At 48.2% G+C, this 56,677-nt stretch carries 55 protein-coding genes and 4 pseudogenes (1 of these 59 running past the window's edge); 19 read left to right on the forward strand and 40 right to left on the reverse strand.

Features of this window, described 5'->3' with window-relative positions; translation table 11 throughout:
- Positions 1-32: 32 nt before the first annotated feature.
- Complete coding sequence (locus QUB25_RS07825; RefSeq protein WP_333182630.1) at positions 33-671, reverse strand: histidine phosphatase family protein; 639 nt, start codon at positions 669-671, stop codon at positions 33-35.
- A 63-nt stretch (positions 672-734) separates the two neighbouring features.
- On the opposite strand from QUB25_RS07825, the pseudogene QUB25_RS07830 reads away from it, so the two are divergent.
- The 3 genes and pseudogenes from QUB25_RS07830 (at position 735) to QUB25_RS07840 (ending at position 1,765) form a co-directional block, all read left to right on the forward strand.
- Positions 735-1,007: pseudogene (locus QUB25_RS07830) on the forward strand (BrnT family toxin).
- Positions 994-1,362 carry a hypothetical protein gene (locus QUB25_RS07835; RefSeq protein WP_333182631.1) on the forward strand — a complete coding sequence of 123 codons (369 nt, stop codon included), beginning with the start codon at positions 994-996 and terminating at the stop codon, positions 1,360-1,362. The pseudogene QUB25_RS07830 and the gene QUB25_RS07835 overlap by 14 nt, the downstream one beginning before the upstream one ends.
- A gap of 46 nt (positions 1,363-1,408) precedes the next feature.
- Complete coding sequence (locus tag QUB25_RS07840; RefSeq protein ID WP_333182632.1) at positions 1,409-1,765, forward strand: DUF4864 domain-containing protein; 357 nt, start codon at positions 1,409-1,411, stop codon at positions 1,763-1,765.
- Positions 1,766-1,778: 13 nt separating this feature from the next.
- Here the strand turns inward: QUB25_RS07840 and QUB25_RS07845 are convergent, their stop codons facing one another.
- Positions 1,779-2,474, reverse strand: coding sequence for a class I SAM-dependent methyltransferase (locus QUB25_RS07845; RefSeq protein WP_333182633.1), 696 nt, complete (start codon positions 2,472-2,474; stop codon positions 1,779-1,781).
- A 333-nt stretch (positions 2,475-2,807) separates the two neighbouring features.
- Between QUB25_RS07845 and QUB25_RS07850 the strand changes: the two genes are divergently transcribed.
- Positions 2,808-4,694, forward strand: coding sequence for a polysaccharide biosynthesis/export family protein (locus QUB25_RS07850; RefSeq protein WP_333182634.1), 1,887 nt, complete (start codon positions 2,808-2,810; stop codon positions 4,692-4,694).
- A gap of 475 nt (positions 4,695-5,169) precedes the next feature.
- Here the strand turns inward: QUB25_RS07850 and larE are convergent, their stop codons facing one another.
- The 4 genes from larE to fraC form a co-directional block, all read right to left on the reverse strand.
- On the reverse strand, positions 5,170-5,997 hold the full coding sequence (gene larE, locus QUB25_RS07855) for an ATP-dependent sacrificial sulfur transferase LarE (protein WP_333182635.1): 828 nt from the start codon (positions 5,995-5,997) through the stop codon (positions 5,170-5,172).
- Between the two features lie 359 nt (positions 5,998-6,356).
- Positions 6,357-7,130: an ABC transporter permease gene (locus tag QUB25_RS07860; RefSeq protein ID WP_333039375.1), complete on the reverse strand. Its 774-nt coding sequence runs from the start codon at positions 7,128-7,130 to the stop codon at positions 6,357-6,359.
- A 254-nt stretch (positions 7,131-7,384) separates the two neighbouring features.
- Entirely contained in the window at positions 7,385-8,383 is a 999-nt protein-coding gene (locus tag QUB25_RS07865; protein WP_333060314.1) for a DUF5357 family protein, read from the reverse strand.
- Between the two features lie 5 nt (positions 8,384-8,388).
- Positions 8,389-8,907: a filament integrity protein FraC gene (gene fraC, locus QUB25_RS07870; RefSeq protein ID WP_333182636.1), complete on the reverse strand. Its 519-nt coding sequence runs from the start codon at positions 8,905-8,907 to the stop codon at positions 8,389-8,391.
- 227 nt (positions 8,908-9,134) lie between these two features.
- Here fraC and QUB25_RS07875 point away from each other — a divergent pair, with 227 nt between their 5' ends.
- From QUB25_RS07875 to QUB25_RS07890, 4 genes and pseudogenes are all read left to right on the forward strand, one after another.
- A complete protein-coding gene (locus QUB25_RS07875) occupies positions 9,135-10,268 on the forward strand; it encodes a cob(I)yrinic acid a,c-diamide adenosyltransferase (protein ID WP_333182637.1) in 1,134 nt (377 codons plus the stop codon).
- Between the two features lie 464 nt (positions 10,269-10,732).
- Complete coding sequence (locus tag QUB25_RS07880; protein ID WP_333182638.1) at positions 10,733-12,715, forward strand: calcium-binding protein; 1,983 nt, start codon at positions 10,733-10,735, stop codon at positions 12,713-12,715.
- Between the two features lie 377 nt (positions 12,716-13,092).
- Positions 13,093-13,305, forward strand: a pseudogene (locus QUB25_RS07885) (DUF6883 domain-containing protein); the annotation flags it as partial.
- A 70-nt stretch (positions 13,306-13,375) separates the two neighbouring features.
- Entirely contained in the window at positions 13,376-13,630 is a 255-nt protein-coding gene (locus tag QUB25_RS07890; RefSeq protein WP_333182639.1) for a DUF4926 domain-containing protein, read from the forward strand.
- Between the two features lie 271 nt (positions 13,631-13,901).
- Here QUB25_RS07890 and QUB25_RS07895 read toward each other — a convergent pair whose 3' ends face one another.
- The 4 genes from QUB25_RS07895 to petN form a co-directional block, all read right to left on the reverse strand.
- Positions 13,902-14,090, reverse strand: coding sequence for a CsbD family protein (locus tag QUB25_RS07895; protein WP_333182640.1), 189 nt, complete (start codon positions 14,088-14,090; stop codon positions 13,902-13,904).
- Between the two features lie 91 nt (positions 14,091-14,181).
- Positions 14,182-14,418 carry a DUF167 domain-containing protein gene (locus tag QUB25_RS07900; RefSeq protein ID WP_333182641.1) on the reverse strand — a complete coding sequence of 79 codons (237 nt, stop codon included), beginning with the start codon at positions 14,416-14,418 and terminating at the stop codon, positions 14,182-14,184.
- Positions 14,415-15,014 (reverse strand): DJ-1/PfpI family protein, encoded by a 600-nt coding sequence (locus QUB25_RS07905; RefSeq protein WP_333060307.1) that lies wholly within the window; start codon positions 15,012-15,014, stop codon positions 14,415-14,417. Before QUB25_RS07905 ends, QUB25_RS07900 begins: the two co-directional genes overlap by 4 nt.
- 92 nt (positions 15,015-15,106) lie before the next feature.
- Positions 15,107-15,196, reverse strand: a complete 90-nt coding sequence (petN, locus tag QUB25_RS07910; RefSeq protein WP_071883976.1) for a cytochrome b6-f complex subunit PetN — start codon at positions 15,194-15,196, stop codon at positions 15,107-15,109.
- 82 nt (positions 15,197-15,278) lie between these two features.
- On the opposite strand from petN, the gene QUB25_RS07915 reads away from it, so the two are divergent.
- Positions 15,279-15,758 carry a hypothetical protein gene (locus tag QUB25_RS07915; protein ID WP_333182642.1) on the forward strand — a complete coding sequence of 160 codons (480 nt, stop codon included), beginning with the start codon at positions 15,279-15,281 and terminating at the stop codon, positions 15,756-15,758.
- 140 nt (positions 15,759-15,898) lie between these two features.
- Here QUB25_RS07915 and QUB25_RS07920 read toward each other — a convergent pair whose 3' ends face one another.
- The 7 genes and pseudogenes from QUB25_RS07920 to QUB25_RS29760 form a co-directional block, all read right to left on the reverse strand.
- Positions 15,899-16,573, reverse strand: a complete 675-nt coding sequence (locus QUB25_RS07920) for an SDR family oxidoreductase (RefSeq protein WP_333182643.1) — start codon at positions 16,571-16,573, stop codon at positions 15,899-15,901.
- 174 nt (positions 16,574-16,747) lie between these two features.
- On the reverse strand, positions 16,748-17,359 hold the full coding sequence (locus QUB25_RS07925) for a class I SAM-dependent methyltransferase (RefSeq protein ID WP_333182644.1): 612 nt from the start codon (positions 17,357-17,359) through the stop codon (positions 16,748-16,750).
- Between the two features lie 234 nt (positions 17,360-17,593).
- On the reverse strand, positions 17,594-18,637 hold the full coding sequence (gene bioB, locus QUB25_RS07930) for a biotin synthase BioB (RefSeq protein ID WP_333182645.1): 1,044 nt from the start codon (positions 18,635-18,637) through the stop codon (positions 17,594-17,596).
- Between the two features lie 17 nt (positions 18,638-18,654).
- A complete protein-coding gene (gene bioA / locus QUB25_RS07935) occupies positions 18,655-19,959 on the reverse strand; it encodes an adenosylmethionine--8-amino-7-oxononanoate transaminase (protein ID WP_333182646.1) in 1,305 nt (434 codons plus the stop codon).
- A 215-nt stretch (positions 19,960-20,174) separates the two neighbouring features.
- Positions 20,175-21,587: an adenylate/guanylate cyclase domain-containing protein gene (locus QUB25_RS07940; RefSeq protein ID WP_333182647.1), complete on the reverse strand. Its 1,413-nt coding sequence runs from the start codon at positions 21,585-21,587 to the stop codon at positions 20,175-20,177.
- Positions 21,588-21,838: 251 nt separating this feature from the next.
- Positions 21,839-22,555: pseudogene (locus QUB25_RS29755) on the reverse strand (adenylate/guanylate cyclase domain-containing protein); the annotation flags it as partial.
- A gap of 138 nt (positions 22,556-22,693) precedes the next feature.
- Positions 22,694-23,362: pseudogene (locus QUB25_RS29760) on the reverse strand (Tll0287-like domain-containing protein); the annotation flags it as partial.
- A 250-nt stretch (positions 23,363-23,612) separates the two neighbouring features.
- Here QUB25_RS29760 and QUB25_RS07950 point away from each other — a divergent pair.
- Together QUB25_RS07950 and QUB25_RS07955 are read left to right on the forward strand one after the other, a co-directional pair.
- Complete coding sequence (locus tag QUB25_RS07950; protein WP_333182649.1) at positions 23,613-24,362, forward strand: class I SAM-dependent methyltransferase; 750 nt, start codon at positions 23,613-23,615, stop codon at positions 24,360-24,362.
- Between the two features lie 145 nt (positions 24,363-24,507).
- Positions 24,508-25,866 (forward strand): FAD-binding oxidoreductase, encoded by a 1,359-nt coding sequence (locus QUB25_RS07955; RefSeq protein WP_333182650.1) that lies wholly within the window; start codon positions 24,508-24,510, stop codon positions 25,864-25,866.
- Positions 25,867-25,983: 117 nt separating this feature from the next.
- Here the strand turns inward: QUB25_RS07955 and QUB25_RS07960 are convergent, their stop codons facing one another.
- The 4 genes from QUB25_RS07960 to QUB25_RS07975 form a co-directional block, all read right to left on the reverse strand.
- The gene (locus QUB25_RS07960; protein WP_333182651.1) at positions 25,984-26,364 is read right to left on the reverse strand and encodes a hypothetical protein; all 381 of its coding nucleotides are present in this window, start codon (positions 26,362-26,364) and stop codon (positions 25,984-25,986) included.
- A gap of 367 nt (positions 26,365-26,731) precedes the next feature.
- A complete protein-coding gene (locus QUB25_RS07965) occupies positions 26,732-27,622 on the reverse strand; it encodes an ABC transporter permease (protein ID WP_333182652.1) in 891 nt (296 codons plus the stop codon).
- Between the two features lie 897 nt (positions 27,623-28,519).
- Positions 28,520-29,542, reverse strand: coding sequence for an ATP-binding cassette domain-containing protein (locus tag QUB25_RS07970; RefSeq protein WP_333182689.1), 1,023 nt, complete (start codon positions 29,540-29,542; stop codon positions 28,520-28,522).
- A 708-nt stretch (positions 29,543-30,250) separates the two neighbouring features.
- Positions 30,251-30,439 carry a hypothetical protein gene (locus QUB25_RS07975; protein WP_015175516.1) on the reverse strand — a complete coding sequence of 63 codons (189 nt, stop codon included), beginning with the start codon at positions 30,437-30,439 and terminating at the stop codon, positions 30,251-30,253.
- 177 nt (positions 30,440-30,616) lie between these two features.
- Between QUB25_RS07975 and QUB25_RS07980 the strand changes: the two genes are divergently transcribed.
- Positions 30,617-30,769 carry a hypothetical protein gene (locus QUB25_RS07980; RefSeq protein ID WP_333060294.1) on the forward strand — a complete coding sequence of 51 codons (153 nt, stop codon included), beginning with the start codon at positions 30,617-30,619 and terminating at the stop codon, positions 30,767-30,769.
- Here QUB25_RS07980 and QUB25_RS07985 read toward each other — a convergent pair.
- Positions 30,762-31,685: a histone deacetylase gene (locus QUB25_RS07985; protein ID WP_333040503.1), complete on the reverse strand. Its 924-nt coding sequence runs from the start codon at positions 31,683-31,685 to the stop codon at positions 30,762-30,764. The genes QUB25_RS07980 and QUB25_RS07985 overlap by 8 nt on opposite strands.
- A gap of 396 nt (positions 31,686-32,081) precedes the next feature.
- On the opposite strand from QUB25_RS07985, the gene gyrA reads away from it, so the two are divergent.
- Complete coding sequence (gene gyrA, locus QUB25_RS07990) at positions 32,082-34,793, forward strand: DNA gyrase subunit A (RefSeq protein WP_333074967.1); 2,712 nt, start codon at positions 32,082-32,084, stop codon at positions 34,791-34,793.
- Between the two features lie 234 nt (positions 34,794-35,027).
- On the forward strand, positions 35,028-36,326 hold the full coding sequence (locus QUB25_RS07995) for a ribonuclease D (protein ID WP_333182653.1): 1,299 nt from the start codon (positions 35,028-35,030) through the stop codon (positions 36,324-36,326).
- Between the two features lie 449 nt (positions 36,327-36,775).
- Here the strand turns inward: QUB25_RS07995 and QUB25_RS08000 are convergent, their stop codons facing one another.
- From QUB25_RS08000 to QUB25_RS08010, 3 genes are all read right to left on the reverse strand, one after another.
- Positions 36,776-37,837: an NAD(P)-dependent alcohol dehydrogenase gene (locus tag QUB25_RS08000; protein ID WP_333182654.1), complete on the reverse strand. Its 1,062-nt coding sequence runs from the start codon at positions 37,835-37,837 to the stop codon at positions 36,776-36,778.
- A 161-nt stretch (positions 37,838-37,998) separates the two neighbouring features.
- The gene (locus tag QUB25_RS08005; protein ID WP_333040493.1) at positions 37,999-38,775 is read right to left on the reverse strand and encodes an SDR family oxidoreductase; all 777 of its coding nucleotides are present in this window, start codon (positions 38,773-38,775) and stop codon (positions 37,999-38,001) included.
- Between the two features lie 33 nt (positions 38,776-38,808).
- Entirely contained in the window at positions 38,809-39,537 is a 729-nt protein-coding gene (locus tag QUB25_RS08010; RefSeq protein ID WP_333182655.1) for an alpha/beta hydrolase, read from the reverse strand.
- Positions 39,538-39,617: 80 nt separating this feature from the next.
- Between QUB25_RS08010 and QUB25_RS08015 the strand changes: the two genes are divergently transcribed.
- Entirely contained in the window at positions 39,618-39,881 is a 264-nt protein-coding gene (locus QUB25_RS08015; RefSeq protein ID WP_333182656.1) for a hypothetical protein, read from the forward strand.
- A 99-nt stretch (positions 39,882-39,980) separates the two neighbouring features.
- Here the strand turns inward: QUB25_RS08015 and QUB25_RS08020 are convergent, their stop codons facing one another.
- Both QUB25_RS08020 and QUB25_RS29765 read right to left on the reverse strand, forming a co-directional pair.
- Positions 39,981-40,508 (reverse strand): cyclophilin-like fold protein, encoded by a 528-nt coding sequence (locus QUB25_RS08020; protein ID WP_333182657.1) that lies wholly within the window; start codon positions 40,506-40,508, stop codon positions 39,981-39,983.
- Complete coding sequence (locus QUB25_RS29765) at positions 40,508-41,041, reverse strand: (R)-mandelonitrile lyase (protein ID WP_445251937.1); 534 nt, start codon at positions 41,039-41,041, stop codon at positions 40,508-40,510. Before QUB25_RS29765 ends, QUB25_RS08020 begins: the two co-directional genes overlap by 1 nt.
- Between QUB25_RS29765 and QUB25_RS08030 the strand changes: the two genes are divergently transcribed.
- Entirely contained in the window at positions 40,986-41,204 is a 219-nt protein-coding gene (locus QUB25_RS08030; RefSeq protein ID WP_333182695.1) for a hypothetical protein, read from the forward strand. The two genes, QUB25_RS29765 and QUB25_RS08030, sit on opposite strands and share 56 nt — an antisense overlap.
- A gap of 107 nt (positions 41,205-41,311) precedes the next feature.
- On the forward strand, positions 41,312-41,767 hold the full coding sequence (locus QUB25_RS08035) for an AraC family transcriptional regulator (protein WP_333182658.1): 456 nt from the start codon (positions 41,312-41,314) through the stop codon (positions 41,765-41,767).
- 188 nt (positions 41,768-41,955) lie between these two features.
- Here the strand turns inward: QUB25_RS08035 and sufU are convergent, their stop codons facing one another.
- The 13 genes from sufU to QUB25_RS08100 form a co-directional block, all read right to left on the reverse strand.
- Positions 41,956-42,408 (reverse strand): Fe-S cluster assembly sulfur transfer protein SufU, encoded by a 453-nt coding sequence (gene sufU / locus QUB25_RS08040; protein ID WP_333182659.1) that lies wholly within the window; start codon positions 42,406-42,408, stop codon positions 41,956-41,958.
- Between the two features lie 7 nt (positions 42,409-42,415).
- Positions 42,416-43,021, reverse strand: coding sequence for a nucleotidyltransferase family protein (locus QUB25_RS08045; RefSeq protein ID WP_333182660.1), 606 nt, complete (start codon positions 43,019-43,021; stop codon positions 42,416-42,418).
- A 147-nt stretch (positions 43,022-43,168) separates the two neighbouring features.
- Positions 43,169-44,311 (reverse strand): XdhC family protein, encoded by a 1,143-nt coding sequence (locus QUB25_RS08050; protein ID WP_333182661.1) that lies wholly within the window; start codon positions 44,309-44,311, stop codon positions 43,169-43,171.
- A 203-nt stretch (positions 44,312-44,514) separates the two neighbouring features.
- Complete coding sequence (locus QUB25_RS08055; protein ID WP_333182662.1) at positions 44,515-45,279, reverse strand: NAD(P)-binding domain-containing protein; 765 nt, start codon at positions 45,277-45,279, stop codon at positions 44,515-44,517.
- A 75-nt stretch (positions 45,280-45,354) separates the two neighbouring features.
- Positions 45,355-46,347: an NADPH:quinone oxidoreductase family protein gene (locus QUB25_RS08060; RefSeq protein ID WP_333182663.1), complete on the reverse strand. Its 993-nt coding sequence runs from the start codon at positions 46,345-46,347 to the stop codon at positions 45,355-45,357.
- A 99-nt stretch (positions 46,348-46,446) separates the two neighbouring features.
- Positions 46,447-47,211 (reverse strand): NAD(P)-binding domain-containing protein, encoded by a 765-nt coding sequence (locus tag QUB25_RS08065; protein WP_333182664.1) that lies wholly within the window; start codon positions 47,209-47,211, stop codon positions 46,447-46,449.
- A gap of 59 nt (positions 47,212-47,270) precedes the next feature.
- A complete protein-coding gene (locus QUB25_RS08070; protein WP_333182665.1) occupies positions 47,271-48,023 on the reverse strand; it encodes a nitroreductase in 753 nt (250 codons plus the stop codon).
- Positions 48,020-48,490: a MarR family transcriptional regulator gene (locus tag QUB25_RS08075; RefSeq protein WP_333182666.1), complete on the reverse strand. Its 471-nt coding sequence runs from the start codon at positions 48,488-48,490 to the stop codon at positions 48,020-48,022. Before QUB25_RS08075 ends, QUB25_RS08070 begins: the two co-directional genes overlap by 4 nt.
- A gap of 230 nt (positions 48,491-48,720) precedes the next feature.
- On the reverse strand, positions 48,721-50,937 hold the full coding sequence (locus QUB25_RS08080; RefSeq protein ID WP_333182667.1) for a xanthine dehydrogenase family protein molybdopterin-binding subunit: 2,217 nt from the start codon (positions 50,935-50,937) through the stop codon (positions 48,721-48,723).
- Positions 50,938-51,064: 127 nt separating this feature from the next.
- Positions 51,065-52,057 carry a xanthine dehydrogenase family protein subunit M gene (locus QUB25_RS08085; RefSeq protein WP_333182668.1) on the reverse strand — a complete coding sequence of 331 codons (993 nt, stop codon included), beginning with the start codon at positions 52,055-52,057 and terminating at the stop codon, positions 51,065-51,067.
- Positions 52,044-52,889: a 2Fe-2S iron-sulfur cluster-binding protein gene (locus QUB25_RS08090; RefSeq protein ID WP_333182669.1), complete on the reverse strand. Its 846-nt coding sequence runs from the start codon at positions 52,887-52,889 to the stop codon at positions 52,044-52,046. The genes QUB25_RS08085 and QUB25_RS08090 overlap by 14 nt, the downstream gene beginning before the upstream one ends.
- Before the next feature lie 162 nt (positions 52,890-53,051).
- Entirely contained in the window at positions 53,052-53,975 is a 924-nt protein-coding gene (locus QUB25_RS08095; RefSeq protein ID WP_333182670.1) for a macrolide 2'-phosphotransferase, read from the reverse strand.
- 149 nt (positions 53,976-54,124) lie between these two features.
- On the reverse strand, positions 54,125-54,664 hold the full coding sequence (locus QUB25_RS08100) for a (R)-mandelonitrile lyase (protein ID WP_333182671.1): 540 nt from the start codon (positions 54,662-54,664) through the stop codon (positions 54,125-54,127).
- Positions 54,665-54,985: 321 nt separating this feature from the next.
- Between QUB25_RS08100 and QUB25_RS08105 the strand changes: the two genes are divergently transcribed.
- Both QUB25_RS08105 and QUB25_RS08110 read left to right on the forward strand, forming a co-directional pair.
- A complete protein-coding gene (locus tag QUB25_RS08105; protein ID WP_333182672.1) occupies positions 54,986-55,936 on the forward strand; it encodes an AraC family transcriptional regulator in 951 nt (316 codons plus the stop codon).
- Between the two features lie 357 nt (positions 55,937-56,293).
- Positions 56,294-56,677, forward strand: the 5' portion of a protein-coding gene (locus tag QUB25_RS08110; RefSeq protein WP_333182691.1) for a GNAT family N-acetyltransferase. Its footprint extends 9 nt past the window's final position; 384 of the gene's 393 nt are visible here — the first part of the coding sequence; its start codon is at positions 56,294-56,296; the stop codon falls past the right edge of the window.

The raw sequence follows: 56,677 nt of genomic DNA on the forward strand, positions 1-56,677 counted from the left end.
ATAAAATGCGATTTTTCGCACGAATCTCAACTTTAATTAAACCGGATCACGGTTTCAGAGTCAGTCAGGTGAGAAGTATCGCCATTAAGTGCGATCGACCATTCTCCCTCACCCCGTACCACTTTTACCAAACAGCACAGAGAAGCATTAATTTCCGTTTCCGCACCGCCCGCCAGCCCAATCGCAGTTCCTAAAACCGACGCACCGTGACCTACTAATAACATATCTTCGGGAAACTCTGCCGCGAGGCGTTTAGCAGTTTCCCCCGCCCTTTTAAGACAAGCTTCCCCAGTTTCGGGATAATTAGCAATACCGCCTTTGTAGGAAGCATCAATCCTGGGAAAACGCCTGCACAAAGCTTCGACGGACTCAGTTTCCGGCATTTCTGTCATCCATTCCGGATTCAGCCATTCGCACAGTCCCCACTCTAGTTTAATTGACAAATCGAGAGCTTCGGCCGCGTGATTTGCTGTTTGGACAGTTCGCAGAAAAGGAGAAGCAAAAATATGAGAAATTCCTTCACCTTTGAGGCGATTGGCGACTTGTTGGGCTTGAATGTGACCGTCTTCAGAAAGGTGGGGATCGTAGCGGCGTTCTGCGGTGAGAAACCAGTCGGGGTTAACGAAGTCGATGCGGTTTCCGTGTCGTGCGATCCAGACTGTTTGTGGCATGAGTTGGTTTGGGTTTTGCTTCTTGATGTAATATTATATCAAAGATGCTGATTTGGGATGTTTATGAAATTCGAGTGGGATGAAAACAAGGCTGCGGTAAATTTGCCCAAGCATGGGTTCTCATTTGAGGAAGCCAGAACGGTTTTTGACGATCCCCTCTACATAGATTTCTAAGCTCCGGATCGGTTTGATGAAGAAGCTCGCTATATTATTGTTCGAGAGTCCTCGCAATGTAATTTATTGATAGTATCGTATACAGAAAGAGCAGATTTTATTCCTATAATTAGCGCCAGAAAAGTAACAAGAGTGGAGCGAGAAGTTTATGAAGAAGGATGAAACAGGGATGGACGATGATCTTCGGTCGGAATATAATTTGAGGAAGTTGCGTGTAAGAAGGGTAGGATCTGGAGGAAAGACCTTTGGTGGTGTAAATATTCGTTTAGAACCGGATGTTGCAGAGATGTTTCACGATTCTGAAGCAGTAAATGAAGCTCTGCGGTTTTTGATTAGAATTACTGGAGAAATTGACACAGCCAAGAAGTTTCAACCCCTCAGCGAAGAACAAAAGATCGCCCAAAGTCTCGCAGCCTTGCAAGATTACCAGACAAACAAGACGGGCATTGGGCACGATCGGGTTAAGCAATGGGCAGATAGTCTAGGGCTAGATCGGGAATTGCCATGCCCTCAGTAATTTGGACGCGCCCAGCCCTAACAGCACTTTCTTATCAAAATTAATTATGCACATTACTGATAGCGATCGCGCTTCCATTCGCTCAGTCGTAGAACAGCAACTGCAAGCATTTCAAAAAGACGATGCTGCTGGGGCTTTTGCCTTCGCCAGTCCCGGAATTCAGCAGCAGTTTCGCACGGCAGAAAACTTTATGCACATGGTAAAAATTGCCTATCAAGCTGTCTACCGTCCGCGCTCGGTATTATTTGAAGACCTCGCCAATGTAGAAGGAATTCCCGCTCAGCCGGTGCTGTTGCTGGACTCGGAAGGCATTCCAATCCGAGCCATTTATCTCATGGAAAAACAGTTTGATAATAGTTGGCGAATTAACGGCTGTTATTTGGTTTCCCTAACAGCACAATAAGTTATGCTTACTTTTAGGCAGAGCTTTTTTTGCTAACTCGCAGCATCTTATTCCCGCCTTTTTGAAACTCATAAGGAGCCTCTTGAATTTCTACACTAAAACTTCTCTTTTTCAATTCTGCGATCGTCGGATTTAAGTGATCGGATTCCTCCCCGCTAAAACTCTGCAATAGAGGGAATACCCGGACTTCCTTCGCAACCCGACACATTTCTGTAATAGCTTCCCGATGAAATTCTTCGGAAAGCAGGTGAGAATAAGCAAATAAGAAATGGCTGCACAAAGCTAAATCGAATTGACGGTTCTCGAAAGGCAAAACTGGCAGCTCAGCATTAATATATCGACCTTGCTGCAAGCCTGATGGAAAATCTTCTAAAAATTCCTGCATCGCCTTCATTCGCACTTCGCCTAGCTGGTATGGCGATTCAAAATTATTCCACAGGTAGCCGTCTAAATTGGCTTTAACACCGTCAATCACAGTTTGATATGTTTCTTGGATGCGATCGCCAATTTCTACCGCAGTAAACTGATACACTGGATCGCAAGAAATTACCTTTTTACCTTGGCGAGTCATTTCGGCATTGAAACTCGCCGGGCCGCCCGCACAATCAATAATTGCTAGCTTGAGGTCACTTGATGTCAAGCTAAACATTCCTATGTATTCATCCAAGCAGCGTCCCCAGGGAATTACTTTATCCAATTTTAGTGACACTTGTCTTTGTCCTGCAGATAGAATTATTTAACATTTTACCTCAAATCAGGGTGGTTTTTTCCTATCCCCTTTCTTTGGTGGGTTGATTTGTATCGCGAGTTATGTATGAAAAATTTTGCTCAAACGAGAGCCTAATCCTGAGAACAGTTGGCAGGCTTTACAGTTTCTTGACAAACAAGGTGCAAAATAGTTAAGTGCGATCACACAATTTTTATGCTTCCACCTGTGGATTTTGCAGCGAAGCGAGGCTACACTGGACAGCAGGGAAAATAAACTAAAATCAACTAGCTAAATTGCTCTCGTTCATTGGCAGGCTGCAACCAGGGAAGAAAGATGAAACATACCGTTCAAACCGCTACAAGTCTGAGTTTGTCAGCACTCCTGGTGCTATTGAGTTCGCTGCCCACTATAGCTCAGTTGCCTGCCGTCAGAAATCCTGCGCCCGCTAGGAACCCAAACCAACCGAGAGTACCGCCGCCGCCACCTCCGGGTTCGAGTTTGCCACCGAGCGGCAATCTTGGTTCGCTGACACAAGAAGCAGCTTATACTTTAGGCCCGGGCGATCGCATTGCTTTAGAGATATTCGGGGTCCCTGAATTCAGCAGAGAATATCAAGTGTTAGTTGACGGGACGCTCAATTTGCCAATCATTCGCAGCGTCTCAATTCAAGGGTTGACCCTGCAACAAGCTGCTAACGTGATTACCCAGCGATACGAACCCTTCATCAATGTTCCCGTTGTTACCGTGACTCTGGTCGCCGCTCGCCCCCTAAATATAGGTCTTGCCGGTGAAGTTACTCGCCCGGGTTCCTACAAGATTAATCCCACTAGAGAAGGAACCGGAGGAGGAGTAAAATTCCCGACTTTGATGGAAATGCTGCAACTTGCACAAGGGGTGACATCAGCAGGAGATATGCGAAATGTCCAAATTCGCCGTCCCCGCAGAGGCGGGCCGGCTCAAGTTACTACTGTTGATTTGCAGGATTTTTTAGACACGGGAAATTTGCGTCAAGACGTTACCATTCGAGATGGAGATACAATTTTTGTACCGACAGCAAGTGCTCTCAATACTCAAGAAGTCCGTCAAAGAGCCAGTGCTAATTTTTCCGCTGATATTACTAAACCAATTGGGGTAGTAATTGTCGGGGAAGTAAACCGGCCGGGGCCTTATACTGTATTTGCTTCGGATGTGCGATCGAGCAACCAACAAACAGAGTTGAGTTTTGTATCTATCGACCAACAGCAAGGAGCAGTTGTGGGCTTACCAACAATAACTAGAGCACTGAAAATTGCTGGTGGTATCACTACAGAAGCTGACATTCGCCGCGTGCAAATCCGCCGCCGAGTCAGAGGCGGCAATGAACAAACTATCATGGTAAATCTGTGGGATTTACTGCAAAAAGGCGACGCAACTCAAGATATCTTGCTGCAAGAAGGAGATAGCGTAATTATCCCGACAGCAGCTACTGTAGACTTAGCTGAAGTTTCTCAAGTGGCAAATAGCAGTTTTTCTCCGAACGCGATTAGCATCAATATTGTAGGAGAAGTAATTAGGCCTGGGGCTTTACAGGTGCGGCCTAGTACATCCCTGCACCAAGCTTTACTGACGGCCGGCAGTTTCAATCAATTGCGGGCCAAAAAAGACAAGGTAGAACTATTGCGATTGAACCCCAACGGTACTGTTTCTCGCCGCACGATCGAGGTGGATTTTGCTCAAGGGTTGAATCCTAATAATAACCCCACTCTCCGCAACAACGATGTGATTCTGGTAGCGCGATCGGGCTATGCTAGGGTAGCAGATAATATCAACAGTTTCTTGCAGCCAATAACAGGAGTAGCAACTGGGGTTAACACTGTTAGCAGCGTTTTTACTGGGTTTCAAGCAACTATCAACGCTTTTCAAAACTTATTTTTGGGAGGGGATTTCGATCGGCGAAATCAGCTCAGACAGCTTCGGGAACAACGTCAAGACAGACAAGAGCAACGTGAAGACCGGTTGCTAGAAAGAGAGCAACAACGTCAAGATAGATTGCAGCAAGCAGAAGACAGAAGACTGCAACTTGAAGACAGAAGACTGCAGCTTGAAGACAGACAGCGGCAAATAGATCTTGAGAATCGGCAAATTCAAATCCAGGAGCAGCAACTTCTGCTCGAGAATCAGCAGCAGCAAATGCAGCCACAGCAAATGCAGCCACAGCAAATTCAGCCAACTACTCCTTGATCAGACTCGGGGGTTGAAAGTTAGCCACCCTCTTTATGAATCGGCAGTTGAAACCGCTGCATAGAGTCAAACGAAGTCCAAGCAAAGGGGGACTAAGAAAAAAAGGGGGTATTAAAACCGGATTTGCTATTACAGGGCACATCCCAAATCTACGGCAAACATCCTAGGCTTTGCTGATTTACGGTATGAAACGCCAAATATGCCCCTCATATAAACCAGTATCAACAAAGCTTTTGGATTTTAAAGCTATTTTCTTCATACCCTGATTAAGCAACGCCACTTTGAGATTGCTTCACTGAGTTCGTTGGGCGACAGAAATACGTTACTTTTGCGTGAGTCCTGTAATCCTAACAATTCGAGCCTTGAAAGGTATAAGTTGGTACATCAAAGGTAAAGGTTCGATTGACATTGTTCCCCTTTGTCCATGTCCCAAACTACATCAATCATGAGAATTTTTTGTATTCGTGAAAATTAATCAACCTTCTGCCTGCAACAACTGTGGCTGCAAAACCTGATTTAATTTGCCGCTGCGAAACCCCTCCAAATCCAAAGTCGCGTACACAAAACCAAACTCCTGAAACACCGCCACCAATGCAGGCAAATCCGTATTTAGCACAAACTCCTGAATCTCCTCTGCGGGTAACTCAATGCGTGCCGTATCTCCGTCCGATCGCACTCGCAAATTTTTCAGTCCCAACTGCCGCAAATACCGTTCAGCGCGCCCCACTCTTTGCAACTTTCCAACAGTGATTTCTTCGCCGTAAGGAAAGCGCGAACTCAAACAAGGTTGAGCCGGTTTGTCCCACCAAGGCAAACCCAATTCTTTTGCCAATTGCCGCACTTCAAACTTAGTAATTCCTACTTCGGCTAAAGGCGATCGGGCGCCGCGTTCCTTCGCAGCCTGAATTCCGGGACGATAATCCTTTAAATCGTCAGCATTCACCCCATCAACCACATAAGGATAACCCTTTGCTAGTGCTAGGGGTTTCAAAGTATCGTGCAGTTCGCTTTTGCAGAAATAGCAGCGGTTAACCGGGTTAGAAGTGTAATTGGGATTTGCCATTTCCTGAGTTTCTACTTCCTCGTGGGCAATGCCAATTTCTGCAGCTTGAATCCGCGCATCTTCTAAATCTTCTGGCAGTAAAGACGGCGAAACTGCCGTCACTGCCAAAGCGCGATCGCCCAACACATCAAAAGCGATTTTTGCCACCAAAGTGCTGTCAATTCCGCCGGAGTAGGCAATCAAAGCCCGTTCCATTTGTGCGAAAATATCTTTTAATTGTTCGAGTTTTTCCACTAACATAATTTCAATTTTTGTTACTGCTAAGTTATCGCAATCTAATTTACAGGGTGATTTCTCTTCAACATCTTTAGGACTTACGCACGATTGTTTAGAAACCGGGTTTTTTTTTACGAAAAGACGCGTTGTAGACCGCAGATTCGTTAACAAACCCGGTTTCTGGGCCCCGAGGCCTAAGTCCCGATCTTGTGGGGAGGGCAGAAAAGCCCGCCCAAAGGTACTATTTAAATACAGAACAGCTTATTCGGGATCAATTAAAAGTTTGAGTTTTAGTCGAGATTTCTGAGCGATCGCCTCCTTGATATTTTAGCGTGATAATTTGATAGATATACTCAAACTTTTGAAAGTAGGGCAGGCGCGTTTTAAAATTCCCTACGGGAAAATATGGCGATCGCTATTGACAGCAGCAGCACTACATACAGCAAACCGTAGCCAGCATCTGTAATCAAACCTGCTAAGTAAGGAACTTGTCCGTAAACAGCATCGTTTCTCAAATTGAATCTGGCTAAATCCGGCAAAACGAGATAAAGTCCCATCATCAATTGTTCAAGGCCAGGATTTTTAGTTAACTTGCCCAAAGCCACTAAATCCCGCGTCGAATGTCCCATTAAATAAACGCCAAATGTCAGTAAAGTCGCCAGCAGGGAACTGCTAAAAACCCCAAATAAAATCCCGACACCAGCCATCAGACACAGCTCAAACCAGATAAACAGCGAAGCGATTAAAATGCTTCCCAAAGGGAAAGGAATGCGGCTCAAACTCAGAATAGCCAGATAGATAACAGTCATTGCCGCTACAAGCACCGCCAGCACCGCCGACAACCCTAAGTGCTTGCCCAGAATTAATTCAGCCCGACTTATCGGCTTAGCAACTAACAGGTAAACAGTGCGCTTTTCTATTTCTTTGTTGACCAATCCGGTAGCCACAAAAACTGTGGCAATTAGACCGAGAAGGCTCATAGCAGCCAAACCGACATCTAAGATAATTTTCTTCTCGGTTGTCGCCGCCAATTCCGGTATCAACCGTACCGAGGCGCCCATCAACAGAGCAAAAATAATAATTAAGTAAAGGATGCGATCGCGAATTACTTCCCAAAATACATTGGTCGCGACTGTCAAGATTCTTCTCAAGTTCATCTAATTATTAACCCGCTGGAAACTTTCGCAATCAATACTTTAATATAAGGAAGAAGGAAGTTCGGCAAGGAAGCAGTGTAGGGGATTTAAGGGATTTAACGGATTGGATGTTGAAGGAAGAAGTCCGAGGTTCGAGGGAAGATTCTCCCCGATCTCCTACTCTCCCCATATGCGTCTCTCAGGTTCGGATACTCTCCCCATCTCCCCGTCTTCCCCTTTCTTCTGAAACACTTTCCTAACTGCGTGAGACAGGCTCAAACTTGACTGTCGCCCGCCGTTCCATCTTTTTTCTGTCCGGGTTGAGAGCGTTTGATGGCACCGCAGGTTACAGTCGCCCTATTGCCTATCTCGAACACCTCGCAAGATTTGGTAAACGAATATGTTTCCGGTCTAAAAACCAGCCCCAGCCAAATTGCCTCCATCTCTAACTGATAGCGGGAATCTCCTTGGACGATCGAAGTTTTGACATCCCACTTCGCATCTTCTGCGACTACCCCAGTTGTTTTTAAGGCTTGATTCCGCAGAAAAAACCGCTCGTTGTCCATATCTATTAACATTTGCTCTACCTGCGCCCACGGTTTTGTGCGGGCTTCATTTTGTAGGTATCGCTCCATTGCATTGAGGATAACAACTCCTCGGGAGCGATTAATAGTTGGCTGTTGAAATGTCACCACATAATCGCTTTGCCTCAAATCCTGGGATAAAACGCTCGGGTACTGTCGTATCCAACCTTGAATTAAAAAGTGAAAAGCAAACCAACAGGAAAACAGCAGGTGAACTAGAGTAATGATCAAAAACTGAGGGCGCACCAACGACCTGATACCTTCCCGTTTTGACTCGCTATTCCAAACCTCTATTGTAGCAAGAACTACTACTGCTATAATTGGGCCGCATATCCATGCTATTTCCTTCCTATCCGACGGCAATCTTACCAGCAACCACAACCCAATTAAAATGCTGGTCACCCACGGACTCAGACTTACTCCTTTAATCACAAAAGGTTGCTGGCTGGTCAGCAGACCCATTGAAAGTGTAAAAAATAACCAGCTCATATCAAAAAGTAGAGTTCTCGTCCGCCAGTCAGTGACTGCCGCCACTGTCAGCAAAGCTAAAAAGATGCTGAGTAGTAAAGGAGTCTTCCAGTGAACAACTTTAGGCGGAATCATCGCCTTTTGGATTTTTTTATTGGTTTCCCAAAGGTTGTTCGTCAGCTTAGTGAGTTGCTGAGTGACATCAAAAAATTGCTTCATCATAAATTTCAATAGACGCTTTGCAAAAACAACACGGTTAAAATAACGATATTGCTAACAGTGTGGGCGATTAAAATTCCCCCAAACTGGGTAGTTACTTGAAAAGTTTTTTTGGTAGGACGGCGGGTGAGGGTGGGGGGTCCTAAAAACTGAGGTTTGGAAGCTTTTTTATTGCCAGAAACCATGTTTTCTATGAATTCTAATCCCTGCCATTTAGCTAGAAAGGTTACTGCTAATACTGAGAGTGCTATCATAGTTATTGGAGCGTAAACATTATCCGCACGTCCTAATAAAATATAACCGATCAGCTGTTCCCGCAATTCTTTGCTAAGAACGCTTTCAATGCCGAAGAAAACTAACCAGCCTACGCAAGTGCAAGATAGATTGAGGATGGCTGTATATTCAATGCTGGTTTTGGGGCCGAGTTTAAGTAGTTTTTGCAAAAACCACGATTCGATCGCGATCGCCAAAAACATAATTAAAATTTGCACCAAAACAGTCCGAAATGGGAAAACACTCGCAATCATAAGCCTTTAGGTATATCAGTCCGTGTTAAATTTTAATTGTACAGCACAAACGCAATAATCTTAACCGGAGGTTTGAGCACCTAATTGCGTTAGATCGCTGCTTAAAAGATTGGGGGTTAGAAGTTATCGTATAATCTGTTGAGATCCGCCAACAGAATGGAAAAATTAAACATTCAAGGCGCGCGATCGAATACCCACCCCGATACAGACTCAAACAACTGCTGATTATGGTAAGGAATGGCATTGGTATTCGGACAGCCTCATCCCGGTCGGAACGCGCCGCGGGTCAGATTCACGTTTACGACGGCGCGGGTAAAGGCAAGTCTCAGGCAGCTTTGGGAGTAGTGTTGCGGTCGATCGGGCTGGGTATCAATTCTGACTCGCCTACGCGAGTCTTGTTGCTGCGCTTTCTTAAAGGCCCCGGCCGCTCCTACGACGAAGACGGGGCAATAGAAGCCTTGCAACGGGCATTTCCGCACTTGATCGACCAAGTGCGTACCGGCAGAGCCGAATATTTTGGGGCCGAAGCAATCACCCGCTTTGATCGGGCAGAAGCTCAGCGAGGCTGGGATATAGCCAAAGGGGCGATCGCCAGCGAGCTCTATTCCGTCGTGGTACTAGACGAACTAAACCCCGTATTGGACTTGGGTTTGCTGCCAGTTGACGAAGTAGTCCAAACCCTCAAAAACAAACCAGAATATTTAGAAGTCATCGCCACAGGCCGAGCGGCCCCGGAAGCTTTGCTGGAGATTGCCGACTTACACTCAGAAATGAAGCCCCACTATCACCCCGCAGCGGCAGAGAATCATATTTCCGGTATCGAAATATACACCGGAGCGGGCAAAGGCAAGTCTACAAGCGCTTTGGGCAAAGCTTTGCAGGCAATAGGTAGGGGTATCAGTCAAGACCAATCTCACCGGGTGTTAATCGTGCAGTGGCTCAAAGGCGGCACCGGTTATACAGAAGATGCGGCGATCGCAGCTTTGCGCCAAAGCTATCCACAGCTAGTAGACCACCAGCGGTGCGGCCGAGATGCTATAGTTTGGCGGGGGCAACAGCAAGAGCTAGACTGCATAGAAGCAGAACGCGGCTGGGAAATCGCCAAATGTGCGATCGCCAGCGGCTGGTACAAAACGATTATTCTCGACGAACTCAATCCCACAGTAGACTTAGAACTGCTGCCGGTAGAGCCGATCGTCGAAGCCCTGCTACGCAAGCCGCGGGATACAGAAATTATTATCACCGGGCGTTGCCACAAACCCCATGCTTACTTTGACTTGGCAAGCGTACACTCCGAGGTATACTGTCACAAACACTACGGCGATCGGGGCGTAGAACTAAAGCGGGGCGTAGACTTTTAAAGCCCGGAGCGGTACGCAGTTCAATCCGGGTCAGAATTATTAAATGACGACCCTGCCTGGAAAACCGGAAATTGCCACAAAGCCTTGTTACCAAGTAACAAATCTCCCAATTTCCCTTGTCTTCCCGATCACCCAGATCTGCCTTTTTTAATCTTTAATTTCCTCCCCCGGACGCGATCCCCGACCGCAAATCCAGAATGGAACATTAAGAATATGAGCCTCGTCTTAAGAGAGCGTGAGCACCTGAGACAGTGCACCAGGATTATTAAAGGGTGAAGACTTTGAAAATAAAAGCTTACAAGCAAAAAATCCGCGAGGGAGAAAGTCTAGACAGGGTTAACGCCAGTAGGCTAGACTTGCGGCTGGCAAACAGGTTAAACTACAGCGGAATCCAAACATTCGGTGTTCTAGGCAGTGTCTGTAGTCGCACCAGCGATGACCAACAAGTAGAGGAGTGAAGCTTTATGACAACGTTAGATGACAATCCTAATCAACTAGATTTAAACCTTCCGGGACTAGGGCCGGATACAGTATTCGCCGGAGAGGGGGCGGATTTCGTTAGAACTTCCACCCTGGGCGGCAGCTTAATATTTGGCCAAGGCGATAACGATACTCTGATTTCAGTTGGCCCGAACGATACCATATACGGCGGCGACGACGAAGATTCAATCAGATCCCAGCGGACTCCGGCTTTGCTGTTTGGCGACGCAGGCTCGGACACCATAATAGCTGAAGCCCGCGCTACCCTGGCAGGCGGCGAGGGAGAAGACATCCTCCAAGGTACTGTCGAAGCTAACCTGATGTTTGGTAATCAGGGCGCAGATACGATGCTAGGAGGAGCGCAGAGAGGAGATTCCCTCTACGGCGGTAAGGACAATGACGCGATCGGCTTCTTCATCGCAGGCGGTGGCAACAACCTCTCTTTAGACGGTGGTTTGGGTATTGGCTTCGCTGGCAATGAAGGCAGCAACTACTTGCGGGGTGATTTGGGCGACGACTTGGTTGTAGCTATCAATGTAAGAGACAGTCTCTTTGGCGGTAGAGGCAACGACACCCTAAGAGGTGTGGCCAGCAACAGCTACCTGTCGGGCGATAATGACGACGACATCTTATTCATTACCAACCGTACGCAAAGCAGCCCGTTTGCTCCGGGGAGCGCCATCACGATCGGCATTGAGAGAACCACCTTGATTGGCGGTGGCGGCAACGATTCTCTCTACGGGGCGATCGGCGAGTTTGAAGCCGGCAGAAACTTCTTTGAGGGCGGCGACGGCAACGACACGATCACGGTTTTTGCCACGCAGGATACCGCTTTGGGAGGTGCAGGCGACGACTTCATCGAGTCATCCAGGGTATTGAATCTAACTTTGAGCGGAGGCGCCCAGAGTTCATTTGGAGGCTTCGCGGGTCGCAACTTGCTCGACGGCGGAGTAGGCAATGACACGATCGTTGCAGCTTTTGTGACGGATACAATGATCGGCGGTGAAGGCAACGACAGCCTGAGCGGTACCTTTACTAACGCAGCCGGTGGAGATGGCAACGATACTATCGATGCTACCAAGGCCATTTTTGCTGGTACTGGTACTGCTTTGATTACTCTCGAAGGCGCGCTGGGCAACGATCTGTTAATTGGCTACACCACTCCTACTACTGGCAGCAGCTTCACCGTCACCAACCTCATGAACGGTGGCGAGGGAAGTGACACCATCATCTTTGGCAGCGCGCGCGATCGCGTGATTGGCAACGTTGCGGGTAACGACTTCATCTCCTACGCTAGCGGCGTCAGCTTTACCGGTCTTACAGCGCCAAACTTGATTAGCGATACCTTAGGCAGCAACTTCATTATTGGTGGCAACGGCACTGATGTGGTCACTACTGGTAACGGGGATGACATCCTGTTCGGCGACTCCTTCAATGCTACCGACTCCCTCGCCGGGGACGATACCTTAAATGCCAGTGCCGGGAACGACACCATGCTGGGGGGCTTTGGTAAGGACTATTTGATCGGCGGCGACGGTAACGACTCTCTCGGCGGCGGGCCTGGTGCTGACACCCTGATTGGTGGCTCCGGCAATGACAGCTTCTACTACAACAACTTCGGCGAGGGCGCCGTGGGTACTGACACAGACCAAATCGGCGATTTTACGATCGGCCAAGACAAGTTTATCTTCCAAATCAATGGCTCCAACGGCTTCCCCAACTTGAGGGGAGTGCAAAATACGAATCGACTTTCTTCGCAGGCGTTCTTGGCGCTTGAGAGTGGGGAGTACAACGGCAGTTTTGGTCCAGCCGGGGCGGTCGGGGGAGAGCCGTTCGTCTTTTATGAAAATTCCACTGGACGACTAGGATATGACTCTAACGGTTTTGGTAATGCTGGCGGAGTAGTTACGCTGGCAAATCTGAATGGCAGACCGGGCATTACGGCTGCTGACATTACCCTGATTTAATTTGGGTAAAAGTGGGTCGGGTCGATGCTGAAACATCGCCCGCGCCAACTCTCAAAACAAATAGTGCTTTGTTTCGAGCTGGGGATATCCATCCCTGGCTTTTTTATTGGCATTGGGAATTGGCCATCAGGGATTGGGCATTGGGCATTGGGTATTGAAAGGAAGGGCAGATTCACCGATCCATTTTCCCACCCATCAATAATGTTGATAAACTAGCCACCCAACTCAAAGACGATATAATTGACATTTGAGTAAAAGTCGATTATCGTAGCAGACTAATATTCTATTTTATTCTTCAAAAACAGTTATTAATAGTGAAACTTTCCAATAGTCATCTAACAGATTTAGGCAATAAAATAGAATAATATTCTTTAAATCATAATCATCAAGAAGGAAAAAACAAAGCTGTTTTGTTTGCCAGTAAGTTAGACATTACCATAAAAAATGCTGAAATGCTCAAACAGGCTTTAAAAGAAGCTGCTATCAACGAAGATGTTGTTATTTTAAAAAACAATAAATACGGAACACATTACAACATGAAATTCTTGCTGAAAACCGAAGTAGAGGAATCTCTGATTCTAGCAGCTTGAATCGTCCGCGCAGGTGAAAATTTCCCCATAGTAACACGTTGTTATCCCGTAAAAAAGTGAGGTAAAAACAATGAAAACAATTAAAAATCTTGATATTGTTGCTTTAACTGAAGATTTAAAAGCTATCCATTTTGAAACAAAACAAATCATTAAATTATATAAAGGAGAAATAGGAACAGTCGTGGTGGAATTTGATGGCAGTGCTTTGGAGGTAGAATTTTCTCATCAAGGTGACACAACTTATGGAATGGAAACAATTCCCGCCACAAAATTAATGCTTTTGCATTATGAATTACTAGAATCTGTAGGGGCGGTTCGCCGATGAATTTTGCCACGCACCAATAATGTTGATAAACCCGCCCCCACCCAACAAACAACACCGATTAAGCATCGTCGCCCAACCGTTAAATTCAATTAATTCTGAATTTTGGGCTGGGGGAGGCGGGTTTATGAGATGGTTAGTTTTGGGCAATTATGGTTGGTAAAACCTGCCCCAAGATATTGGTACAAGTGATTTAAACTCATTATAAAAAAAATCCCGCAAACATATCGTTGGCGGGATTTAGTAGGCAGGAAACTTGTAGGGAATACTGTTACTAAGTTCGGTCTACAATCTCTTTTGCTTTATCTTTGAGGTCTTCTTTCAGGTGAATAGCTGATGCTTCATCCTGCTTGGCTTGACCTTCTAATTTATCTTTCTGATTGCCGGTAACTTCGCTAGCAGCTTCTTGGATTTTGCCTTCAATATTCTTCGCTGTTGCTTCGACTCTATTTTCAATGCTCATAATTTTTTATTCTAACTCTACAACTATTAATATATACTTTTAAATTTGAGTCTATATCCCTCTTTAGATAGATTTGTTATTACCTTTATTTCTATATTAAAGGTTCGATTGGAATTTCCACAAGTTTATTTCTCGAAGAAAAACCGGATTTAACGCCGATCGCAGATTTCGGCACTTTAAACTTTTTCGCCAACAGCATGATTAATTCTTGGTTTGCTTTACCATCAACGGGCGGCGACTTGAGATGTATTATGAGGCTGCCGTCGGGTTGTTCTGCGATGCTTTGCTGTTTGGAACTCGGTTTAACTTTGACTGTGAAGATAGTCATACTTCGACTTTCTCTAAATGTTCGATCTTCGTTCCCAAAACTTTCAGGAATTCAGCCAGCCAGTTAGGATGTGCTGGCCACGCGGGGGCGGTGACTAAATTGCCATCGACTACGGCTTCGGTAACGGGAACTTCTGTATATTTGCCGCCGGCCCGGAGTACGTCGGGGCTGCAAGCGGGGTATGCGGTGCAGCGTTTGCCTTCGAGTACGCCGGCGGCGGTTAGAACCTGTAAGCCGTGACAAATAGATGCGATCGGCTTTTTGCTGTTGGCAAAGTAGCGGGTAATTTGCAGCACTTGTTCGTTGAGGCGGATGTATTCTGGGGCGCGTCCTCCGGGGATAATCAAAGCGTCGTAGTCGGCTGGGTTGATTTCGTCAAAAGTCGCGTTTAAAGTGAAGTTGTGACCGGGTTTTTCGCTGTAGGTTTGATCGCCTTCAAAGTCGTGAATTGCGGTGCGAATCGTTTGGCCTGCAGCTTTGTCCGGGCAGATGGCGTGGACGGTGTGACCTACCATTTGCAGTGCTTGGAAGGGCACCATTACTTCGTAGTCTTCTACAAAGTCGCCGACTAGCATTAAGATTTTTTTGGCTGTCATGTTTCCAACTCCTGTTATTTTGATTTGATTAAATAGGATTACAAAAAAATGCGGGGCAGTTAAAAAGCTTGCCCCGCAAGCTATTCTGGAATCTAGAAACCGTTGCGTCCCCAAATGACCATTGAAATTGAGAAGGAGAACAGAACTAGCACCGAAACCCAACCGAGTGACAAAATATCCATAGCTATTTATTGAACAAACTGTACAAAGTGACTCCAAACCTTATGATAAGTCAATTTGAGCCATTTTTGAAATGAGGGCGCTGTGAAGGATTCGTCAAATTTTAGTGCCGCTGAACGGGTAGAATCTTTGAAGGCAGGGAGTGTTGCTGCTTTGTCTTGTTTGCTGGGTTTTGGGGCGATCGCCCTTGGTAATAGCTTAATTCTAGCGGATAAGTTGGATTCTCTGGCGAGTTTGCAGGTAAGGGAAATTGACCTAAATTTTGCCTTCAGAGGGGCGATCGCACTTTTGGGCGGTTTTTTGTTCGGCGTGACTTACCGCTATGCGATTCGCCGAGATGTTAACCCGCAGCTTAAATCTGGTGCGGTGTTGGCTTTTGGGTTGGTGCGGGCTTTTGGACAGTTGGATGCTGGATTGTTTTTTGAACCCGGGAAGATGCCCGCCCTACAGGAGTTATTGCCGTTTGCGGTTCGCGGTGCCGAGAGTGTGGTATTGTTTGCGATCGCGGGTTTGGTTTTGGATTGGGCGATCGGGCGATCGTGGATTAAGCCTTTCGATTCTTGAGTGCCAAATCTTGCAGCATTTTTATGAACAGGCAAGATGCCTGTTCCACAAAAGTTCAATTTTCTTGTCGGGTGGGCTTCTAGCCCGCCCAAAAAATACAATTTAGATGCGAGACAGCTTATTTTGCGCTAAACCCGCCCCTAAAGATGTAATACTTCAAATTCTGGATTGCCGTAAAGCATTTGCCTGTCTACCGCCGACAAAACTTTATTGTTAGCAGCATCAGACACTAAACACTGACAAACTAGCTGCGCTACATCCGCCCGGTTAATAGTTCCAGCAACTCGACAATCTTCTGTTAAAATACCGTTGCCTGTTGCAGGTTCCGATTTTAGTCCGCCCGGACGAATCACTGTATAAATCATCCCGCTTTCTATCAAATGATTTTCGGCTTTTTCTTTCTCAATTAAGACCGGACCCAAAGTTTCCAAAACCTGCGGTTGCAAAGCAGCGGCACTGTTACCGCTACCGATGGATGAAACTAAAATAAATTTTTGCACGCCTGCTTGGAGGGCCGCATCAATCAAGTTTTTGTTGCCCAAATAATCGGCTCTTTCTCCATCTTTTGGCAAGCCGCCAATTGTGCTGATTACGGCATGAATTGGCTCACCGCCAGCCATCGCAGTTTCGATAGCTGCTGCATCCAAAGCATCGCCAGTCACGACTTTGATGCCCATTGCTTCTAATTCGGTGCTGGTTGCGGGCGATCGCAAAAGTGCTGTTACTTGCATTTTTTGGGCTGCCAGACATTTCGCGATTTCTAAGCCGAGGTTTCGACTAGCACCAGCTAAAAAAATGTGGAATTTCTCTGTCATATCAATTGTGATTTAATTGGTGCAGAAATAGGTTTATTTGACTGTGGGTTATTATACAACAATCCTCTGTTAATTGGTGAATTATTTTTTTTATTTAACCGCAGAGGGCACAGAGTACGCAGAGGAAGAGAGGGGAAGGGTTGGCAATTACCTATTCCCAATTTTCCATTTCCGTTAGATTTTTTTGCCCACTATTACTACCCAAGATTGAGCTTCGCGGGGTAAGCCGGGGGGACGATAGTAGTGATTGACAATTGCAAATCCCGCTTGTTCTAAACAAGGCGCTAAAGTATGATATTCCCATCCGGCAGTATAGCGTTTTCCCGTCGGCCGCTCGTCGTATCCCTCCCAATTTCCCCGACACATTGACATGACAATTGCACCGTTAACAACTAAGGCTTTGTGCAAATCTTGCAGCACTTTCACCATTTCGTCGCTGGGAACGTGAATCAGGGAAGCATTGGCAAAAATACCGTCAAATTCTGCTTTTGGCAAATCTAGATTCAGAAAAGATTGCTGCCAAACTTCGCATCCCGATAACTTCTTAGCTATTTCTACAAAAGCTGGAGTTGCATCTAAGCCTACAACTGTGTGTCCTTGGCTCTTGAACGCTACTAAATCTCGTCCCGGGCCGCATCCTATATCGAGAATTTTACCGGGATTGCGCGGCATAGCAGCGGTCAGTGCCTCGCGATTTTGGGATACGTCGTGATGCCAAGTTCCTTCTCGGAAAGATTCGGCAGTTAGCTGGTATTCTGCGATCGTAATTTCTTCGCGTTTGTCCACAATTTTCCCCTCTTGTATTATTTTAGATTTTAGATTTTAGATTTTAGATTGAAGAATGTCAACCGTAGAATAAGGGTTTCGGGCTACAATCTAAGAACTTACGGCTTACGCATTTGCTACCTCAGAAACCAAGTTTTTCTTCCCCATTCGTAAACGTGAAATATAGATATTGGGTAGGGACACGGCAGTGCCGTGTCCTCCTCTATTTCATCCGATTGACTCCTGGTATAAAAGTTAAACAACCAGGGTTTTTTGTTCGGATTTTGTAACTGCTGAATCAACTTCTAAGAGAGAACCTTCAGGGGATTCGATCGCAAATCCCGCATCTCGAATCATGTCCCAATCTTGATGTGCAGCTTGTCCGGGAGTTGTCAGATAATCGCCAACAAAGATAGAATTAGCAGGGTAGAGTCCGAGAGGTTGCAGCGATCGCAAATGCACTTCTCGTCCCCCAGCAATCCGAATTTCTTGGCTAGGGAGCAAAAATCGGAACAAACAGAGAATTCGCAAACATTGGCGGGGAGTTAACCTGTTCACATCTGCAAATGGCGTGCCGGGAATCGGAATGAAAAAGTTGACCGGCACGCTAGTAACGCCCAAGTTGCGAAGCGAAAGCGCTAAATCGATCGCATCATCATCCGATTCGCCCATCCCCAAAATTCCGCCGGAACAAGTTGTGATTCCCGCTGCTTTTACGTGTTCGACGGTTTCAACCCGATCGCCAAAAGTGTGAGTCGTGCAAATGTCCGAGTGATATGATTCGGAAGTATTGAGATTGTGATTTACGCGATCGACTCCAGCTTTTGCCAAACGGTGAGTTTGTTCCTCGCTCAACAATCCCAAACAAGCGCAGATTTTCAGGTTATGATTTGCCTTCACAGTTTCGACAGCATCCAAAACGCGATCGAAAGTAGATGGGCTAGGTTGGCGCCCAGAAATCACCAAACAAAACGTACCAGCTTTTAAATCTGCTGCGCGTTGGGCGGCATCCAGAATTTTCTCCTTAGCTAAAAGCGGATATTTCTCAATTTCCGCAGTCGAAATTTTTGACTGAGAACAATAATGGCAATCTTCAGGACAAAGACCACTTTGAGCGTTTAACAAATAGTGCAGCCTGACTCGGTTTCCCCAGTAGTGGCGGCGCACCCGATAAGCTGCATTTAGTTGTTCAAGCAAAACCTCATCCGGTGCGCGCAATACGGCTAAAGATTGCTCGCGAGAGATACATTTGCCCGCCAGCGCGTCGTCAGCCAAATCGTTCCAATTGGGTAAAATCATTACTAAAATTAAAGGGTTTACAGAGTATCCAAAACCTGACGAATTACCCGATAAATCGATTCTAGTTCATCAGGAGAAATGCAGTAGGGAGGCATCAAGTAAAGCGTATTTCCCAAGGGGCGGAGCAAAAACCCCGCTTCGAGAAATCTGGCTTTCAATACAGGAGCGATGTCATTAAAATAACCGGAAACGCTTTCGGTTTTCACATCCATTGCTGCGATGGTGCCGCAAGTCCGAATCCGTTCGAGTTTAGGATGATTTCTCAGCCATTGATTCAGATATTGGCGGTGCAGTTTTTCCATCCCTTGATAAACATTTGGGTTTTGCTCCAAAAGCTCCATAGATGCTACACTCACCGCACAAGCTAAGGGATTTCCGGTGTAAGAATGACCGTGAAAAAAAGCTTTGTCCGATTCATCTCGCCAGAAAGCTTGATAAATATCCTCCGATGCCATTGTGACAGCAATTGGCAAGCAGCCGCCAGACAATCCTTTAGACAAACACAGGATATCCGGTGAAGTTCCAGATTTAAGCGAGGCAAACAGTTCGCCCGTGCGACCAAAACCAGTCATTACTTCATCGTAAATCAACAATACATTAAACTGGCGGGCAAGTTGTGCGAGATCCTGCAAAAACTCAGGGCGGCACATTCGCATTCCCCCGGCACCTTGCACCAAAGGTTCGATAAAAATTCCCGCATAGCCGCCCTGCTTTAACAAAAACTCCAATTTCTCTAAACTCGCCGCCTCCTTGCTTTCCACATCCTCATCGCCGTCAAAAGTCGCAGGAAAAGGAACAACATCCCCAGCAAACATTAAAGGTGCAAAAGATTCCCACCACAGCGAACTTCTGCCAGCAGACATGGCGCCCACAGTATCGCCATGATAACCTCCCTCAAAACTAATAAAGCTAGTACGGTTAGTTTCTCCGAGATTACGCCAATATTGAAATGCCATTTTCAGAGCAACTTCAACAGCAGTCGAGCCGTTATCAGAAAAGAAAATCCGCGTTAAAGAAGCAGCGGTATGAGTTAGCAATTTACTCGCAAGTTTCAGGGCTGGTTCGTGAGTAAATCCCGCAAAGATTACGTGTTCTAACTTTTGGGCTTGTTCGTAAAGAGCCTCAGCGAGAACCGGATGGCTGTGCCCGTGAACAGTCACCCACCAACTAGAAATGCAGTCAAGAATTTGCCGCCCGTCTGCTAATTCCAGCACCGATCCTTTGCCGCGAATTACCTTCAGCGGCGGGCCAGCCGTTTTCATTTGGGTGAAGGGCTGCCAAATCGGTGAAGTTGAAGAATTATGTTCCTGATTCGCAGTCATTTTTACCAATTAAACTAATATTAAGTTGTATTTTAATATAGCAAGTTTAAATCACTTATAAAATTTTTATTTTGGATTCTTTCTTCTCCTCTTCCTTCGTGTCCTTAGCGTCTTCGCGGTTCATTCAAAAAAAATCTAGTTTGGTGTCGATGGGGGCTGCCTGGAAACGTCAGCCCCCATACCACGTATTCGCGGGCGATGGTTAAAATTGTCAGTTACAATTTTCTGCCTTTGAGCAAATAAGTCGTCATAGATCCTTTGCCTTTAACATTAATTTTACCGCGTTTTTCCAACAAATACTTATCGCACAGCAACTCATAAGTTGATTTGCTAACTTGAATTTTACCAGGAAGTCCCTGAGACTCCATGCGGCTTGCTGTATTCACAGCATCTCCCCACAAATCGTAAATAAACTTTTTAGTGCCGATGACACCTGCTACAACAGGCCCAGTATTAATGCCAATGCGGATATTGAGAGGTTTACCGCATTCGTCGCGGAATTTCATAATTTCTTCCTGCATTTCCAGCGCCATTTCGGCAATAGATTCGGCGTGATTTTTACAGGGAAGCGGCAAACCGCCTGCTACCATATAATTGTCGCCTATCGTCTTAATTTTTTCTAAGCCGTATTGTTCGCTCAACCTATCGAAAGATGAAAATATTTTGTTAAGTAATTCTACTAATTCTTCAGGAGACGTGCGCGAAGATATTTCGGTAAAGCCCACAATATCAGCAAACAAAACCGTAACCTCGGCAAATCCGTCCGCAATATTTATCTGACCTTGTTTTAGGCGATCGGCAATCATTACCGGTAATATATTTAGTAATAAACGTTCCGACTTTTCTTGTTCGGCGCGCAATACTTCCTCAGCTTGTTTCCGCTGTGCAATTTCCTTGTAAACTCGGTGAAACATTTGATTAAATGCGACCATGAGTTCTCCTAACTCGTCATCCCGTTTGACAGACAGAGAGTAGAAATCAGGTTGTTCTCGATCTTTGCTCAAAGCGTCTCCGGCAGCGATCAAGTCATCGCGCAATCTCAAGATAGGTGCAATTACTGTTACCCCTAAAAAGAACATAGTCACAGAAGTGACAAAGGCTGATATAATGATGACTAGAACAGCAATCCGCCCGATAAATGCGTAGAGTTCCGGTTGAACGGTGGAAGCATCGTGGCGAACTATTAAGACGTAATCGCCTCCCAAATGTCGCTCCGTCCAAGCAATATCGTAGCGCTTGCCATCGAAATTATGATGGTGAACTATAGGAGCTTTTTTTAGTTGCTTTAAACTGATTTTTGGGGGTTCGCCAAGTGTATATATTAGCTCACCGTTAGCTTGGTAAATAGATAGTCCTAAAACTACTTGAGAATCCTTAGTAATATTTTTTACTTCTTCTTGCAAGAAAGTGCGATCGGAAATATCTTGTTGGAGCAAAAACTCTAGGGAATCAACTGTCGCGCGAGATACCTGTTCCAGTTGACTTAAAAGTTCATTTTCTCGCCGAAAATAAGATGGAACTAAAATAATTCCCTCTATGACAAGAATGCTAGCAAATACCCACAAAGCTATTTGCCTAGACAAGCGAGATTTGAAAAATTTCAAAAATGATAAAATCCGCAATAACATAAAACTTACTATTTTGCAAATGGCTAATGTAGGACATAGAAAAATAAACCCGGTTTCTCGTAATAAATTTTTGGTTTGTCAACGAAGCAACCGCGCAGAAACCGGGCTCTCAAATCTCCTGTGTAATTCCTGTAATTGTCAGTAGTCAACAGCCAGCAGTTATTAACTGTTAGTTCTTGGCTGACGACTAACAACGAATGACTGATGACTTCGGACTAAGTAGCATACCCCTTAATAATATAATAAACAAATTAAACCGAAACTGCGCTGACTAGCCTGCCTGCAAGCAGATAAGTATTCATATCGCCCTTACCTTTGATGTGGATAATTCCTCTGTCTTCAAACAGATACTTATTTTGCAAGATATCGTAAGTGGATTGTGTGACTTGAATCGCGCCGGCAATCCCGTGGGATTCCATGCGGGCTGCTGTATTGACGGCATCGCCCCAGAGGTCGTAAATAAATTTTTTAGTGCCAATAACCCCCGCAATTGCAGGGCCGGTATTGATGCCGATGCGAATGTTAATTCCTGTATGATGTTTGGCATTAAATTTTGCTAATTCCTCCTGCATATCTAAAGCCATTTCCGCAATGCTTTCCGCGTGGTTGCTGCTGGGATTGGGCAAACCTCCCACTACCATGTAAGCATCTCCAATTGTTTTGATTTTTTCCAAGCCGTACTTTTCCGTTAAACCATCGAAGGCTGAAAAAATTTCGTTGAGAAACTTGAGCAATTCTTCGGGAGATATTTGTGATGAAAGCACCGTAAAGCCCACGATATCTGCAAACAAAATCGTGACTTCTGCGAAGCCGTCAGCAATACTGCTTTGACCGTCTTTGAGCTTGGCAGCAATGGATTCGGGTAAAATATTGAGCAGCAGGCGATCGCTCTTTTCCTGTTCTTTCAGCAATTCTACATTAGTTTCTTGCAACTGTGCCGTGCGTTCCCTGACGCGCTCTTCTAATTGTTTAGCATTTTGGCGCAACCTGTTGATCGATAAAGTCAATCCTGTGATGCCTAAAATTGAAAGTCCTGCTAACAGTAAAAACAGGTTTTTAAGTTCACTTTGAGTAGTTTTAGTTATGGTATCGAGAGGTTGAATGATTTCTAATATCCCCCGTACATCTCCCACTTTCCAATCCTTTTTAGGACTGTCACGGTGAGTATTGTGACAGTTAACGCAGCTAGGAGTTAGAATATCGGCCTCGGCATATCGAAAAGCTGGCTTCCCGCGAAAATTTTCACTTCTGAAAAATTTTTCTTTCGGATTTTTGGTCAAATAGGTAATAGCTTGCCGTTCAAAATTGTCTCGGGGTCCGCCTTCTTTTCGCCGCCAGGGAAACGGGTACTCGCTGTAGACACGAAGGAATACTTCGGGATTTTTATTGGTAATCTGGTTGCCCAGTTCTATTAAGAAGGTGGCCGGTACGGGAATTGCTACTTTTGTCGGGTTGTAGTCGTGGGTAAAGTTAATCGCTTTAGCAGTGTTGAGAGGATTGACAACATCCGTACTATAAAGGGTGCGGGCTTCTTTAACAGCTTGGGCATAGAGGGTGGCATTTTGGAGGGCTTGCGATTCAATTAGGGTTGAGGAAAGACGAGACATATTTGCCATCGCTACTCCTACACCTACACAAAATAAAATTGTCACCGCAAGCAGAATTCGCTTGTAAATTAATTGGCTGATGGCAGCCCGAATTCTAGAAATCAACTGGCGCATGGTATCCTCACGCGTGAGGTTTAATCTTGATTGGAATTTATGCACTACTAACATAACACTGCTTGTTCAGAGTGTTTTGCTGGCCTCCGGGGTAAAGCAAGACTCTTTGAGTGCAACCGAGGGTTAATTATGGTTTACCGCGAGTGTTTCGCTTATCCGTAAGAATACGCATAACTTGATAGTGGTTTTCTGTTGAGTGAAGTACAGATGATCGAGTAAGGACACGGCACTACCGTGTCCCTAGTTCACGCATTTTTTGTTCTATTTCGGTTAGGATAGCAATTGTAGTCTATGGTTGGCGATCGTGAATTCTGGCTCTACTGTCTCACCTACTAACAAGGAAATTTTTCCGGGAGAAGTTTTCGTCAATACTGCTGATTTTGATACCGGCATTCGGCGACTTTTACCTAAATATGACGAAATGCTGGATGTAGTTGCCGGCTGCATTGCTAACACAAACCACCGCATTTTAGAACTCGGCTGCGGGACGGGGGAACTAACTTTAAAAGTTCTCCAACGCTACCCATCGGCGGAAATAGTTGCTGTCGATTACTCGCCGCGAATGCTTGATTTTGCCCGCGCCAAAATAGAGTCGGCAGGATACGCAGCCCGGTGGACTGGTTTAGAAATGGATTTTGGAGAATGGGCGAACAATCCAAATTTATCAGGCTTGGGCGATAAATTCAATGCTTGCATTTCCTCTCTGGCAATTCATCATCTTGAGGATGAGATGAAGTTGAAATTGTTTGAACGCATTCGCGAAAGTTTAAATGCTGGTGGCTGTTTTTGGAATGCCGATCCTCTTTTAGCAGAATCAGCAGCAATGAAAGATATTTATCAAGCGGCGCGAGAAGATTGGGCGCTAAATCAGGGGGAAACCTTAGCACAAATTCGCGCCAATGTGGGGACGAGTGTCTCTTACGGGTATTCTAATCCCGATCGCCTAGCTACACTTTCGGCACATTTGGAAATGCTGGTAAAAGCTAGATTTGACACTGTTGCAGTTCCTTGGAAATACTACGGGATGGCGGTGTTTGGGGGATTTGTTAATTGATAAAAGCAGTCTTGGAGGCAGAACTTCAATATGTAGGGTGCGTGCATAAGCACCTTACTGCTTAAAGAAACATTGCTGTTTGTATTTTGTCTTACTAAGTTATGTTTGAAAAAATATATAATAGTGCCAGCATGGAGTAAACAAAATGACTGCAACTGCGATTCCAAGTATTGACTGGGATGCTTTTTCTTCTGAACTATCGGGAATTGAAATAATTAGCGATCGCGCGCAAGTTGTCAAGCTATCTCAAGACTATTATCACTTCAGTCCAGTTTTGCAACCTCTCTTAAGTGATAAAACAGGAGATTTAGTAGTTCGTCCCGCCAGCGAAGCCGAAGTTTTGCGGATTGCAGCAGCCTGCGTCAAATCCAAAATTCCGCTAACTGTTAGAGGTGCAGGAACGGGCAATTACGGGCAGTGCATTCCCCTCAAGGGCGGCGTCATTTTAGATACCAGCAAAATGAACAGTATCCGCTGGATAAAACCGGGTTTAGCTTGCGTAGAACCGGGGGTGAAAATGTCGGTTTTCGACAAACAAGCGCGAGAAACTGGTTGGGAATTGCGGATGGTTCCCTCAACTTATCGCACCGCAACGATTGGGGGATTTATCGGCGGCGGTAGCGGGGGAATTGGTTCGATAACTTACGGGCAATTGCGCGATCGGGGAAATCTTCATGCCGTTCGAGTCGTTACAATGGAAGACGATCCCCGCGTCATCGAATTGCGCGGCGATGAAGTGCAAAAAGTCAATCATGCTTACGGCACAAATGGGATTATTACTGAGTTAGAAATTCCCCTCGCCCCTGCTTATCCTTGGGCGGAAATCATCGTCGCTTTTGACGATTTTATGACATCGGCAAACTTCGGTCAAGCTTTGGGCGATGCTGACGGAATTATCAAAAAACTAATTTGTGTTTGTGCTTGGCCGATTCCTGCTTATTTTGCTGCTTTCCGCGAGGAGATTCCTGAAGGTAAGCACTGCGCTTTGTTAATGGTAGCTGAATCTTGTCTGGAACCGCTGCAAGATTTGGTGCGCGAATATGGCGGCACAATTTGCTATCAAAAAAACGCGCAAGCAGCGAGCAAAGGTGCAGCCATTGCTGAATTTACTTGGAATCATACAACTCTGCACGCTCGCAGCGCTGACCCGTCTCTGACTTATTTGCAGACGATTTTTCCCCCAGATCGAGGTTTGAAATTGATTGAGGAACTGTACAATTATTATGGGGATGAGGTGATGATGCACTTGGAGTTTTTGCGGATGAACGGCAGGGCGATCGCCGCAGCTTTGCAAATAGTTCGCTACACTACGGAATCACGGCTCAATGAAATTATTCGCTATCACGAACAGCAAGGCGCACTGATTGCTAATCCTCACACTTATATATTGGAAGATGGAGGGATGAAAAGTATTAATGTGGAACAGTTGCAGTTTAAAGAGTTGGTCGATCCTTACGGTTTGCTTAATCCGGGTAAAATGCGGGCGTGGTTGGAACGGGATTAAGGGCGATGGTTTTTAGATAAGATTCGGATCTTGAAATCGCTGCTAGAGAAACGAAGTCCGCCTAAGCGCTGGCTTCGCTCACGCGGACTGAGAAATGAGCAAACAGCAGTTGTAAATTTAAGGGACGGGGGCGGTAATTTCTGCAGGTGCCGCCCCTTCTGAAGGTACAGCTTGCTTTTCCAGTAGTAGGCGCTGTTTGTTGCGAAATTCTGCGGCCGCATCGTTTAAATTTTTGCGCTGTTCGCTATTAAATTCTTCCATGCTGCGGCCGCCTCCCAAATTGGATCGGTGAATTAAATCAAATATTCCGCTGCCGCTGCTGCGGCCGGAAAAGGGGTCGGTATTGTCTTGAGTTTGAAAGTCTTGCAGCGGTTGGGCATTATTTAAACCGCTGGCTTGAGCGAAGCTTGCTTGAGGCGATAACAGAGCACAGGATGCGATCGCGCTTGCAGCAATCCCAATCATCAATTTGCCGGATTTGGAAGTTTTGGTGTTCATAATTTATTAGTTGAACTTTCAAAAAAACAATTCTATCTAAACAATATTCTGACTTGTGACTAAATATTATATTACTTCGCTGGGGCTAAGGAGACAGCCATGCCCATTGGTGTCAACTTAAGCCTGAAAGGCTTGATAAATCTCGTTTTTACCTGAGTCCAGATCCCCCTAAATCCCCCTTAAGAAGGGGGACTTTGATCCATTTCCGGTTCCCCCCTTCTTAAGGGGGGCTAGGGGGGATCTAGGCTTAATAGTCCAACACCATTCTGTGACTGGGTTTGACGTTAAGTTGACACCAATGGGCTCTTGGAGTGTCCCTACAATAGACGGTGCAGGCTAAACGATCGCCCGCAGATAGGCCGCCGCCCTAAGCAAACCTGCGTCTCAGCAGCGGTTGAATGCTCAGCAGCGCCACCAAATCAAAGGCTAGCAATACTAACAGCGCTCCTCCAAAGGTAACATTACCCCAAGGAGCTTGCATGACGACACTTGCTAGCGACCAATCGCTGTGCAGGTACAAATAGCGGATGGGTTCGATCGCGTAACTCAGAGGATTGAGAGTTACCACAACTTGCAGCCACTCTGGCATAAATGACAGCGGCGCGAGGGCTGTGCTGGCAAATAACAGTGGCAAGTTAGTAACAAAAATTACCGCAATTAATTCTACGTGACCGGGGAGAGCGAAGGCTAAACCCAGACTCAAGCCTGTGACGCCCAAAACTAAGAGTAGGACAATGAGGGCGATCGCCCCCAGTCCGGCAATTCCGGGGAATCCTGCGCCCAAAAACGCTCCCGCTGTAACGATTGTGCCGGTTTGGATAAAGCTGAGCGTGACGATAAAAATGGCCGAAGCCAGGACGATCGAAAATCTGGAAGCCAGCGGCGCGACTAACAAGCGGTTGAGAAATCCGAACTCGCGATCGAACATAATCGGCAAACCGGCATTCAGCGCCCCTGCAAAGGCAGTAAAAACGATTACACCAGCGCCGAGAAATTGCCCGTAATTCTGGCTTTCGCCGAACAAGCCTGCGGGAGCATTTTCAAACAGAGCTCCGAACAAAACCAACCACATCAGCGGCTGAATAATGCCTGCAACTAGCGTCGAGGGGCGGCGCTGCAATTGAATAAACAGGCGCTTGGTTAAGGCGAGTGTTTCTTGGATGAAGTCGCCCAGCAGGGAACTGGAAGTGTCAGCGGATGCCGTGGAGAGTGGCCGCTGCTGGTTGAGGTTGTTGGGGGATGTAACAGTACCGCTCATAATTGCTTGTTGTTGATTTTGACTGTTGTGATTATGTTTACAGGAAATATGTTGAAAGCGAGTTTGGCAGGATGCTTTGATTATAGGCTATTTGGAGTTGAGAGGGTGGGTAGCTGCTGCTATTGCTGTTCATCGAGTAGCTGGAATGAAAGGAGAAAATTGTAGTAAAATAGGTAAACGCTACATATTAATTTAGTTTCCGAACTCTTAACAATATTTGAGAAGAAATTGATGTCATCAAGTGCGATCGCTACTTTGGTCAAAATCATGGAATCTTTGCCGGAAACTGTGAAAAATATAATTTTTCAACACCTGCAATAATTCATTGGCAAATTTAATATTACTTTCTGTTTATTTGAATCCCGACATTAAGTTATAAATTCCGGTTGAGATTGAAAGTCAACTGAAGCCCGGGGATAGATATACAGTTACTGTTACAGCAGATAGCACTGTTTTTCAGACGCTAAAAGCAGGTTTTGATTGGGAGGAGTTGCGGCGACGTAGAGACTAATTAGCACCCGCTCCCACTCCGATGACAATCGATTAAATTTGTGAACTTCTCCGGGAAGTTCGTTGTGAAAAAAATTCTGAAAGACAGTCAGAGCTATGAAACTCGATAATAATTGAAAAATAAACTCTTATGCGATTTGGGCAGTATGTTAATAAAACAATCCTGGATGCAACATCACCACAGACGGGGGCGATCACGGGGGATTGCCACTACAAAACGGTATATATAGAGGCTTTGAGTAAGTCCTATAATTGTCATCCTGAACGAGAGTGTTGCGATCTTCGTGAAGGGTTGCTCTGATAATGAAAATTTACCGTATTACAAGGACACGGCGACACGGCAGTGCCGTGTCCCTACAGATGCCGCTTTCCACCAGTTGGTATAATTTACGATCGCATCGCCTGTTTTTGCTCCGCCTTCAAATCGCGGTTGCTAGCAGCAGCCAACTCCGCATCCAACAGCGTCTTACCCGTCGCAGCCAAATACACATCATCCAAACTCGGCCGAGATTGAGCAATCCCAAAAGTAGGCAATCCCGCATCTTTTAAAGCTTGCTGAATAGTCACCAGCGCATCGCTTTGCGGTGTTACTACTAAATTGAGAGAATTTCCTTGAGCCGTGTTGACAATTACTTCCTGCACAAAAGGCAGAGATTGCATCAGATTTTTAGCTTTTTCGGCTTCTTCCATCGGCGAAAACTCCCGAATCCGCAAAGTCACCCGATCGCCCCCAACCCGATTTTTCAACTCCTCCGGCGTGCCCTCAGCAATTACCGTACCCTTGTCAATAATCGCCACGCGATCGGCCAAAGCGTCAACTTCTTCGAGATAGTGACTCGTAATCAAAACCGTCGTACCTTCCTCCCGCAAGCGGCGCAGGAAATCCCACACCACCACCCGGCTTTCAATATCCAGCCCGACTGTCGGTTCGTCTAACACCAAAACATCAGGCTGGTGCAGCAGCCCAGCAGCCAAATCCAAGCGTTTGCGGATACCGCCGGAATAAGTGCCCGTCTTTTTATTTTCCCACTCCTCCAAACCGAGGAGTTTCACCATTTCGTCAATCCGCCCTTTAATCGTATTGCGCGGCAAATGGTAAAGCGCTGCTTGCAGTTGCAGGAGTTCCCTGCCCGTCAGCACCTTATCGAGAGCAACTTCTTGGGCGACGTAGCCGAGTTTTTGTCTGGCAATTCTCGGCTGGCTGACAGCAGAAATGCCAGACACTTCAATACGTCCGCTATCGGGGGCACTCAAAGTACAAAGTACCCGCAGGGTTGTGGTTTTGCCTGCACCGTTGGGGCCTAGCAAACCAAATATTTCCCCCGGTTCTACCTTGAAGGAAACATCTTTAACGGCTTCTACAGTGCCGTAGCGTTTCTGAAGATTTTCAATTAAAACGGCGGGAGCCATATATTTTGGGGATGAACTGGTTGTTAATATTTTGACACTTCCGGGCTCAAATTGCCGGAATGGTCGATCGACTAATGCGACTGGCTGTGCTGGTAACGATCGCACACTCCTCGTCAACCGCAAACTGCTTATAGTTTTGATTCTTAATATCAGTTTAAAAAATATTCACTTTAGAGCGGTTTTCAACCCTGATATAGCATTTCTCAATAAAGTGAGGTATGCCCTATGCCCACTGAGGCCTATGCCCACTGAGGCCTATGCCCGCTTATCAAGCGTACACCTCATGTTACTGAGAAAGGCTATATTCATCAGTTTTCCCACTCTCCAATCTCCCCTCTCAAATCCAAAAAATTATGAGTTTTGAGTTAATTATAACTTTTCAGTTAGTAACTCAAAACTCACAATTGTTCAACAAGTAGAGATGCACCCGAAACCTGTTATTTTATAATTATCTCTACCTATAGGCTCATGTGTAGCGAGATTCTGATAATTAACACACTGGTCAAACACATCACACTTTCGAACCCATTATTAAACACAAAAAACTTCCCGAAGTGGCAAGTTATACTTGTAATGAGTTCCCCAACAAATGTAACCGTATGCCCGTGCTTTCAACCCCGATAGTTATCAGTCATTACCAATTATTTAATCGAAAATCGCAAATCGAAAATGGTATTAACTCCCCTAAAGGGAGTGCCTGCCACGTCTTTAATCGACAATTTTTACCCAACCGCGGCGCACGTTGTACAGCAGTCGGTTGATGATGGCATACTCATCTTCATTCAGTGTTCTTTCTAAGAGTGCAGATCTGAGCTGTCTCCGGTCGTGGCGAGTCACGACGCTGGAGAACATGACCTGACCAAATAACTCTTCGAGTGTCATTTGGGATACTGACATGATAAACCTCCTAGTTGATTGAGACAGATAAAATTTTAACAGGCTTGTTGTATTTGTATTATGCACTCTGGGAGTGACTTCAAAGGCGATCGAACACATTGACACGGTGTGATTTTTTGGTTAAAAATCTGTGACCAAGACTTTGATGCCAAGTGACTTGGATCTCTTAAATTTGTGATGCTTGTCACTGAAGTCAGAAGTCAGAGGGAAAAAGGCTATCAAGCGCGATCGCCAAATCTCAGCTTCGCCGATCGCCCTCAAAAACTCTCCATCCCGTCCTCACCGCTTCTCAACATCATTTTCCCCTATGCCAATTTTCCAGCTAATTGAGGCATCGGTCAATAGTCGCCACAACCGACTCGGCCAACTCTTTCAGCGCGTAACCCCCCTCCAAACCAAAAGCTATGCGGCGGGTGAGTTGCAGACAGTATCCGGTGAAAGTACCGAAATCTGATGGCATCAGAGTCATGCTCGCCAGCGGATCGGACGCAGTAGCGTCATAACCAGCGCTGACAATCAACAAATCCGGTTCAAATTTGGACAAAAAAGGCACGACAAGAGATTCAAAGGCGCTCAGGTATTCAGCTATGCCACCGCCCGGATACAGGGGAATGTTCAGCACGTTGTCGTAAGCACCGCGCTCCTCGGCATCTCCTGTTCCCGGATAGCACGGAGATTGATGCAGGGAACAGTAGGCAATTTGCCGGCAGTTTTCCACCAAAGATTGAGTGCCGTTGCCGTGGTGCACGTCCCAGTCGAGGACAGCGACGCGGTTGATTCCCGGCTGTTCCAGGGCGTAGTGAGCAGCGATCGCAGCATTGGAAAACAAGCAAAAACCCATCGCGCGGGCGTTTTCGGCGTGGTGTCCCGGTGGCCTGGCCAGCACAAAAGCCGGTTCCCCCGCAGCCACCACTCGATCGACCCCATCGAGCCAAGCACTCGCCGCTAGCAGCGCTACATCGTAACTTTCAGCAGAAATCGGCGTATCACCGTCGAGGTAGCCGCCTCCCCGATGAGCCAAATGTTCGACTTCTTTGATGTATCTTTGCGAGTGAACTTTTTTGATAGCCGAGAACAGTTGTTGTTCGCGCTGCGGCACTGGGGTGGGCAGTTGCCACTCAATTTGAGCTGCCCAAGGAGCAGCTTTCAGAGCGTTGACGATCGCCGTTAAACGTTCTGGTCGCTCTGGGTGAAGCATTCCAGTCTTGTGCAGCAAGAAATCTTGGGAGTAGATGACGGGTAGCATCAGCAGATTTTAGAGTTAATATTTGAGATTTTAGATTTTCTGTTTGTTTCAATTCGGCCTTCGGCTGTGTGAAATTAAAATTGCTATCGAGTAACCATTTTAATTTCTTAGAGGAGCGTCAAAAAAACTCACGAAAGCATGAAACCCTTCAGCCTAAAAAAACCTTTTTAGCTTTTGCCAACTGCTGACAAAATTACCAACTGACAAATTATCAATTGTGCTTGTTTCGTCCCTTAATTTTTCTGGCAACTTTCCCATAAAGTCCAAGGCAAATTGTGATATAATTTCAGGAGTAATTGGCAATATTTGGCAGCTCTACTGAATCCAAACCGATTTTATCGCATTTTTGAGATTTATAGCGGTCAAATTTAAATTTTTAACGGAGTTTTTCAACCTATGAGCACCTCTGAGTCGCGGATAATCCCGACGGATCTGGGTAATGAGATGTCCCGATCGTACTTGGAATACGCCATGAGCGTAATAGTCGGTCGGGCGCTACCAGATGCCAGGGACGGTCTCAAGCCCGTTCACCGACGCATTCTCTACGCCATGAACGAATTGGGCTTGACTCCCGATCGACCTTTCCGCAAATGCGCCCGCGTCGTGGGGGAGGTGCTGGGCAAGTATCACCCGCACGGAGATACAGCGGTTTATGACGCCCTGGTGCGGATGGCTCAGGATTTTTCCATGCGGGAACGCCTGATCAACGGCCACGGCAACTTCGGCTCCGTTGACAACGACCCGCCCGCTGCCATGCGGTACACCGAATGTCGCCTCACAGCTTTGACTAGCGACTCCATGCTGCGCGACATCGACTCCGAAACAGTTGATTTCGGCGACAACTTCGACGGTTCCCAGCAAGAACCCCTCGTACTCCCGGCACGCATCCCCCAAATTTTGCTCAACGGTTCCTCCGGGATTGCTGTAGGGATGGCCACCAACATTCCGCCACACAATTTAGGCGAAATAATTGACGGTTTAGTAGCACTAATCCACAATCCAGCAATTACCGACCTGGAATTGATGCAGTACATTCCCGGCCCGGACTTTCCCACCGGAGGGCAAATTCTGGGCAGAAGCGGCATTCGCGATGCTTACACCACTGGTCGCGGTTCGATTACAATGCGCGGAGTCGCCGGCATTGAAACCATCGAACATCCGGGCCGCCCCGACAAAGAAGCAATTATTATCACCGAATTGCCTTACCAAACAAACAAGGCAGCTCTAATTGAGAAAATTGCCGAACTTGTCAACGACAAAAGATTAGATGGAATTTCCGACATTCGCGACGAAAGCGATAGAGACGGAATGCGGATCGTGATCGAACTTAAGCGCGATGCCTATCCTCGCGTCGTCCTCAACAACCTCTATAAACAAACACCCCTCCAAGCCAACTTTGGAGCTAATATGTTAGCGCTAGTAAATGGGGAACCCCAACTACTTACGCTCTCCCAATTCCTCAATGTCTTCCTAGATTTCCGCATTGAGACAATTACTCGCCGGACTCAATATGAGCTCCGCAAAGCAGAAGAACGCGACCACCTTCTGCAAGGCTTATTAATTGCCCTAGACAACTTAGATGCAATTATTCACCTAATTCGCGCCGCTGCCGACTCCGCCGCAGCGAAACAAGAATTGATGGATAATTACGGTCTTTCAGAACAGCAATCAGACGCAATTCTGCAAATGCAGTTACGGCGTTTGACAGCATTAGAAGCACAAAAAATTCAGCAAGAACACGAAGAACTGCGAGCTAAAATCGAAGATTTGGAAGATATCTTAGCGCGCCGGGAACGCATCTTAGAAATCGCCGAATTTGAAGCAGTCGAAATCCAAACTAAAATCGCCACTCCTAGACGCAGCGTCATCGAACACGCCGAAGGAGAAATCGATGAAAGAGATTTAATTGCCAACGAACAAGCAATTATTCTGATTACAGAGCAAGGCTACATCAAGCGGATGCCGGTCAGCACTTTCGAGGCCCAAAGTCGCGCTACTCGCGGCAAAGCAGGCGCGAAAATGAAAGAAGACGACGGAGTAGAACATTTTCTTTCCTGCTGCGATCACGATAGCGTTTTGTTCTTCAGCGATAGGGGCGTAGTTTACTCTGTCAAAGCTTATCAAATCCCCGTCTGTTCCCGGACAGCCCGTGGCACTCCTGTGGTGCAACTGCTGCCGATTCCTATAGAAGAAAAAATCACTTCTATGGTGTCAGTCACAGAATTCACCAGCGAAGAATACTTGGTCATGCTGACTCGCGGCGGCTACATTAAAAAAACCGCACTTTCCGCTTTTGGCAACATCCGCACTAATGGATTAATCGCGATTTCTTTAGAAGAAGGCGACCAACTGCGCTGGGTACGGAGAGCAAAAGTGGGTGACAGCATCATCATCGGTACGCGCCAAGGCATGGCAATTCATTTCCGCACCAATCACGAACAGTTGCGCCCTGTTGGCCGCGCGACGCGGGGTGTAAAATCGATGAAATTGCGATCGGGCGATGAGTTGATCAGCATGGACATATTGCCCAGTTCAATTGTTGCCGAGATTGCTGAATTGGAAACTGAAGATTCGGAATTCGAGGGAGCTAATATTGCTCAGTTAGAAACTGAAGATTCGGAATTTGAAGTAGCAGAAATTACTGACCTAGAAACTGAAGATGCGGAATTAGAAGATGAAGAATTAGAACTGCAATCCGAGGAAATTGAAGGCGAAGAAGCCGAAGGAATTACCAAAAGTAGCAGCGACGTTCCTTCAGTGTTGGTAATCACCACCAACGGCTATGGCAAGCGGGTTCCAGTTTCTCAATTCCGCCTACAAAGACGGGCTGGCAAGGGATTGACGGCTACTAAATTCAAGTCTAAAAAGGCTACAGATTACGTAGCTGCGCTGCGAATTGTCAACGAAGATGACGAGTTGATGATCATTACCAACCGAGGTATTATTATCCGCCAGGCTGTGAGTGCGATTTCCACGCAATCGCGAACTGCAACGGGCGTGCGGGTGCAGCGGTTGGATGAGGATGATTCGATCGTAGCTGTGGCTTTAGTGCCGCCTGCTGGTGAAGAATCGGCCGAAGAATCGGAATCGGAGGAAGTGGCAGAATAGTCATAGGTTAATAGTTTGTAAGGTACGCGCTGCGTACCTTACTGCTGAAGGGTAAAAATGCGATCGTCTATTCCCGGTTTCTGCCTCCAAGACTGGTCAACATTTAATACTAATTATGAAAAAATACCTCTAGGGACACCGCATTGCCGTGTCCTTAATGCGATCGTTGACAATCGATCCCATAATTGCTATAGCATAATAGAATCCTAAAGTTAATAGCAAAAGTCTGTAAAAATGCCTTATTTAACAGCAGAAAACGACATCAAAGCACTCATCGCTAAATTTGCCCAAGCTAAAATCCTGTGGGTGGATACAGAAATAGCAGACTATAAATCAAACCCCAGATTATCTCTGATTCAGGTGTTAGCTGACTCCACAGATGCGACGGGAGATGCCACTTTTCTACTAGATGTCTTGGATCAACCAGAATTGGCAAAAGATTTCATCAACCAAATCATGGTCAATCCAGATATTGAAAAAGTTTTGCACAACGCCAGCTATGACATCAGATTTCTGGGCAACGACGACGCTCAAAATGTCACTTGCACATTAAAAATGGCGAGAAAGATTCCCACTTACATTCTGCCATTACCTAATCGACAACTCAAAATTTTAATAGAAACACTTTGTGGCATTGCTTATGTAGATAAAACCGAACAAAGCGGGGATTGGGGCAAGCGTCCCCTGACCGAGAAGCAGCTAGAATATGCCAACATGGACGCGGTTTATTTAGCTGGAGTGCATCGCCGCCTGGTAGAAATCCTTGCCCAATGTTACCCCGAACCCGCAACGGAAAACTTGACAGCATTGGGCGAAAAATATCAGGAAATAGAATCTCGGTGGAAGCCACTAGACTCAGAAATCGCTGAAGTGAAAGAACGATTTAAAGCGGGGATGCTGGCCCAAAAGCTCAAAGACAGTTCTTATTTTGAGCTTTCCAGTTCGATAGCTATGAAAGTAGACTTTCTCACCCTGGCAAGACTGACGCAAACTGAGGGAATTGAGTTAAATTTTCCGGTGACACTGACGAAAGAAATTCAAAAACAGTTAGGCGAACTCATCGCCGATCCATCTTTGGAAGTGGAGGATATTGCTAGTTGGCGCTTGAATTATAATGTACAGCAGCGGCGAAAATCTACTAAGAAAGTTGCGCCAGAACCGGATAGTGAGGATTTAACTGCATTGGGGGAAAGGTACAAAGAAATTTTGCCTGAATGGAAGTTGTTGGATTCAGAAGTTGAGCATCTGAAAGAGCGCATTAAAAAAGCAATGTTGGTGCAAAATCAGGAAAATACTCCCCATTTTAAGTTATCCAGTTCCTCGATTTTGAAGGTGGATTTTGCTAAATTAGCAAAAATTGCGTTATCTATGGGAGTTGAGTTAGATTTTATGGTGACGCTGACTCAATACATCCAAAAGCGGTTAGGGGAAGCGATTAACAAAATTGATGTGCAAATTGAGTATATTACGAGTTGGCGGATGACGGCTAAGACGGTGGAAGAGGAAGATGATGATGATGAAATCCCTTTTTAACTACTAAAATATCAAGTTTTCTCTCATTTTTCTGTGTTTTTAGGGGTCTGGGAGCGAGAGAAAGAGGTCTAGAAACAATGCCGAATAAGGGGGTTGCCGCCTGTATACCCTGTTGATAAAAGCGATGTTTATTACAAGTTAAATTCATTAACAATTGTACAGATTCACAATATTTATCCAAATAATTGACCCAATGCTCTCCATCTTGCGCCAACGCCAAAGGTACTCCGTCTGCGGTATTTTTTGCTTTGTTCTTTAGGCGGAACTTCCCCGCTTTGGGGCACGGCTGTTTCATTCTCAGAAAAACCAGGATTTTGTAGGGGCAATGCTAAGAGTGCCCGCCCAGGCCCAGACACGATAAATTGGGCATTTCAGCGATCGCGGCTCTTCACGAGGGTTTGCCCCTACAAGAGTAATGAAACAGCCCTGCCTTCTAGGGGCGGCCTCAGTTATTCAGATTTAAGAGAAGCCATATCAATTACAAAGCGATATTTCACATCGGACTTGAGCAGTCTTTCGTAGGCTTCGTTGACTTTCTGGATAGGGATAACTTCGACATCGGCGGTGATGTTATGTTCACCGCAAAAGTCGAGCATCTCTTGGGTTTCGGCGATGCCGCCGATCATAGAGCCAGAAAGACTGCGGCGACCCATAATCAGACTAAATGCCGCGACATCTAGAGGCTTTTCAGGCGCACCAACCAGGGTGATGTTACCGTCGAGGCGGAGCAGGTTGAGATAAGCGTTAATGTCGTGCTTGGCGGCGACGGTATCGAGGATAAAATCGAAGCTACCAGCGTGCTTTTGCATCTCGTCAGCATTACGGGAAACAACAACTTCATCGGCACCCAGGCTGAGTGCGTCTTCTTTCTTGTCGGGGGACGTGGTAAAGACAACGACGTGTGCTCCCATTGCATGAGCAAGCTTCACGCCCATGTGTCCCAATCCGCCCAGACCGACCACACCTACTTTCTTACCCTCTGTGACTCCCCAATGACGGAGTGGCGAATACGTGGTAATGCCTGCACACAGGAGTGGCGCAACCCCGGCGAGATCGAGGTTATCTGGAACGCGGAGAACGAAGCGTTCATCGACAACGACGCTATCGGAGTAGCCCCCATAGGTGACTGGAGCAGTCTTGTGCTTGTCTGGGGAGTTGTAGGTTAAGGTCACATTTTGGCAGAACTGCTCAAGGCCTGTTTTGCAATGGGGACAAGTGCCGTCCGAGTCAACCATGCAGCCGACCCCAGCGAGGTCGCCGGGCTTGTACTTGGTAACTGCCGAGCCAACCTGAGTGACACGTCCGACAATCTCATGACCAGGAACGATCGGGTAGGTCGTGGACATGAAATCGCTCCACTCGTCCCGCACTGAATGCACGTCAGAGTGACAGATGCCGCAGAAGAGGATCTCGATCTGCACATCGTGTTCGGTTGGATTGCGCCGTGCGATCGTGTCGGAGGCTAGCGGTGATGTTGCACTGGCTGCGGAATAAGCTTTCGTGTTGTACATGAATCAATGCTCCTAGCTGTTTACGTTTGGTATATGGTACTGTTCGTCGCTAATGTCGCCTACCGCCTGCGGGGCGATATGAGTCATCGCCGTTAACGGCAGTGGCGATGGCGATCGTGCTTTTTTGTCGTGCGGTTAAGGTTTGATTAGGTTGGCGACGATTACTGCACCGTTTGTCCACCGTCGATGACCATAGCGTGTCCAACCATGAAGGCAGCCGCGTCCGAACACAGCCAAACAACTGCCGCAGCGATCTCCTCAGGCTTGCCCATCCGTCCGATCGGCTCCTCCGCAATTACCTGCGCTCGCCCTTCGTCCGTGCCGCCAGTGAAGCGACCCATCATCGGGGTGTCGATGTAGCCGGGACAGACGGCATTGACGCGGATATTCTGGGCGGCGTAGTCGAGGGCTGCCGCCTTGGTGAGACCAATTACGCCATGTTTCGCGGCAGTGTATGCGGGGCTGCCCTTGATGCCGATGATTCCTGCCCCCGATGAGGTATTGACGATCGCGCCACCACCCTGTTTAAGGATCAGCGGGATCTCGTGCTTCATACACAGGAAAACGCCGCGCAGGTTGATGTCGATGATCCGGTTCCACTCTTCTTCCTCGTACTCTGCGGTCGGAGCTGGATTCCTCGGCTCGATGCCCGCGTTGTTGAAGGCGAAGTCCAGCCGCCCGAAAGCCTCAACGGTCTTGTCCAGAGCCGCTTTCACGTCCTCGGCTTGCGTCACGTCGCACTTAACTGCGATCGCCTGTCCGCCCTGGTCTTCGATCAGGCGTACCGTTTCTTGATTGCCCTGTTCTGAAATGTCAGCAGCTACGACCTTAGCGCCTTCACGGGCAAACGCCAGTGCCGCCTCGCGACCAATGCCGCTTGCTGCTCCGGTGACAAAAGCCACCTTATCTGTGAAGTTTCCATTCAAATTGGATACCATATTTTCTCCTGTATTAAAACGACAGTTTTTCGCTTACCGACTGAGGTGCTGATGGAAAAAGGACGCAAGCTTGTCCCACGGGATAAGGTTCACCCGATCGTATAAATCGACATGGCCAGCGTTGGCAACTATGTAGAGTTCCTTTGGTTCGGCTGCGCGTTTGTAAGCATCTTCACTGAACTCCCTAGAGTGTGCATCTACGCCCGTGATGAACAGCATGGGACGAGGCGAAATCGTCTCAATGTCATTGAACGGGTAGAAGTTCAGGAATTTGACGTTACTGGTCAGTGTCGGATGGGTTGTAAGTTTCGGGGACGAACCTTCGGGGGTGTATTCGCCCCTGGGAGTGCGGTAGAAGTCATAGAACTCACGCTCAATGGCAGTGGAGTTCTCATTCAGTTCATGCACAGTTCCGCTTGTGTATTTGGTCTCGCCGCCCGTGAACTCCATATAGCGTTGCTCAGCCGCCTCTGCGATGGCTTGCTTCCTCTGTTCGAGGGTCGCAGAATGCCTCAGCCCGTTACGGATAGCCGCACCCATGTCATACATACTGACCGTCGCAATGGCATTCAGGCGCGGGTCAATCTTGGCGGCGCTGATGGCGAAGCTTCCGCTGCCACAAATCCCAAGAACGCCAATCCAGTTCCTATCAACGAATGACTGGGTGCCCAAAAAATCGACCGCAGCACTGAAATCTTCGGCATAAATATCCGGCGAAACAACGTTGCGGGGCTGCCCCTCACTTTCACCCCAAAAGGACAAAGGGACAAGGTGACGAATCCCTGGTCTGCCAGTTTTTGGGCATATAGACTCGCGCTTTGTTCTTTGACTGCGCCCATTGGGTGCCCGACTATGATTGCGGGATTCTTGGCGTTCCGATCCAAGTCTTTGGGAATGAAGAGATTCCCGACAACTTGCATATTGTATTGGTTTTTGAACGTAACTCTTTGCACGGTCACTTTGTCACTTTGATAGAAGTTGTCCGCCCCCTCGACTACAGCGGACTGCTGCGCGAGTGCTTGGGGGCTATTACGCGAGACGTGTGTTTTGTCGAGTGCAAATGCCGCCGCTGTGCAGATTGCACTCATCAAGAGGGTTGGTATTAAAATGCGGTATTTCATTCAGTTCTCGATAAGTGTGGGTTTATATGGCAGGTTCGCTTCGGTTCGATCGCCATCGCCAGCCGTTTCATTTCCGTACCCTCTTTATTGCGATCGCAGCTCGATCGTCACTTCTACAGAACCAGGCACATTCAATGTCTCGATGTCACCGTCAATTTTTCCGAGAATAACCAGTCCGTTTGAGTATCCAAAATCGTTGTAATACATGGCCAAATTCCCCCAGGGAGCGTAATAGGCAATATCTCCAACCGCAGGATCACTGCCCGGAGGGGCATCTTCTGTCGATAATCGTCTTGGCAAATCACTAACTTTTTCGGTGTTCGCGTGGTCTTCCAGCGTCAGTGTCAATGGCAGCAGGGAAATAAAATCCTGAGTGGTTTTGCTGTCAATCAACGTGGCTGTAATGACTTTGTTTCCGACCTTGATGTTTATCTTCATCCTGTTTGGCTGCTCGGTTGATAGTTCAGTTGGCATTTCTGACGGGGCGCTGCTAGGCATCCTGTTATCGGCACGGCAGGCTGAGGAACTCAGGGACATTGCTAAAGCGAGAACCAAAATCAGCATTCGCTTCTGACCGTTTTTTCCTTTAGTGGGAAACCCTCTCAAAAGCATCAGGATCTCCCTTCATACTGCTCGTCGCTGACCTGTTCCATCCAGTCCACAGGGCTACCGTTGAGCGCCTCGTGAATGGCAGTATGAGTCATGGCTGTAGTGGCTGTAGCTCCGTGCCAGTGTTTCACACCTGGTGGAATCCAGACGACATCGCCAGGTCTAATCTCCTGAATTTGACCACCCCAGTGCTGAACCCAGCCAACTCCAGCCGTCACAATCAGGGTCTGCCCCAAGGGATGGGTGTGCCATGCGGTTCGGGCACCTGGCTCGAAGGTGACACTTGCGCCAGATGCGCGTGATGGATCGTGCACCGGAAAAAGAGGATTGATGCGTACAGAACCCGTGAAATATTCGGCAGATCCTTTAGTGGAAAGCTGCGAACCGTTCCGCGTGATTTCTACGGTCTGTGGGCGATCGCCAGATGAGACTTGTGTATGACCTGCCTGTGCAAACCCCAAAGCCAATAAGGAAAATGTCATGACAGGTATCGTGAGCCGTTTCATTTCTGTTCCTCCATGTTTGTACTTAGTCATGCAAAGCTTGACCACAGCGACCGATGCCTGCCGTGTATTGGAGGATGCTTCTGGTGCGATCGTGAGAAAGCTTGACCAAACAAATTTGAGTTTTCTCTTGAAGAGAAATCCAGACGCTTACAATTCGCCGGAATCGTTTTTCATTGCTTTAGCCTCATTCTAAGAATCCTCAAGGGCAAGCAATAGAACGATCGTCTAAGATTGTTGTACAATCCTGCAAACTTAGAAATTAACGCTGCCAAAACGACTGAAAAGTCCGCTAGGTCGTTAATGAACGACCAGCAGGCTCTTCGCGAGGCAGATAGAGCGCAAGCCCACAGAGACGAACTGACTCAGCGGATTGCACAGGCGATTCGTCATGATGGGACGATTGAGCCGCTGAAGGGATTGCACTTCAATCGCTCCTCCTCACCGTCAGAATCCATTCATAGTGTCTCTATTCCTGCCTTTTGTGTCATTGCTGAGGGCAGCAAAGAAGTGCTTCTGGGCAGCGCGATCGCGCTTCAGTACGACCCGATGCATTATCTGCTTGCTACGATCGAACTGCCGATTGTCAGCCAAATACTTGAAGGGTCCAAAGCGCAACCGTACCTTAGCCTTCGCCTCGATATCGACCCCACACTTGTCAGTTCAGTCATGGTTGAGGCGGGCGATTTCTCACCACAAAGGGGTGCCAATGTAAAAGCGATTGACGTGATATCAACTCCGCTAGAATCGGAATTGTAAAATCGAATCAACAGTCAATACTCAACTATCATTCAGTTTTTCGACCCGCCCGTTAACAGTCATTAGTCATTAGTCAACAGTCAACAGTCAACAGCCAACAGTCAACAGTCAACAGTCAACAGTCAACAATAATTCCGATGCAACCGGAATTGATGTGAGTCAATTGGATGTGCCTCTGCTGGATGTGGCTATACCTCTTCGTTCCTAGTTTCAACCGAACTCAGCGCCGCTTTGAGGGTATGCCAAGCCAAAGTTGCACACTTAACCCGCATCGGATATCGGGAAACACCTTGCATGATATTGAGTTTCTCCAACGGAGGCTCAAACAGAGTATTCCCCGCTACCATCTCGCGGAACTCTTCTACCATTAAAAGCACCTGTGAAATAGTTTTACCTTTGATAGCGATCGCCATTAAGTCAGCAGAAGCAAGGCACAAAGCACAACCTGCACCTTCAAATTTAATATCTGCAATTTTACTTTCTGCTTCATCTAGTACCAGCGTTAAATCAACCACATCACCGCAATAGGGATTTTCTCCTCGGTGTTGACGGTGTACTGGGTTAGTTTTTCCTTTATTTTGCGGTTTTGTGGCGTGTGTCAAAATTACTTGTTGGTAAATTTGGCGATCGTTAGTTTTCATAATCTATTCACTCTTTAAAATTTTTTAATAGCAACTGCTTGTAATCGTCCGGGGTATCAATATCAATCGCAGCTTCTGGTATTAGCAGAATCAATCCTCTATCTATATATTTTTGTATTAACGGTTTTGCACCTTTATCTCCTTCAAGCTGCATCAGTTCGGGAAATAAGGCATTGCTAAACAGGGCTGGTACGCCTGTAGTTTCGTTATACTTTGAGGCAACAATTACTTTTTGCGTTTCGTGATAATACTGAATCAATTGATTGAAAATCTGGGGAGAAACTAGCGGCTGGTCTGCAAGTGAGATGATAACTGCATCAAGTTTAGAGTTAGTTTTCAGTAGCATACTAATACCAGCGCGAATAGAAGAAGACATTCCCTCTTGCCATTGGGAGTTCTCTACAACTTGCACAGCCTTTGGCATTAGTTCCGGTTTAATTTGTTCTGCATAAGCTCCCAGGACTACTATGATAGGTTGACAAAGAGAAGCTAAGGCAACTTCAACCGCATGGAGTATCAGGCTGCGTCCTTGATAAGAAAGTAATTGTTTTGGTCTTCCCATGCGGGTTGCAGATCCAGCAGCGAGAATAATTAGACCAATTTTAAATACCATACCCAAGTTTTGAATTTTTGATTATTAAGAACATACTCGTATTAGCCATTAACTTTTTGATTGTTGACTATAGCAACCCTCGCATCATTTGTGAATCTTTTACTCCGTCCCCAAGGCATCGGGGAGGGTTGGGGTGGGGTAAAAAATTTACGGCTCATTTAGAATTGCTATATTGATAGAATCATGAATAGGTAGAGTGCGATTTCTTAAAAAACCACCTTGATGCTTTGCTGTTACTGCTTGAATTTCGGCGATAATCGCCAGAGCAATTTCTTCCGAATTATCTGCCCCAATGTCGAGTCCCACCGGACTATATAAATTTTGTTGCTGTTGTGGAGTGGGGATAACTCCTTCTTGTTGTAGTTCTTGTAATAATCGGGCTGTTCTTTTCTTAGGGCCGAGTACACCTAAGTATTTTAAGCCAGAAGGCAATAACACTCTCAGCAATTCCAGGTCGTCTAAATAATTATGAGTCATAACTACAGCAACAGCACGCTCATCTATATCGATTTTTTTTAATACATCATGAGGAGAACAAAATTCAACTCGATCGGCTTCTTGAAAACGCTTTCGGCTTGCTTCCCGTTGGCGGTGATCGACTACAGTAATATGCCATCCTAACTGTTTGCCAAAGCGAACAACGGGAAGAACGTCATACCCAGCACCCAAAATTACCAGCGACAGCGGCGGCTGAATGACTTGAATAAAAACTTCAACTTTCCCGCCTATTAACTGATATTGTTTCCCTACCGAGGTTTTCTGTTGAAGTGCTGCTTGTGTATCCCTTAAAACCGCTGCTGCTAATTCCTCATCGCTGATGTGGTTGATGATATCTGAATTTAGTAGCAAGCGATCGCCTATTTGAGATTTGCTTTCACCCTCTATATTAAATACAGTTGCAATAGCGCTCTCAAACCGAGCATCAAGGCATTTGTGGACAAAACTAATTTGGTTCGGCTCGTTTACTGGCAACGATTCAATTAAAACATAAGCAATGCCTTGACAGCCAAGCCCCAACCCCCAAATTAAATCTTCCTCGGAGGTGGAGTCATACTTAACCACACAAGGACTACCAGTGTTCATTACCTGCTGTGCTTTCTCAAATACATCACTTTCCAAACAGCCACCGCTAATTGCACCTACTATCAAGCCATCTGCACCCATCAACATTCGCGCACCAGGACGGCGATAAGTTGAACCTTCCACTTTAACTAAAGTTGCCAAGGCTAGCTTTTTTGTCGTGTCTTTTACTTGCTCTAAAGCAGCCATAATATCGTGTATTTCTTTCATTGCTCGGCCTAAAAATTTTTGTATCTCACTGTTTAAGTTTGATTATAAGGACTTCAGCATAGGGCACGATATAACGATACTTGCAAGTTATTGTACAATCCTGCAAAATTCTTCTTCTAAACTAATCATGGGACAAGCCTGTAAAGCTTTGGTGTGATGACTTTTAGCTTACTTGCTTGTCCCTTTCTTATCCCGAACTCACGTTACATAAAAATCGCACGGCTCAGACGAACCCCGAAATCGGCATCCGGATTTGTCGTGGCGTCACCCAGCCGCTCTTGAATCACTGCAACTGCTAAGTCCCGGCGCTTTGGCGATCGTGATGCGTCGGCAGATGCCAGCGCTGCCGCCATCTGTTCGCGCGTGAGATCGGTGCAATAGCAGGGCGTGCCGGGTTGCTGACGCCACGAATCGGCGATCGTGCCCGCGTCGAAAGCCTCAAGCCCGGTGTCTTCGACCAGCGCCATCGCCACTTCACGATCCTTCTCGCGGTCAGCAGCCACAGGGAGGGCTATACGGTCAGGGCTTCCAGCAGGCTTGCCCAAGGTGGCGAAGGAGCCAGACCCGATCGCGTTCCACGCTTTGGCGATCGGCCTGCCTAGCTGTTCGGCTACCCAAAGGCTCTCAACCTGCCCGGCCTCGATGGCATCGATCTTGTCGTCGCGGTGGGGATAGTAATTAGACGTGTCGATGACGACTGTCTCGGCTGGTAGGTTGGCTATAAGTGGCGCGATTGTGGGAATGCGGTTGAGAGGGATCGAGAGGATCACCACGTCAACGTCCTCCACCGCTTGGGCCGTCGAGACCGCGCGTGCACCAAACTCCAGCGCATCGGCCGCAATGGTTTCGGGGCCGCGCGAGTTGGCGACCTTTACGTCATGTCCGGCCTGAGCCAGTTTGCGGCCCAAGGTCTTTCCAATGTTACCAGCACCTAAAATGCCGATTTTTAAATTCTTTGTGTTACTCATGAAAAATGTTCCTTCTTATTCCGTTGCTTGATAGGGTCGTGCCAACCTGTTCAAGGTGTCACGCAGTTTGGCCAGTCAGGAGCATTGGCCGCCGATACGGGCGATCAACTTGCCGTTGACCGCACCTCCCAGACGTTCGAGAGCCTCGGGGACTTCAGCGAACGATATGATCTTGTCGATTGGCATGGAGATCTTCCCTTCGGAGAACAAACGACCTAGTGTCGCGATCGCGTCGTCGCGCTCTTCAGCGGTGCGGACGCTGTGCAAAGCGCCGGTGACGGAAATGCCATGCGTTAGGATATTGAAGGGCTCTATTGTGGGGAAAGTCGAACCACCGGCAAAGCCGATCAGGATATAACGTCCGCCGATGGCAATCGCGTCGAGCGCTTGCTCGGCTAATGGCGACCCGACCGTGTCATAGATGATATCGGCGCCTTTGCCTCCGGTCAGCGCGCGAACCTGCTCGATGAACGAACCGGCCTTAAGATTGATGACGTGGTCGGCGCCTTGCTCCCGGCAGAACGCGGCCTTGTTCCCGTCGCGCACGGTGGCGATCACGTTAAGGCCCAAAGCCTTAGCGAGCTGGGTCGCGGTGGAACCGGTGCCGCCCGATCCGCCAAGTACGAGCAGCGTCTCGCCCGGCTTCGCACGGGCGCGGTTGACCAGCCCGACATAAGCGACATGGAATGTTCCCAGGAACGCTGCCGCCTGCTCGTCGGGCATGTCGTCGGGTGCTAGCACCGCGCCAACGCCTGGGGAGAGGCAATACTGCGCCAAGCCACCTGAGCCGCGGGTGAAATTGGTGCCGCCGATCACCCGCGTGCCAATGGGAAAAGGATAGTCGCGTCCTGCCGTTTCCACGATGCCGACGACCTCCTGGCCCGGAGTCACTGGCGGCGTAGGCGTGAGGAAGTAGCGGCCTTCCAGCATCATGCGGTCAGGCAGACCGATATTGGTCGCCAATACCCTGAGCAGCGCCTCTCCTGGTCCTGGAATAGGAATGTCGATATCGACCAGCTTCAAAACATCACTGGGTTTGCCGAAGGTCTCTGCGCGCCAGGCTTTCATTATCAAACTCCAATATTTCAATCATGGATGTTTCAATCATGGATGGCGTTGCTCGCTCATCCTCTCCAGAGCGAAGTCGCTCCACAGCAAATGATGCCTTTACATTTGCAATATCCGGCTGAGACGAAGAAAGTATTCCGGGTCGGGATTAAGGGTGGTGCCTTCAGAGCGCTCCAGCAATATCGCCCACGTCAGATCACGCCGCTTGGATAAGCGCTCTCTTTCGGCCCAGGCCAGCGCATCGGGTAACTCTGCCAAGGTGAGGTCAGTGCAATACACAGGCGATCCCGGCTGCATCCGCCATGAGTCTTCGAGTGTGCCTGCATCGAAGGCATCAAAACCCGTATCTTCCACCAGCGCTAATCCCACTTCACGATCTCGGTCCCGGTCTGCCGCCACAGGCAAAGCAATACGGTCGGGGCTTCCTACAGGCTTCCCCTTGTTCGCAAATGAGTCCGAAACGATGGTGTTCCACGCTTTGACGATAGGACGGCCTAACTGCTCGACGACCCACAAGCTCTCGACCTGCCCCGCGTCGATGGCCTCAATCCTGTTGTCGCGCACGGGGTGGTAGTTCGAAGTGTCCATGACAACGGTGTCCTCTGGCAAGCCCGCGAACAAGGGCGCAACCTTGGAGTAGCTGGTGGGATTGATGGAGAGAATGACCACTTCAACGTCCTGCACGGCTTCGGCTGATGTAACGGCGCGCGCACCGGACTCCAGCGTATCGGCGGGGATGGTCTCTGGGCCACGCGAGTTAGCGACCTTTACGTCATGTCCGGCCTGAGCCAGTTTGCGGGCCAAGGTCTTTCCAATGTTACCGGCGCCCAAAATGCCGATCTTCAAGTTCTTTGTGTTATTCATGGTAAATCCTGCGTGTAAATCTTCCGTTTTGAATGTGAATGTCTGTTAGTGAATGTCTGTTAGTTGTGGAAGGTCACGCTCTCCTCGATAGGGGCTTTGTCGATCCGGTAGCGATTGGCGGTGGCCGTCTTGTCGGGATAGCCGAATGAGATACCGAACAGCATCTTCAGGGACGGATCGATGCCCAACAGCTCGCGAATCGTGTCGGCGTAAAAGCCGAGCATCGTCTGCGGTATGCCGCCAAGCCCGTGCGCCGTCAGCGACAGCAACAACGTCTGAGCGTACATTCCAATGTCGCCAGCCACTCGCACATCGTCGCCAAAGGAAGGCATGAAGAGCAACGCGGCGTGCGGCGCACCAAAAAATTCCAGATTGTATCGCGAGGCGGTGCGGCGATCTTCGGTTGCCTCGCGCGGGACGCCAATCGCCTGATAGTAGGCCGCGCCTTGCGCCTTTGAGCGCTCGCTGTAGACGCCCCAAAAATCGGCTGTGGAGAAGCTAAAATCCGGTGTCAGTCGCCCTGCCTCGTCGTCCGCAAGGAGAGCCTTGCTGAGCGCGTCGCGTGTCGCGCCGGAGACGATGTGAACCTGCCAGGGCTGGGTGTTGCAGTTCGAGGGTGCACGCTGCGCGTCTTCCAGAACCGAGCGGAGCACAGCGTCGGGGACAGGGGTTGGCAGGAAACTCCGGACAGAATGGCGCTCACGCACAGTCTCCTTAAAAGACAATGTTTGCGACGGCCCGTTTGCTAATTCGATCGGGCTGGTTGGTACAGGTGTTGTATTTGACATGGTGAATCCGAAAAAGGTGGTCATTCGGTAATCGAGTCGGGGGCCTTGGCCGAACGGGGATGACCTAGCCCGTTCAAGGTGTCGCGAAGCTCGGCAAGGTCTTCATCGGAGAGACGGCAGGCCGTCTCGATCTTTTCAGGGATCGAGCACGCTGCCTCGCGGAGTGCCTCGCCCGCTTCTGTCAGATCGATAAGAACGCGACGTTCGTCCTGCAGGTCACGGTTGCGCGTCACCAACCCCGCGCTCTCAAGGCGCTTTAAGAGGGGCGTCAAGGTTCCGTTATCCATACCGAGTTCTTGCCCTACTTCCCCAACAGTGCGCGGGGTGCCCTCGTAGAGAGCGAGCATGACCAGAAACTGAGGATAGGTCAGGCCCAAAGGCTCAAGAAAGGGCCGATGAAGCCGAATGACGCGGTTCGACGCACTATAAAGGGCAAACGAAAGCTGCCTCCCCACCTGTCGCCGTTGGTTGATGTTCGAGTTGTTATCCATTTTTAAATCCAGTCAACTACTATTATATAGCACACTACATAATAGTTCAATACCTATAATTCACTTTTTTCTGGACCAGTCTTGTACCCATTCCCATGCGTTGCACCAAGGCGACGGTACGAAGATTCTTCCACACACCCCACCGTTGCCAGCGCGCACCGTGCCCCCTGAGGTTCGCGGAGGCGATCGCTGCGACTAGCGCTGGCACTTCATTCAACAAATGACCTAACTCACAGCAGCTTTTCCGGCGTAATCGGCAGGTCCCTGATGCGTTTGCCCGTGGCATGAAACACAGCGTTGGCGATCGCCGCCGGGATGCCGACCATGCCGAGTTCGCCCATGCCCTTGACACCGAGCGGATTGACGACTTTATCCTCCTCCTCAACGAATATCGTTTCGATCTCCAAGACATCGGCATTAACCGGCACGTGATAGTGCTGCAAATTCGGATTCATAATCCGCCCGTAACGGTGGTCGATTTCAGTCGCCTCTTGCAGCGCCATACCAATGCCCCAGACAACGCCGCCGATTTCCTGACTGTGCGAGGCCTTCGGATTCATAATCTTGCCGCAGGCAGTCACTTCAATGGCGCGCGTAACGTGGACAGTCCCCACATCCGGATCGACCTTCACTTCAACGAACTGCGCGCCGTGGGCCAACGTCGCATACTTCTCGCGCTCCTTTGAGGGACGCGACTCGAATGTTTCTGTGATTTCGCTCAGACCGTTACGCTTCATCACTGCAGATATGTTGACGAAACGATCCGGGTCGCTTTTTAGTCGCAGTTGCCCGTCGAGCATCTCGACATCGGAGGAGGCTGCCCCCTTGAGCGGAGAATTCGCTTCCTGGTTTGCGAGGGCGAGCAACTTCGTGCCGATCGCCAGAGCCGCCCCGCACACGGCCGAGCCGACGCTCGCCGTCGTCCAAGAGCCCCCCTGCGACGGCGCTCGAGGCAACTTCGTGTCGCCGAGTTCAAATTTCACCTGTTCCAACTTCAGCCCCAGATACTCGGCAGCGATCATGGTCATCACGGTGTAGGTGCCGGGGCCGATGTCGCTGGTCGCACTTGCGACTTGCGCCGTGCCGTCCGCCCGCAGCGTGACGAGGGCGGCAGCGGGCATCTGGAAAGCGCCCCAAATGCCGGTCGCCATGCCCCAACCGACGAGCAGGCGTCCGTCGCGCATCGATCGGGGCTCGAACTTGCGATTCTTCCAACCGAATTTTTCCGCGCCCAGCCGGTAGCACTCCCGCAACGCCTTACTCGAAAATGGCTTGCCGCTCTCGGGGTCGGTTTCGGCATAGTTGATCAGCCGAAGTTCGAGGGGGTCGATCGCCAGCGCGTAGGCCAGCTCGTCCATCGCGCATTCGAGCGCGAACATACCGCTAACGGCCCCCGGTGCGCGCATCCAGGTCGGGGTGGCGAGGTCTGTGTTGGTAATCTTCAGCGGCGCGTAGAGATTCGGGCACGCATAGACTTGGCGCGTGAAACCCGTGGTGTCGTCTGAGAACTCCTCGATGGTGGAGGTGTTGTGCACGGCTTCATGAATCATCGCCGAGAGCTTTCCCGATCGCTCCGCGCCGAGCGCGATCTTCTGAATCGTGTGCGGGCGATAACCGTGGCCTGTGAACATTTGCGTGCGCGTATAGACAACCTTGACCGGGCGCCTGAGTTCGCGGGCTGCCATCGCTGTCAGGGCCGGATAATAGTTCGGGCGCAGCGACGCTCCAAACGCCCCGCCGACGAAGGGCGAGATCACGTTCACGTTTTCCTCGGGCAGGCCGAAGCTCGAAGCCAAATGTTCGCGCACGCCATAGACCTCCTGCGTCTTGTCGAAGATGGTGAGCTTGTCGCCTTGCCAGACCGCGATCGCCGCGTGCGGCTCCATGGGGTTGTGGTGCTCGATCGGGATGCGGTACTCGGCCTCTACCTTCACCGCCGCTGCGCGCATCGCCTCTTCGGGATTACCGCGCGTCTTCGGAGGCGGCTCTTTAGCGGGGACGCGCCCGCTCGATCGCACCGCCTCAGTGTCGGTCATGTGCTGCTGTGAGTTGTAGGAGACTTTAACCAGACGTGCCGCATAACGTGCCTGCTCGTAGGTCTCGGCGACGACGAGTGCCACGGGCTGCATATTGAAGAAGATTTTGTCGGACTGCAACGCCCGAAACGACTTGTCTTCCTCCTCGGTGGCGCTGGGCGGGGACTGTTCCGTGGAAGACTTCGGACCAAGCTTGGGTGCGTTCAGGTGCGTGAAGACGCGAATTACGCCTGCGGCGCCTTGGGCCTCGCGCGTGTCGATCGATTTAATCGTGCCCTTTGCTACAGTTCCCAGCACGATAAAACCGTAAGCGACATTGGGAACCTGGAATTCCGCCGCGTATTTAGCCTTGCCCGTAACTTTGGCTGCGCCGTCCACGCGGCTCATTTCTTTTCCGATGTATCTTGCCATTTCTTTTCTCCTCCCTAATATCAAATCCGCCCTTCATCGTCCTGTATTCATCTCTCTGTTCTCGAACTCTGCGTTCTGGAGCGTTCTCTGCGGTTTAATCATTCCAATGCAACCGGAATTGATATAATTAGACCGCATTGCTCGTCAACGCTTTCTGCAAAGCCAGAACAATGGCGCGTTTTCCGAGTTCGACTTTATAACCGTTATGTTCAAGCGGTTTCGCATCTTTCAGAGCCGCTTCGGCAGCCAATTTGAAGGTTTCTTCCGTAGCAGGTTTTCCCATCAGAACCTTTTCCGCTTCGGGCGAACGCCAAGGCTTATGCGCGACGCTGCCCAAAACAACGCGTGCCTGTTTGATGGTGTTGCCGCTTGTTTCTAAAGCAGCAGCCACGGCAAGCAGTGCGAAAGCATAGGAAGCGCGATCGCGAACTTTTAGGTAATAAGACTTATTGGCGAAGTTATTCTTCGGCATTTCGATCGCGACGATCAATTCCCCATGCTGAAGATTGTTATCTTTTTCAGGCGTGTTACCGGGCAAGCGATGAAAATCTTGGAGGGGGATTGTGCGTTCTTGCCCGTTCGTGCCGCGAATCCTCACTACCGCGTCCAGCGCATAAAGCGCATTCGCCATATCGCCCGGGTAAGTCGCCACGCATTTGTCGCTGTAGCCAAAAATGGCATGAATGCGATTGAGTCCCTGAAGCGCTCCGCATCCGCTGCCGGGATCGCGTTTGTTGCAGGGCATAGCGATGTCGTAAAAATACTGGCAACGGGTGCGCTGCATTAAATTTCCCCCGTTGGTCGCCATATTGCGAAGCTGGGCGGAGGCGCCGGCTAAAATCGCCATTGACAGAAGCGGGTAATTTTGCCGGACGAGGGGATGGTTGGCCGTGTCGGTATTTTTGGCTAAGGCGCCGATCGAAATTCCGTTCGAGGTCGATCGAATTTCCGCCAGATTCAAACCTGAGATGTCAACAAGTTCGCTGGGACGCTCGACGTATTCTTTCATCAAATCAATCAGATTTGTCCCGCCTGCGAGAAAGGTTGCCGTTTGATTCGCGGAAACGGTACGAACAGCGCTTGCCGCATCGGTGGCGCTGGAATATTTAAACGGTTGCATCGGCTTTGCCCCCCTCGTTTAATGCAATGGCAATTTCTTCATCGCTCGCAAAATGCCAAGTCTGGGCTGTTTCGCGCCCGGACTGAACTTCTCTGATTGCCGCCACGATTCCCGGATACGCGCCGCAACGGCAAATATTGCCGCTCATGCGTTCTCTGATTTCATCATCAGAGAGTGCTACATTCTGGGCGATCGTCCGCAAATTGTTAGTGACGTGACTCGCGTCGCCGTTTTTGGCTTCCTGCAGCAGCGCCACCGCCGAACATATCTGCCCGGGCGTGCAGTAGCCGCACTGGAAGCCGTCGTGTTTGATGAACGCCGCCTGCATCGGATCGAGATTGTCGCCGTCAGCGATACCTTCGATCGTCGTCACCTCTTTCCCCTCGCAGCTAGCGGCAAGTGTCAGACAAGAAAGCACGCGGCGCCCGTCAACGATGACCGTACAAGCGCCGCACTGTCCTTGATCGCATCCTTTTTTGGTGCCGGTCAATCCAAGTGTTTCGCGCAGGGCGTCGAGCAGCGCCGTGCGCGAATCCACTTCCAGGCTTTGGGCCGAGCCATTGATTTTCAAAAGAACCTTAACGGCGTTTTCAACCGCAGGGGCCTGGGCGAATACGGCGTCGGGCTCCGCGGCGAGCGTGGCAAAGGCCTCTTCTTTAGCCAGCAGGTGGAAGGCGAAGGTGCCGAGTAGGGCAGCCATGCTTTGCCCGAAGAATTTGCGGCGAGCAGCGCCGACAATACCGAGTTGGTCGAGCAGTGTTTCTTCGTCCGCGCTGAGCTGCGAATCGCTCTCGGTTGAACTGAAATCTTTTCGTTCTTGATTATCGTCCATGATGCTCCTTGCAAAATTCTCAAACAATCCCTGGACAAGTGTTTGTTTTTCGCGCCGGCTCTTCTAACGGTCTGCACCCACCGAAGGCGCTTCTGTGCAATATTTATTTACAACCTGTCCCAATTTCCAGGTATCTCGGCGGCTACCCGTATTGAACCAATATCATCCACTCCAAGCTAAAGAGGCTCGAGCCCCGGCTATATGTTCTTCCTTTCCAGTTAGCAAGGCGAATAAGGCGTATTCCACGGGATGAGCATTCCAGAGTTCTATGATGTGTTCCTTCATATAAGACCATACGAGCCCACCCGCAGTTTGGTAATGCTCAAGCACATCCTGAAGAACTTGCTCACCGAAGATGGCATAGAAACAGACGAAATCCTTGGCAGGATCGCTTACTGCGGCTTCTGTCCAATCGATTAGTCCCATCAAATTTCCGTCTTTGTCCACAAGCGTATGACCAGGGTGAAAGTCTCCGTGAATCAAAGCCGAATGCTGAGGCCACAAGGCATCATTGGCAATCCAGTCCTGCCAACGTGCCCAGCGTGTATCAGAAACACCAAGCAGTTCTCTGGTCTTCTCCATATTCTCTGCCATAGATTGCCGCACTCGATCGACTGTTTGAACTCGGATACTGAATTGTTTCACTACCTCAATGTGTGTTCTGTGGAGTTGCGCCAGTGTTTTTGCCACCGAAGAAATGTATACAGCAGGCGGAGACTTCGGATCGATGTACCATACATAATCGCCTATATCTGGATCTATGGTTCCGGCAGGAATTCCCTTTAATAGCGGATAGGCAACCAGTTCATCCGAAACAATTTTCCAGACAGGAACGCTCACATCGACTTGGCTTTTAACCAGTTCAAGAACTTCTCTTTCATAATACATACGCTCAATAACATCAAATCTTCTGGGAAATCGCAATACCCATTTGCTATTATCCTTTTTGGCAGTAGCAAACGTAGTTATGAAGTCCATTCCGGATTTGTTAATATTTAAGTTGTCTGCGTCCAAAATGAAGCCATTTTTGTCGGCAATGCTAAGTATTGTCCTGATTTTGTAGTCTTCACTAACAGATTTAGTCATTTTAAATTCGCTGCTTCATGAGCATTGGCTAATATCTATGTCAGGCGTTCACCTCAAATTAGCCCAACGTAACATCAATAATATATAGCCGCACTACACCACAGGGCTAGAATGTGAAATCAAGGGCGACATTATTGGATTTTACGTTGTTAGAATGACGACCCTGGCGCACTGTACTGCTCGTCGCTAACCTGTTCCATCCAGTCGGTACTCTTGCCGTCGAGCTGTTCCACGATCGCGATATGCGTCATCGCAGTGTTTGGCGAGGCTCCGTGCCAGTGTTTCTGACCGGGCGGAATCCGGACGACATCTCCTGGCCGGATCTCCTCGATCGGTCCCCTCCAGCTCTGCACCCGCCCGACGCCCGCTGTCACGATCAATATCTGACCGAGCGGATGGGTGTGCCATGCCGATCTAGCACCAGGCTCAAAGGTAACGTTGGCGCCAGACGTGTCTGCTGGAGCGATCGCCTGGAACAGAGGATCGACGCGCACCGAACCCGTGAAGTTTTCGGCTGGTCCCTTCCGCGAGGGCACAGAGCCGCTTCGCGTGATGTTGATTGTCTGCGAATCTTGCATTGGCGCGGTCTGGGGAACACCGGACCCCTCGGCGGCTCCTGTCTGATTTGCTTGGGCCGAGGCCGAAGCGAGCAGAGAAAGCGATATGACCGTTGCGGTGAGCAGTTTCATCGTTTGAATTCCTTTGGCTACCCCCAATTGTAGAGATCGAGCACTTAGCGCCTGCTCTATCAATCGGGATGAATTTTTTAAGAAGCAAGGTTCGCCTTGATGCCCTTTTGGTTGTCAGTAGGCGAATCTCTTGCCCAATCAAAACTGAGTTTAGTCTTGTATAAAAATCCAGAATGCTTATAAGAAGCCGAAATGGTTTTTTATTGCTTTTGCTTCATTCTAAGAATCCTCAAGGCCAAGCAATAGAACGATCGTCTAAGATTGTTGTACAATCCTGCAAACTTAGAAATTAACGCTGCCAAAACGAGTGAAAAGTCCGCTATGGAGTTAATAAACGACCAGCAGGCAAAGCGCGAGGCAGATAGAGCGCAAGCCCACAGAGACGAACTGACCGAGCGGATTGCACAGGCGATTCGTCAAGATGGATCGATCGAGCCGCTGAAAGGATTGCACTTCTACCGCACCTCCTTTCCTTCGGAATGCGTTCATAGTGTCTCGATTCCTTCCTTTTGTGTCATTGCTCAGGGCAGCAAAGAAGTGCTGCTAGGCAGCGATCGCTACCAGTACGATCCGATGCACTATCTATTGGGGACGGTCGAACTACCGATTGCCAGCCGAATTCTAGAAGCAACCCAGGAAAAACCGTACCTGGGGCTTCGTCTGGATCTCGACCCCACCCTGGTTGGCTCAGTCATGGTTGAGGCAGGCTATCCCTCAGCTCAAAGCGAGGCTAGTGTCAAAGCGATCGATGTCAGTCCACTGGATACCAATCTGCTAGACGCTACGGTGCGATTCGTCAGATTGCTCGATTCTCCGGTGGAAGCTCATGTGCTTGCACCCCTGATTAAGCGAGAAATCATTTACCGACTGCTGATGGGAGAGCAAGGCGATCGGCTGCGTCAAATTGCTGTTCTGGGTGGCTCTACCCACCAAATTGCTAGAGCAGTTGATCGACTTCGTAAAGACTTTAACCAGCCGCTTCGGATTGAAAGCATCGCACGAGAGCTGGGAATGAGTGTATCGAGCTTCCACCATCACTTCAAGTCTGTCACTGCCATGAGTCCCTTGCAGTTCCAGAAGCAACTGCGGCTCCAGGAAGCTCGCCGTCTGATGCTGGGGCAAAACCTTGACGCTACCAGTGCTGCCTACCGTGTGGGTTACGACGATTCCTCGCACTTCAACCGAGAGTACAAGCGACTCTTTGGTATACCACCGATGCGCGATATGGAGCGGCTGCGAGAAGCTGCTAGGCAGATTGCGAGTTCAAAATGATCTCCTCAAGATGCCCTAATCAGGCCAGAAATCGCTAAAACTTTAGGCATTTATTGCGCTCACTGTCTTTTGGGAACAAATCAACTATGGTTGGACAAATCAATAGTCCGGACAGTTTTTATATAGCCCAATGGCTTATTCTGTAGGACTTTGAGCCACTGTGGATAATTAAATCAATGTCAGCTCCACCCCTACGCGGCATTTAATTCGACTTTATTTATGATCCTTGCCGTGTAAAGCTTGTAGTCTGGTTCCCAAAACTGTCCGGAGTATTGACAAATCAGAAAGTATAATAAATCAATTCATCTTAATCAAGTTTTAGAAATATTTAAAACAGAAGAAAAATTACTAGGCTTGGTGCCTGATGATGCTTTACAGAAAGAACTAGATGATATAAAAAATAATTTATTGAATGGCAAAGGTGAAGATAATAATAAGAAATGGTCTATTAAAGCATGGGTTATAGTGGATGGTGATGTAGTAATTGGATTTGCCTTTGCTCGTGAGTATAAGGATAAGACAAAATTAAATTCTTTATATATTTTGAAAGATTATAAACGCAAAGGCTGCGGAACTAAATTGATGAAGCAGGTTAAACAAAACTGCAAATCTCCAATTGAGTTACCAGTCTATGAGGAGAATAAAATAGCGGTTGCTTTCTATAATAAACACGAGTTTTTATCTACAGGTTATGGGGTTGAACACGATCGTAAGTATCTAGTGATGACTTGGCATAAAGCT

The sequence above is a fragment of the Microcoleus sp. B3-D7 genome (genome assembly GCF_036705305.1).
GTDB lineage: Bacteria > Cyanobacteriota > Cyanobacteriia > Cyanobacteriales > Microcoleaceae > Microcoleus.

What these genes read in the sequence shown, in the direction of transcription:
- larE (WP_333182635.1), bottom strand. Translation starts at nt 5,997, where the DNA reads ATGTTAGTGGAAAAACTCGAACAATTAAAAGATATTTTCGCACAAATG.
- QUB25_RS08055 (WP_333182662.1), bottom strand. Translation starts at nt 45,279, where the DNA reads ATGAGTAACACAAAGAATTTAAAAATCGGCATTTTAGGTGCTGGTAAC.
- QUB25_RS07920 (WP_333182643.1), bottom strand. Translation starts at nt 16,573, where the DNA reads ATGACAGAGAAATTCCACATTTTTTTAGCTGGTGCTAGTCGAAACCTC.
- QUB25_RS08095 (WP_333182670.1), bottom strand. Translation starts at nt 53,975, where the DNA reads ATGACTAAATCTGTTAGTGAAGACTACAAAATCAGGACAATACTTAGC.
- QUB25_RS08045 (WP_333182660.1), bottom strand. Translation starts at nt 43,021, where the DNA reads ATGGTATTTAAAATTGGTCTAATTATTCTCGCTGCTGGATCTGCAACC.
- QUB25_RS07975 (WP_015175516.1), bottom strand. Translation starts at nt 30,439, where the DNA reads ATGTCAGTATCCCAAATGACACTCGAAGAGTTATTTGGTCAGGTCATG.
- QUB25_RS08070 (WP_333182665.1), bottom strand. Translation starts at nt 48,023, where the DNA reads ATGACCACCTTTTTCGGATTCACCATGTCAAATACAACACCTGTACCA.
- QUB25_RS07835 (WP_333182631.1), top strand. Translation starts at nt 994, where the DNA reads ATGAAGAAGGATGAAACAGGGATGGACGATGATCTTCGGTCGGAATAT.
- petN (WP_071883976.1), bottom strand. Translation starts at nt 15,196, where the DNA reads ATGGATATTTTGTCACTCGGTTGGGTTTCGGTGCTAGTTCTGTTCTCC.
- bioB (WP_333182645.1), bottom strand. Translation starts at nt 18,637, where the DNA reads ATGATTTTACCCAATTGGAACGATTTGGCTGACGACGCGCTGGCGGGC.
- QUB25_RS07970 (WP_333182689.1), bottom strand. Translation starts at nt 29,542, where the DNA reads ATGGCTCCCGCCGTTTTAATTGAAAATCTTCAGAAACGCTACGGCACT.
- QUB25_RS07840 (WP_333182632.1), top strand. Translation starts at nt 1,409, where the DNA reads ATGCACATTACTGATAGCGATCGCGCTTCCATTCGCTCAGTCGTAGAA.
- QUB25_RS07865 (WP_333060314.1), bottom strand. Translation starts at nt 8,383, where the DNA reads ATGATGAAGCAATTTTTTGATGTCACTCAGCAACTCACTAAGCTGACG.
- QUB25_RS08000 (WP_333182654.1), bottom strand. Translation starts at nt 37,837, where the DNA reads ATGTACAACACGAAAGCTTATTCCGCAGCCAGTGCAACATCACCGCTA.
- QUB25_RS07880 (WP_333182638.1), top strand. Translation starts at nt 10,733, where the DNA reads ATGACAACGTTAGATGACAATCCTAATCAACTAGATTTAAACCTTCCG.
- QUB25_RS07900 (WP_333182641.1), bottom strand. Translation starts at nt 14,418, where the DNA reads ATGACTATCTTCACAGTCAAAGTTAAACCGAGTTCCAAACAGCAAAGC.
- bioA (WP_333182646.1), bottom strand. Translation starts at nt 19,959, where the DNA reads ATGACTGCGAATCAGGAACATAATTCTTCAACTTCACCGATTTGGCAG.
- QUB25_RS07960 (WP_333182651.1), bottom strand. Translation starts at nt 26,364, where the DNA reads ATGAACACCAAAACTTCCAAATCCGGCAAATTGATGATTGGGATTGCT.
- QUB25_RS07980 (WP_333060294.1), top strand. Translation starts at nt 30,617, where the DNA reads ATGCTTGTCACTGAAGTCAGAAGTCAGAGGGAAAAAGGCTATCAAGCG.
- QUB25_RS07895 (WP_333182640.1), bottom strand. Translation starts at nt 14,090, where the DNA reads ATGAGCATTGAAAATAGAGTCGAAGCAACAGCGAAGAATATTGAAGGC.
- QUB25_RS08090 (WP_333182669.1), bottom strand. Translation starts at nt 52,889, where the DNA reads ATGGACGATAATCAAGAACGAAAAGATTTCAGTTCAACCGAGAGCGAT.
- fraC (WP_333182636.1), bottom strand. Translation starts at nt 8,907, where the DNA reads ATGATTGCGAGTGTTTTCCCATTTCGGACTGTTTTGGTGCAAATTTTA.
- sufU (WP_333182659.1), bottom strand. Translation starts at nt 42,408, where the DNA reads ATGAAAACTAACGATCGCCAAATTTACCAACAAGTAATTTTGACACAC.
- QUB25_RS07860 (WP_333039375.1), bottom strand. Translation starts at nt 7,130, where the DNA reads ATGAACTTGAGAAGAATCTTGACAGTCGCGACCAATGTATTTTGGGAA.
- QUB25_RS08050 (WP_333182661.1), bottom strand. Translation starts at nt 44,311, where the DNA reads ATGAAAGAAATACACGATATTATGGCTGCTTTAGAGCAAGTAAAAGAC.
- QUB25_RS08080 (WP_333182667.1), bottom strand. Translation starts at nt 50,937, where the DNA reads ATGGCAAGATACATCGGAAAAGAAATGAGCCGCGTGGACGGCGCAGCC.
- QUB25_RS08075 (WP_333182666.1), bottom strand. Translation starts at nt 48,490, where the DNA reads ATGGATAACAACTCGAACATCAACCAACGGCGACAGGTGGGGAGGCAG.
- QUB25_RS07850 (WP_333182634.1), top strand. Translation starts at nt 2,808, where the DNA reads ATGAAACATACCGTTCAAACCGCTACAAGTCTGAGTTTGTCAGCACTC.
- QUB25_RS07995 (WP_333182653.1), top strand. Translation starts at nt 35,028, where the DNA reads ATGCCTTATTTAACAGCAGAAAACGACATCAAAGCACTCATCGCTAAA.
- QUB25_RS07965 (WP_333182652.1), bottom strand. Translation starts at nt 27,622, where the DNA reads ATGAGCGGTACTGTTACATCCCCCAACAACCTCAACCAGCAGCGGCCA.
- QUB25_RS08020 (WP_333182657.1), bottom strand. Translation starts at nt 40,508, where the DNA reads ATGCTTTTGAGAGGGTTTCCCACTAAAGGAAAAAACGGTCAGAAGCGA.
- QUB25_RS07985 (WP_333040503.1), bottom strand. Translation starts at nt 31,685, where the DNA reads ATGCTACCCGTCATCTACTCCCAAGATTTCTTGCTGCACAAGACTGGA.
- QUB25_RS07890 (WP_333182639.1), top strand. Translation starts at nt 13,376, where the DNA reads ATGAAAACAATTAAAAATCTTGATATTGTTGCTTTAACTGAAGATTTA.
- QUB25_RS08100 (WP_333182671.1), bottom strand. Translation starts at nt 54,664, where the DNA reads ATGAAACTGCTCACCGCAACGGTCATATCGCTTTCTCTGCTCGCTTCG.
- QUB25_RS07875 (WP_333182637.1), top strand. Translation starts at nt 9,135, where the DNA reads ATGGTAAGGAATGGCATTGGTATTCGGACAGCCTCATCCCGGTCGGAA.
- QUB25_RS07955 (WP_333182650.1), top strand. Translation starts at nt 24,508, where the DNA reads ATGACTGCAACTGCGATTCCAAGTATTGACTGGGATGCTTTTTCTTCT.
- QUB25_RS08065 (WP_333182664.1), bottom strand. Translation starts at nt 47,211, where the DNA reads ATGAATAACACAAAGAACTTGAAGATCGGCATTTTGGGCGCCGGTAAC.
- gyrA (WP_333074967.1), top strand. Translation starts at nt 32,082, where the DNA reads ATGAGCACCTCTGAGTCGCGGATAATCCCGACGGATCTGGGTAATGAG.
- QUB25_RS08035 (WP_333182658.1), top strand. Translation starts at nt 41,312, where the DNA reads ATGAACGACCAGCAGGCTCTTCGCGAGGCAGATAGAGCGCAAGCCCAC.
- QUB25_RS08060 (WP_333182663.1), bottom strand. Translation starts at nt 46,347, where the DNA reads ATGAAAGCCTGGCGCGCAGAGACCTTCGGCAAACCCAGTGATGTTTTG.
- QUB25_RS29765 (WP_445251937.1), bottom strand. Translation starts at nt 41,041, where the DNA reads ATGACTAAGTACAAACATGGAGGAACAGAAATGAAACGGCTCACGATA.
- QUB25_RS08105 (WP_333182672.1), top strand. Translation starts at nt 54,986, where the DNA reads ATGGAGTTAATAAACGACCAGCAGGCAAAGCGCGAGGCAGATAGAGCG.
- QUB25_RS08030 (WP_333182695.1), top strand. Translation starts at nt 40,986, where the DNA reads ATGACAGGTATCGTGAGCCGTTTCATTTCTGTTCCTCCATGTTTGTAC.
- QUB25_RS08005 (WP_333040493.1), bottom strand. Translation starts at nt 38,775, where the DNA reads ATGGTATCCAATTTGAATGGAAACTTCACAGATAAGGTGGCTTTTGTC.
- QUB25_RS08085 (WP_333182668.1), bottom strand. Translation starts at nt 52,057, where the DNA reads ATGCAACCGTTTAAATATTCCAGCGCCACCGATGCGGCAAGCGCTGTT.
- QUB25_RS07905 (WP_333060307.1), bottom strand. Translation starts at nt 15,014, where the DNA reads ATGACAGCCAAAAAAATCTTAATGCTAGTCGGCGACTTTGTAGAAGAC.
- QUB25_RS07940 (WP_333182647.1), bottom strand. Translation starts at nt 21,587, where the DNA reads ATGTTATTGCGGATTTTATCATTTTTGAAATTTTTCAAATCTCGCTTG.
- QUB25_RS07825 (WP_333182630.1), bottom strand. Translation starts at nt 671, where the DNA reads ATGCCACAAACAGTCTGGATCGCACGACACGGAAACCGCATCGACTTC.